General features: G+C 51.6%; 56 protein-coding genes. 14 read left to right on the top strand and 42 right to left on the bottom strand.

Annotated features, from left to right (window positions below; genetic code table 11):
• Positions 1-7,442, bottom strand: a 7,442-nt coding sequence (locus RYZ59_RS21565; RefSeq protein WP_318067336.1) for a cadherin-like domain-containing protein, incomplete at its 3' end; no start/stop codon positions are given.
• 355 nt (positions 7,443-7,797) lie between these two features.
• Between RYZ59_RS21565 and RYZ59_RS21560 the strand changes: the two genes are divergently transcribed.
• Positions 7,798-8,766 (top strand): IS5 family transposase, encoded by a 969-nt coding sequence (locus RYZ59_RS21560; protein WP_200055335.1) that lies wholly within the window; start codon positions 7,798-7,800, stop codon positions 8,764-8,766.
• Between the two features lie 127 nt (positions 8,767-8,893).
• Positions 8,894-9,541, top strand: a complete 648-nt coding sequence (locus RYZ59_RS21555) for a hypothetical protein (protein ID WP_126492989.1) — start codon at positions 8,894-8,896, stop codon at positions 9,539-9,541.
• A 68-nt stretch (positions 9,542-9,609) separates the two neighbouring features.
• Here the strand turns inward: RYZ59_RS21555 and RYZ59_RS21550 are convergent, their stop codons facing one another.
• The 4 genes from RYZ59_RS21550 to RYZ59_RS21535 all read right to left on the bottom strand — a co-directional run bounded on the left by RYZ59_RS21550 (position 9,610) and on the right by RYZ59_RS21535 (position 13,294).
• Entirely contained in the window at positions 9,610-10,230 is a 621-nt protein-coding gene (locus RYZ59_RS21550; protein WP_025798974.1) for an inovirus Gp2 family protein, read from the bottom strand.
• Positions 10,231-10,421: 191 nt separating this feature from the next.
• Positions 10,422-11,828, bottom strand: coding sequence for a YfjI family protein (locus tag RYZ59_RS21545; protein ID WP_286627782.1), 1,407 nt, complete (start codon positions 11,826-11,828; stop codon positions 10,422-10,424).
• Positions 11,829-11,951: 123 nt separating this feature from the next.
• Positions 11,952-12,188: a helix-turn-helix transcriptional regulator gene (locus tag RYZ59_RS21540; protein ID WP_025798970.1), complete on the bottom strand. Its 237-nt coding sequence runs from the start codon at positions 12,186-12,188 to the stop codon at positions 11,952-11,954.
• Positions 12,189-12,280: 92 nt separating this feature from the next.
• Positions 12,281-13,294, bottom strand: coding sequence for a hypothetical protein (locus RYZ59_RS21535; protein WP_025798968.1), 1,014 nt, complete (start codon positions 13,292-13,294; stop codon positions 12,281-12,283).
• Positions 13,295-13,530: 236 nt separating this feature from the next.
• Between RYZ59_RS21535 and RYZ59_RS21530 the strand changes: the two genes are divergently transcribed.
• The gene (locus RYZ59_RS21530) at positions 13,531-13,689 is read left to right on the top strand and encodes a hypothetical protein (RefSeq protein WP_088903042.1); all 159 of its coding nucleotides are present in this window, start codon (positions 13,531-13,533) and stop codon (positions 13,687-13,689) included.
• On the opposite strand, the gene RYZ59_RS21525 is transcribed toward RYZ59_RS21530, so the two are convergent.
• Positions 13,686-14,300, bottom strand: a complete 615-nt coding sequence (locus tag RYZ59_RS21525) for a Fic/DOC family protein (protein WP_025798966.1) — start codon at positions 14,298-14,300, stop codon at positions 13,686-13,688. The genes RYZ59_RS21530 and RYZ59_RS21525 overlap by 4 nt on opposite strands.
• A 4-nt stretch (positions 14,301-14,304) precedes the next feature.
• Positions 14,305-15,621, bottom strand: coding sequence for a tyrosine-type recombinase/integrase (locus RYZ59_RS21520; RefSeq protein WP_025798965.1), 1,317 nt, complete (start codon positions 15,619-15,621; stop codon positions 14,305-14,307).
• A gap of 352 nt (positions 15,622-15,973) precedes the next feature.
• Between RYZ59_RS21520 and RYZ59_RS21515 the strand changes: the two genes are divergently transcribed.
• Positions 15,974-16,513 carry an NYN domain-containing protein gene (locus tag RYZ59_RS21515; protein ID WP_057063708.1) on the top strand — a complete coding sequence of 180 codons (540 nt, stop codon included), beginning with the start codon at positions 15,974-15,976 and terminating at the stop codon, positions 16,511-16,513.
• 168 nt (positions 16,514-16,681) lie between these two features.
• On the opposite strand, the gene RYZ59_RS21510 is transcribed toward RYZ59_RS21515, so the two are convergent.
• The 17 genes from RYZ59_RS21510 to RYZ59_RS21425 form a co-directional block, all read right to left on the bottom strand.
• Positions 16,682-16,873 (bottom strand): hypothetical protein, encoded by a 192-nt coding sequence (locus RYZ59_RS21510; RefSeq protein ID WP_001549737.1) that lies wholly within the window; start codon positions 16,871-16,873, stop codon positions 16,682-16,684.
• A 2-nt stretch (positions 16,874-16,875) separates the two neighbouring features.
• Positions 16,876-18,537 carry a terminase large subunit gene (locus RYZ59_RS21505; RefSeq protein WP_001549738.1) on the bottom strand — a complete coding sequence of 554 codons (1,662 nt, stop codon included), beginning with the start codon at positions 18,535-18,537 and terminating at the stop codon, positions 16,876-16,878.
• A complete protein-coding gene (locus RYZ59_RS21500; protein ID WP_000113647.1) occupies positions 18,521-18,877 on the bottom strand; it encodes a phage terminase small subunit P27 family in 357 nt (118 codons plus the stop codon). Before RYZ59_RS21500 ends, RYZ59_RS21505 begins: the two co-directional genes overlap by 17 nt.
• Positions 18,878-19,152: 275 nt before the next feature.
• Positions 19,153-19,596 (bottom strand): HNH endonuclease signature motif containing protein, encoded by a 444-nt coding sequence (locus RYZ59_RS21490; RefSeq protein ID WP_136392388.1) that lies wholly within the window; start codon positions 19,594-19,596, stop codon positions 19,153-19,155.
• Positions 19,596-19,889, bottom strand: coding sequence for a head-tail connector protein (locus tag RYZ59_RS21485; RefSeq protein ID WP_001549740.1), 294 nt, complete (start codon positions 19,887-19,889; stop codon positions 19,596-19,598). Before RYZ59_RS21485 ends, RYZ59_RS21490 begins: the two co-directional genes overlap by 1 nt.
• A complete protein-coding gene (locus RYZ59_RS21480; protein ID WP_001549741.1) occupies positions 19,882-20,220 on the bottom strand; it encodes a phage head closure protein in 339 nt (112 codons plus the stop codon). Before RYZ59_RS21480 ends, RYZ59_RS21485 begins: the two co-directional genes overlap by 8 nt.
• Positions 20,217-21,452: a phage portal protein gene (locus tag RYZ59_RS21475; RefSeq protein ID WP_286633988.1), complete on the bottom strand. Its 1,236-nt coding sequence runs from the start codon at positions 21,450-21,452 to the stop codon at positions 20,217-20,219. The genes RYZ59_RS21480 and RYZ59_RS21475 overlap by 4 nt, the downstream gene beginning before the upstream one ends.
• Position 21,453: 1 nt before the next feature.
• Positions 21,454-22,014, bottom strand: a complete 561-nt coding sequence (locus tag RYZ59_RS21470; protein ID WP_239605606.1) for an HK97 family phage prohead protease — start codon at positions 22,012-22,014, stop codon at positions 21,454-21,456.
• A gap of 2 nt (positions 22,015-22,016) precedes the next feature.
• Positions 22,017-22,556 (bottom strand): HNH endonuclease, encoded by a 540-nt coding sequence (locus RYZ59_RS21465; protein WP_048213275.1) that lies wholly within the window; start codon positions 22,554-22,556, stop codon positions 22,017-22,019.
• A 41-nt stretch (positions 22,557-22,597) separates the two neighbouring features.
• Positions 22,598-23,764 (bottom strand): phage major capsid protein, encoded by a 1,167-nt coding sequence (locus RYZ59_RS21460; RefSeq protein ID WP_048213276.1) that lies wholly within the window; start codon positions 23,762-23,764, stop codon positions 22,598-22,600.
• 232 nt (positions 23,765-23,996) lie between these two features.
• On the bottom strand, positions 23,997-24,296 hold the full coding sequence (locus tag RYZ59_RS21455; protein WP_048213277.1) for a hypothetical protein: 300 nt from the start codon (positions 24,294-24,296) through the stop codon (positions 23,997-23,999).
• A 13-nt stretch (positions 24,297-24,309) separates the two neighbouring features.
• Positions 24,310-24,531 carry a hypothetical protein gene (locus tag RYZ59_RS21450; protein WP_048213278.1) on the bottom strand — a complete coding sequence of 74 codons (222 nt, stop codon included), beginning with the start codon at positions 24,529-24,531 and terminating at the stop codon, positions 24,310-24,312.
• A gap of 292 nt (positions 24,532-24,823) precedes the next feature.
• Entirely contained in the window at positions 24,824-26,623 is a 1,800-nt protein-coding gene (locus RYZ59_RS21445; protein ID WP_318050578.1) for a primase-like DNA-binding domain-containing protein, read from the bottom strand.
• On the bottom strand, positions 26,620-26,988 hold the full coding sequence (locus tag RYZ59_RS21440) for a hypothetical protein (protein ID WP_313850561.1): 369 nt from the start codon (positions 26,986-26,988) through the stop codon (positions 26,620-26,622). The genes RYZ59_RS21445 and RYZ59_RS21440 overlap by 4 nt, the downstream gene beginning before the upstream one ends.
• Positions 26,985-27,293, bottom strand: a complete 309-nt coding sequence (locus RYZ59_RS21435) for a hypothetical protein (RefSeq protein ID WP_181553076.1) — start codon at positions 27,291-27,293, stop codon at positions 26,985-26,987. The genes RYZ59_RS21440 and RYZ59_RS21435 overlap by 4 nt, the downstream gene beginning before the upstream one ends.
• A complete protein-coding gene (locus RYZ59_RS21430) occupies positions 27,286-27,477 on the bottom strand; it encodes a hypothetical protein (protein ID WP_241424418.1) in 192 nt (63 codons plus the stop codon). The genes RYZ59_RS21435 and RYZ59_RS21430 overlap by 8 nt, the downstream gene beginning before the upstream one ends.
• Positions 27,470-27,718 carry a host cell division inhibitor Icd-like protein gene (locus tag RYZ59_RS21425; RefSeq protein ID WP_234693088.1) on the bottom strand — a complete coding sequence of 83 codons (249 nt, stop codon included), beginning with the start codon at positions 27,716-27,718 and terminating at the stop codon, positions 27,470-27,472. Before RYZ59_RS21425 ends, RYZ59_RS21430 begins: the two co-directional genes overlap by 8 nt.
• 133 nt (positions 27,719-27,851) lie before the next feature.
• Here RYZ59_RS21425 and RYZ59_RS21420 point away from each other — a divergent pair, with 133 nt between their 5' ends.
• Positions 27,852-28,043 (top strand): toxin-antitoxin system HicB family antitoxin, encoded by a 192-nt coding sequence (locus RYZ59_RS21420; protein WP_080950105.1) that lies wholly within the window; start codon positions 27,852-27,854, stop codon positions 28,041-28,043.
• A gap of 491 nt (positions 28,044-28,534) precedes the next feature.
• Here the strand turns inward: RYZ59_RS21420 and RYZ59_RS21415 are convergent, their stop codons facing one another.
• From RYZ59_RS21415 to RYZ59_RS21405, 3 genes are all read right to left on the bottom strand, one after another.
• Positions 28,535-28,744 carry a helix-turn-helix domain-containing protein gene (locus RYZ59_RS21415; protein WP_024153891.1) on the bottom strand — a complete coding sequence of 70 codons (210 nt, stop codon included), beginning with the start codon at positions 28,742-28,744 and terminating at the stop codon, positions 28,535-28,537.
• 121 nt (positions 28,745-28,865) lie between these two features.
• The gene (locus RYZ59_RS21410) at positions 28,866-29,465 is read right to left on the bottom strand and encodes a hypothetical protein (protein WP_318050589.1); all 600 of its coding nucleotides are present in this window, start codon (positions 29,463-29,465) and stop codon (positions 28,866-28,868) included.
• Positions 29,455-30,879, bottom strand: coding sequence for an integrase family protein (locus RYZ59_RS21405; protein ID WP_318050591.1), 1,425 nt, complete (start codon positions 30,877-30,879; stop codon positions 29,455-29,457). Before RYZ59_RS21405 ends, RYZ59_RS21410 begins: the two co-directional genes overlap by 11 nt.
• Positions 30,880-31,869: 990 nt before the next feature.
• Between RYZ59_RS21405 and RYZ59_RS21400 the strand changes: the two genes are divergently transcribed.
• Complete coding sequence (locus RYZ59_RS21400) at positions 31,870-32,352, top strand: Hcp family type VI secretion system effector (RefSeq protein WP_318050593.1); 483 nt, start codon at positions 31,870-31,872, stop codon at positions 32,350-32,352.
• Positions 32,349-32,825, top strand: a complete 477-nt coding sequence (locus tag RYZ59_RS21395; protein WP_318050595.1) for a DUF2778 domain-containing protein — start codon at positions 32,349-32,351, stop codon at positions 32,823-32,825. The genes RYZ59_RS21400 and RYZ59_RS21395 overlap by 4 nt, the downstream gene beginning before the upstream one ends.
• 551 nt (positions 32,826-33,376) lie before the next feature.
• Here the strand turns inward: RYZ59_RS21395 and RYZ59_RS21390 are convergent.
• The 9 genes from RYZ59_RS21390 to RYZ59_RS21350 form a co-directional block, all read right to left on the bottom strand.
• Positions 33,377-34,342, bottom strand: a complete 966-nt coding sequence (locus RYZ59_RS21390; RefSeq protein WP_318050596.1) for a LysR family transcriptional regulator — start codon at positions 34,340-34,342, stop codon at positions 33,377-33,379.
• Positions 34,343-34,375: 33 nt separating this feature from the next.
• On the bottom strand, positions 34,376-35,290 hold the full coding sequence (locus RYZ59_RS21385) for an alpha/beta hydrolase (protein ID WP_318050625.1): 915 nt from the start codon (positions 35,288-35,290) through the stop codon (positions 34,376-34,378).
• A gap of 60 nt (positions 35,291-35,350) precedes the next feature.
• A complete protein-coding gene (gene leuD, locus RYZ59_RS21380) occupies positions 35,351-35,977 on the bottom strand; it encodes a 3-isopropylmalate dehydratase small subunit (RefSeq protein ID WP_318050598.1) in 627 nt (208 codons plus the stop codon).
• A gap of 1 nt (position 35,978) precedes the next feature.
• On the bottom strand, positions 35,979-37,400 hold the full coding sequence (gene leuC, locus RYZ59_RS21375) for a 3-isopropylmalate dehydratase large subunit (RefSeq protein ID WP_318050600.1): 1,422 nt from the start codon (positions 37,398-37,400) through the stop codon (positions 35,979-35,981).
• Between the two features lie 436 nt (positions 37,401-37,836).
• Positions 37,837-38,160, bottom strand: coding sequence for a DUF1889 family protein (locus tag RYZ59_RS21370; RefSeq protein WP_071887391.1), 324 nt, complete (start codon positions 38,158-38,160; stop codon positions 37,837-37,839).
• Between the two features lie 110 nt (positions 38,161-38,270).
• The gene (locus RYZ59_RS21365; RefSeq protein ID WP_318050602.1) at positions 38,271-40,085 is read right to left on the bottom strand and encodes a diol dehydratase reactivase subunit alpha; all 1,815 of its coding nucleotides are present in this window, start codon (positions 40,083-40,085) and stop codon (positions 38,271-38,273) included.
• A gap of 10 nt (positions 40,086-40,095) precedes the next feature.
• Positions 40,096-40,524 carry a diol dehydratase small subunit gene (locus tag RYZ59_RS21360; RefSeq protein WP_202037706.1) on the bottom strand — a complete coding sequence of 143 codons (429 nt, stop codon included), beginning with the start codon at positions 40,522-40,524 and terminating at the stop codon, positions 40,096-40,098.
• Positions 40,525-40,526: 2 nt separating this feature from the next.
• On the bottom strand, positions 40,527-41,111 hold the full coding sequence (locus RYZ59_RS21355; RefSeq protein WP_040230555.1) for a propanediol/glycerol family dehydratase medium subunit: 585 nt from the start codon (positions 41,109-41,111) through the stop codon (positions 40,527-40,529).
• Between the two features lie 11 nt (positions 41,112-41,122).
• Positions 41,123-42,790 (bottom strand): propanediol/glycerol family dehydratase large subunit, encoded by a 1,668-nt coding sequence (locus RYZ59_RS21350; protein WP_318050606.1) that lies wholly within the window; start codon positions 42,788-42,790, stop codon positions 41,123-41,125.
• Between the two features lie 392 nt (positions 42,791-43,182).
• Here RYZ59_RS21350 and RYZ59_RS21345 point away from each other — a divergent pair, with 392 nt between their 5' ends.
• Genes RYZ59_RS21345 through RYZ59_RS21330 form a run of 4 tightly spaced genes read left to right on the top strand, consistent with a single transcriptional unit; the run spans position 43,183 to position 45,697 of the window.
• On the top strand, positions 43,183-43,611 hold the full coding sequence (locus RYZ59_RS21345) for a heme-binding protein (protein ID WP_318050608.1): 429 nt from the start codon (positions 43,183-43,185) through the stop codon (positions 43,609-43,611).
• A 22-nt stretch (positions 43,612-43,633) separates the two neighbouring features.
• Positions 43,634-44,797, top strand: coding sequence for a 1,3-propanediol dehydrogenase (gene dhaT, locus RYZ59_RS21340; protein ID WP_318050610.1), 1,164 nt, complete (start codon positions 43,634-43,636; stop codon positions 44,795-44,797).
• A gap of 15 nt (positions 44,798-44,812) precedes the next feature.
• The gene (locus RYZ59_RS21335) at positions 44,813-45,166 is read left to right on the top strand and encodes a glycerol dehydratase reactivase beta/small subunit family protein (protein ID WP_137382525.1); all 354 of its coding nucleotides are present in this window, start codon (positions 44,813-44,815) and stop codon (positions 45,164-45,166) included.
• On the top strand, positions 45,167-45,697 hold the full coding sequence (locus RYZ59_RS21330) for a cob(I)yrinic acid a,c-diamide adenosyltransferase (RefSeq protein ID WP_318050613.1): 531 nt from the start codon (positions 45,167-45,169) through the stop codon (positions 45,695-45,697).
• On the opposite strand, the gene dhaR is transcribed toward RYZ59_RS21330, so the two are convergent.
• Both dhaR and RYZ59_RS21320 read right to left on the bottom strand, forming a co-directional pair.
• Positions 45,675-47,600: a dihydroxyacetone kinase operon transcriptional regulator DhaR gene (gene dhaR / locus RYZ59_RS21325; RefSeq protein ID WP_202037701.1), complete on the bottom strand. Its 1,926-nt coding sequence runs from the start codon at positions 47,598-47,600 to the stop codon at positions 45,675-45,677. The two genes, RYZ59_RS21330 and dhaR, sit on opposite strands and share 23 nt — an antisense overlap.
• A 92-nt stretch (positions 47,601-47,692) precedes the next feature.
• A complete protein-coding gene (locus RYZ59_RS21320) occupies positions 47,693-48,790 on the bottom strand; it encodes a glycerol dehydrogenase (RefSeq protein WP_005131422.1) in 1,098 nt (365 codons plus the stop codon).
• Positions 48,791-49,352: 562 nt separating this feature from the next.
• Here RYZ59_RS21320 and RYZ59_RS21315 point away from each other — a divergent pair.
• Positions 49,353-51,011 carry a glycerone kinase gene (locus tag RYZ59_RS21315; RefSeq protein ID WP_202037700.1) on the top strand — a complete coding sequence of 553 codons (1,659 nt, stop codon included), beginning with the start codon at positions 49,353-49,355 and terminating at the stop codon, positions 51,009-51,011.
• Between the two features lie 178 nt (positions 51,012-51,189).
• On the opposite strand, the gene cfa is transcribed toward RYZ59_RS21315, so the two are convergent.
• Positions 51,190-52,344 carry a cyclopropane fatty acyl phospholipid synthase gene (gene cfa, locus RYZ59_RS21310; RefSeq protein ID WP_318050618.1) on the bottom strand — a complete coding sequence of 385 codons (1,155 nt, stop codon included), beginning with the start codon at positions 52,342-52,344 and terminating at the stop codon, positions 51,190-51,192.
• Between the two features lie 67 nt (positions 52,345-52,411).
• Here cfa and RYZ59_RS21305 point away from each other — a divergent pair, with 67 nt between their 5' ends.
• Positions 52,412-53,260, top strand: a complete 849-nt coding sequence (locus tag RYZ59_RS21305; RefSeq protein WP_318050626.1) for a helix-turn-helix transcriptional regulator — start codon at positions 52,412-52,414, stop codon at positions 53,258-53,260.
• Here RYZ59_RS21305 and RYZ59_RS21300 read toward each other — a convergent pair whose 3' ends face one another.
• Positions 53,261-54,040 (bottom strand): siderophore-interacting protein, encoded by a 780-nt coding sequence (locus tag RYZ59_RS21300; RefSeq protein ID WP_318050620.1) that lies wholly within the window; start codon positions 54,038-54,040, stop codon positions 53,261-53,263.
• 239 nt (positions 54,041-54,279) lie between these two features.
• Between RYZ59_RS21300 and RYZ59_RS21295 the strand changes: the two genes are divergently transcribed.
• Entirely contained in the window at positions 54,280-54,957 is a 678-nt protein-coding gene (locus RYZ59_RS21295; protein ID WP_318050628.1) for a PadR family transcriptional regulator, read from the top strand.
• Here RYZ59_RS21295 and RYZ59_RS21290 read toward each other — a convergent pair.
• Both RYZ59_RS21290 and RYZ59_RS24835 read right to left on the bottom strand, forming a co-directional pair.
• The gene (locus tag RYZ59_RS21290; RefSeq protein WP_318050622.1) at positions 54,954-56,519 is read right to left on the bottom strand and encodes a methyl-accepting chemotaxis protein; all 1,566 of its coding nucleotides are present in this window, start codon (positions 56,517-56,519) and stop codon (positions 54,954-54,956) included. The two genes, RYZ59_RS21295 and RYZ59_RS21290, sit on opposite strands and share 4 nt — an antisense overlap.
• A gap of 136 nt (positions 56,520-56,655) precedes the next feature.
• On the bottom strand, positions 56,656-56,715 hold a 60-nt coding region (locus RYZ59_RS24835; protein ID WP_071528444.1), incomplete at its 5' end, for an IS1 family transposase.

Below are 56,715 nucleotides of genomic sequence, written 5' to 3'. Positions count from 1 at the left end.
GCGCCGTCGGTGACGCCGGTAATCGCTTTGTCGCCGTTGGTGAAGCCGTCGTTCGCCAGCACGTCGATGACTTTCGCCACGCCCGCGTGGGTGGTGGCGTTGTCGTCAACGGCGTCAGGGATCGCATCGTACTGAATGGTGAGCGTCGATGTGACGCTGCCGTTATCCCGGCCGTCCGTTGCCGTGTAGGTCACCACCGGTACGTTGCCGTTCCAGTCAGCCACCGGAATAAACGTCACGCCGCCGTCAGAAGTAATAGTCAGGCTTCCGTACCCCGCCAGATTGGCCGTCTCGCCTGACTGCCAGGTGGTACCGTTGACGGTAAAATCGGTCACCGTCAGGGTGTCGCCGTCGGCGTCGCTGCTGGTATCTAATAAAAGGCCAGGGATACCGATCGGCGAGTCTTCACGGTTAATCACTGTCCAGTGGGGCAGCGTCGGCGCGCTGTTGGTCAACGTCAGATAAACCGTGGCGGTCTCCTCGATACCGCCGCTGGTGACGGTATAGGTGAAGCTGTCGTTGCCGACGTAGCCGCTGGTCGGGGTGTAAACCACCTGGCCGTTGCTGATGCTAACCGTACCGTGCGCGCCGTCGGTGACGCCGGTAATCGCTTTGTCGCCGTTGGTGAAGCCGTCGTTCGCCAGCACGTCGATGACTTTCGCCACGCCCGAATGGGTGGCGGCGGTGTCGCTCACCGCGTCCGCCACCGCTGTAATGCTCATGCTGATGCTCTGCGCCGTGCTCCAGTGGCTGGTCTGGCCGCTGTTGAAGGCGCTTTGCAGATCCTGCGTGCTGCCCGCGGCGCTGACGCCGGTATCGGCGGAACTGGTGCTGTCGGAGACGCGCACCGTCAGGCCGCCCGGCACCGCGCCGTTGTAGTCGGCCAGCGGCACAAATCGCAGCTGGGTCGAGGCGAGCAGCACCAGCGCGTTGGTTTCGCTGTAGCTTGTGCCAAGCGCAGTCCAGGTCGTGCCGTTGGTAGAGTACTCCCAGTGGCCGAGGCTTGCGTCGGTGGTGTTGCCGACGATCGCCACATAGCCGATAGCGCCGCTGGCGTTGCCGTCGCCAGCAATTCCCGTCTGGTTGTCAGCGGCGTCGCTGTAGCTGCCAAGAATAGAGCTCAGCGTTTTGCCAACTGGCGTATCTTCCTGCATGGTCAGCGGCGTCGCGCTAATCGTCGGACGGTCGTTGACGTTAGTGACGCTGGTTGAGAGGGTGACCATCGCTACGCTATAGCGTGAACTACTGTCGTTGGTTGCCGTTGATACAGTCTGGCCGCTGGTCAGCGACCCTGTCGTTGCGGTGGTGTCGCCGTTGTTGTTGGTTTCCACCAGACGTACTTTCAAGGCAGCAGGCGTCCCGAAGAAGTCAGCGGCAGGTACAAAGCGGACTTTGGCCGTTGCATCCAGCAGCAGGGCGTTGGCGTCGGTGCGGCTGCCAATGGCAGCCCAGGTCGTGCCGCCATCGGTGGAGTATTGCCATTCGCCCTGCGCGCTGTTGACTGACAGGTTAGTGATAGCCACGCCCCAGAAACTGTCAGCGCTGGTGCCGCCGGTTGCCGTAATGGACGCATTGTTGACCTGATCGTTCGGGTCCGAGAAGTTACCGGCAAACAGGTTGGCAATGGTGTCGCCGGTAATCGCTGCGGCGCTGGTGTCTTCGCTCACCGGGGCCAGCGTCTGGGTAGCGCCGCCCAGCAGCACGACCGGGGCATCGTTCGACGGTTTCACGGTCACGCTAAAGGTACGGGTGGTGACCAGCGCGGCGGAGGTGTCATCGGCGTAGCTGATGTCGCCCGGGTTCGCGTTCGGGTTATTGCTGTCGCCGGTAAGCGTGGTCGGGCGGCTGCCGTGGTTGGCGTTATCGTTCACCACTACGGTGACGTTAAAGGTGCCGTTCCAGTCGGCGGCGGTGACGCCCGCGTTGGTCGGCAGGTTCACCGTCAGGTTAGCGAGGCGGCTGTTGATCTGCGAAAGCGTGCCGGTAAGTGTGAAGCTGGTGGTGTTGACGCCGCCCGCATCAACGGTGCCGCCCGTCCCGCCAATCGTTTTAAAGGTAAAGCCGCCCGGCAGAGTGACCGTCACTGTCAGGCTGGCGCTGTCGGCGTCCGGGTCCGCCACAGTAATGGCGGGCAGGTCGACGGTCGTTAAGCCTTCGTTGACTGACTTGTCCGTCACCGTGATGGTCGCCGGATCGTTGACGTCGCTTGGGAAGACGCTGCGCCATGCGGTACTGACGTTCTGGCTCAGGCCGGAAGGCAGCGCGCCGTAAGGGTCGATAGCCGTGGTCGGCACCGCCGCGACGCCGGTGACGGCATCGTTCTGGCCGCCGTTGGCGCTGTTGGCGCTGTTGGCGCTTGTCAGGTTGCCAGAGGCGTCGCGCAGGCGATCGTCGGCAATCACTTCCACACGCCAGGCGTTATCGGCGTTCGACAGGGCGGAGCCGGTCATGGAGACGGTCAGCGCCGCCAGGTACGCGTTCACCTGGCTCAGCGTGCCGCGGATCACCAGTGCGGACTCGCTGTCGTTATAGACGCTGTCAATCGTCACGCCGGACGTTGTGTTGCCGGAGCTAATGGTGATGTCGGATACGCCGGCGTTACTGTACTGCGCGGCGGTCAGCGGCACGCCGCTGGCGTCGGTGATGCGCACCGTCACCTGCATAAAATCGGTTTCGCCGTGGGTGTAATCCGGGTCGGAAATCACAAAGCCGCCGACTTTGGTGCCGTCGACTACCGCCGGATCGCTGTTGAGGTAAACCGTACCGCCCGTTGCAGAGACAACCGGCGCGTCGTTCACCGGCACAATGGTGAGGTTCAGCGTCTGGTCGGCCGGGTCGGCCTGCACGGTGTCGCCGATATGCGAGTCGCCGTCGTCCAGATGCAGGGTGATGGTGACATCGCCCGCCGCTGCGCCGTTCAGGTCGTGGTTGACGTTGGCGCCGCTCTGCCAGGTGAGGCCGAGCGCCGCGTCGTTCAGCAGCGCTTCAATGTCGCTGGCGCGACCGGTCAGCGTCAGCGTGCCGGAGTTGTCGCCGGAAATCGTAACCGGCTGGCTGCCGGCGGCGCTGGCGGTGGCGCTGGTGTTCACGTCCGCGCCGCCGATGCCGAGGGTGCCGGACGGCGCGGTGATGGTGACGGTCACCGGCGTGCCGAAGGCGGCGGATTCGGTGTCCTGCACCACGATATTGCCGCCGATAAAGCTTGCCTGATCTTCATAAACGGTACGGTCCAGGTTGGTCACGGTCAGCGTGCCCGGATCGTTGATTTCCGAGGCGCGAATGGTGACGGACGCCGCGCTCAGGTTGCCGCTTTTTTCCGGTACGGAGGCGCTGTACCAGTTGTACTCGGTGGCGTCGACGGCGGTGGCCGCCGCGCCTCTGCCAGGCGTCGCGGGCTGGTTCAGCGTGCCGCCGTTAGCGCCTGCCGTCAGCGTGCCGCTTGCGTCGCGCAGGCGGTCATCGGCGATAGTCTGCACCTGATAGGTGGCGTTGCGGTCGGTTCTGAAGGTCACCGTCAGGCCCGCCAGCGCCGCGTTCACCTGGGCGCGGGTGCCGCTCAAGACCAGATAGTCGTGCTGGCCGCCGTGGGCGGTAGAGATCGTCGCGCCGCTGCCGGTCGCGTAACCCAGGGTCACGTCGCTGTATTCGCTGGCCACGAAGGCGCTGCCGTCCGCATGCAGCAGACGCACGGTCACCTGCAAATAATCGCTCTCGCCATCGGTCACTCTGTCTGTCAGATCCCCATCTTTGACCGAGAAGCCCGGCAGGGCGTTGCTCGTCGCCGTGGCGCTGGCGATGTTCTTGATGCCCGACGGCGCGGTCACTTCCGGCGCGTCGTCGGTCGGGCGGGTGTAGATCCAGAACGCGTTGCCGGTCTGCTCTTTGTCGCCGTCAGAAATCGTGAAGGTGAACTTATCGTCCGGGGTGTCGGGTTCGCTGTTGCCGCTGCCTTCGGTGCCGTCGTTCAGGTAGTAAATGTACCCGTTCGCCACATCCTGCTGGGTGAAGGAGGAGCCTTTGCCGATGGGGCTGAAGTTCACACCATCTTTGGAATAGGCCAGGGTGCCGTGGGTCGGCGCGCCGGTGATGGTGTACTGCAGCTGCATTGAGCTGCTGTCGGAATCGTAGGCTTGCAGCATGGCGCTGGTTATCTGGCCATAGCTTCCTTCGGTGACGTACAGCGGGTTGTTGACTGGCGTGCCGCCAATCAGGTTCGGCGAGCCTGCGGTCACCGTCGGGTCGGCCTGGGTCGGGTCTTTGGCGATCTGCGGCGCGTCGTTGACGTTAGTTATCTGGATTTTCACCGTCGCGTCGCTGGCGGAGGTGGCGCTCCAGCGGTCGGTGGCCGATACGGTAAAGGTGGTGGAGCGCACTTCCGAGCCGTCGCTGACGAAGCGCAGCCCGGTGGTCGAGGCGCTGGCGGTAAGCAGCGAGGCGTTGAGCGTCTGGCCGACGGTAACGTCAACCCACTGCGAGCCGTTGTAGTATTGCAGCGTGCAGCCGTCCGGCAGCGTTTTGATGGTGAACGTCAGGGCGTTGGCGCCGGTCGCGTCGTTGTTATAGGCGTAATTGTTGGCGCTGGCGCTGCCGTCTTTGATCGTCGCGCTCTCTTCCAGCCCGTTGCCGCTGTTGGCGTCGTCCGGGTCGCTTATCGCTATCTGGCCGGTGGTCAGGTAAGCGGTTTCGCCTTCGGCGATGACGGTGGAGGAGGAGCCGGTCACCACCGGCAGATCGTTCACTGGCGTGACGTAGATGTTCAGCGTCGGCGTCCAGATATTGGTCACCGGGTTGCCGTTGGCATCGAGCGTGGTCAGACCCGCCGAGACAGAGAACGCCGCGGCGTAGACAAAGGTCTCTCCGCCGTCGTGCTGGAAGCGAATATTGCCGCTGTCGAGGTCGGCCTGCGTAAAGGTGGCATATTCGCCGAGCGTCACCCAGCTGCCGCCGACATTTTTTTGCAGCTCGCCGTCTCTTGCGCCGTTCGAGAAACCGAGGAAGGTATAGACCACCTGCGAGGCGTCCACGCCCGTGGCGGTGTAGCTCAGGCCCGGCACGCTTGAGAAGTCGCCGCTGGTGCCGTTCAGCACGAGGGTGCCGCCTTCTTCTACTTCGCCGCGGGCGTTGCCGGAGGTGAAGTCCACGCCCGCCCAGGTGGAGTCGCGGTTGGTGATGGTGGTGACGCGCTCCCGGATCGTGCCGGGACCGCCGCCCGTGAACACCGCAAGGCCGATGGTAAAGGTAAAGCTGGTCAGCGTTTCGGTGCCCGGCGTGTACACCCCGCCGATGCGGGTGTAGGTCGTGCCGTCGGCGTTCCAGCGCAGCGCAGCGGTGTTGTCCACCACCACAAAGTTGAAGCTGTCGGTGTCACCCGACGCGCTGGCGCTGGCGTACTGCACGTACTGCACTTTGCCGTCGACGATATCCTGCATGGTGAAGGTGCCGCCGTTTTGCAGGCGGTAGCCGTCCAGCGTCAGGTAACCGTGGGTGAGCTTGCTGTCGTCAACGATAAAGCTGAGGTGGTTATCGGTGGAATCCACGTCGCTTGCGCCGATCATCGCAGACGTAAGGGTGACGGCGTTCGCCAGATTGCCCACCTGCGCGTGCAGCGTTACGTTGTCCAGAGTCGGGTCGTCATCCACCGGGCGCACGGTCAGGGTAATGGTGCCGTCGGTGCTGGCCGGCACGCCGGTGCCGCCGCCCTGGTCGGTGACGCGTACGCCAAAGCTGTCGGTGCCCTGGTTTTCACTGCCGTCGTTAGCATAGGTCAGCAGATTGCGATCGGCATAGTCAAAGGTCTGGCCGACGGTGACGGCGACGCCGTTAAACCAGAGCGTGCCGTGGGTCGGCAGGGCGGTAATGGTGAGAGTCAGCGTTGTGTCGCCCGGATCGCCGCCGCCGTCCGCCTCTATATACTGGCCGACGTTGCCGGTGTTGACCGCATTGTTGGGCTGGCCTTCAAAGACCACGCCGCTGCCGCTAAGGATCGGCGCCTGGTTCTGCGGGGTAATGTTCAGCGTGACGTGGAAGGTATCGGACTGCGCCTTCGGCGTCGCGCCGTCGTTGATGACCGCCGTAAAGCCGTCGGCGGCGTTCTGGTCTGCGCCCGTGGCGGTGTGGACATACTTCACCTTGCCGTCGATCAAATCCTGCTGGGTAAAGATAGAGCCGACGCCCATCCGGTCGCCGTTCAGCGTCAGATAGCCATACTGCGGCGGGTCGGTCAGATCATAGACAATCTGCACGGGCTGCTGGGTGCCCGCCGTTACTTCCGCATCGATGGCGTTAAGGGTCACGGTGGTGATGACGCTGCCGCCCGATTCGATCTCCGGCACGTTCTGGGTGGCGTCGGCCACGCTTACCGGGTCGTTCGACGGGGTCACGGTCACATCGATGGATTTGCTGGTGCTGACGCCCGCGCTGTCGCGCACCGTGACGTCCAGCTTGCCGCTGGCGGCGGTGTTGCCAAGCTCGACGTCAGCGGAGGTAAAGGTGATGCTGTTAAGCCAGGCCTGCGCTTTGCTGGCAATGCCGGTCATGGTCAGCGAAGCGTTGCTGGTCTGGCTGTCGCTGAGTTTGCCGATGGCGCTGTTGCTCAGGCTCACCGTGACGATGACGGTTTCGCTGGCGTCCGTGGTGCTGACCTGCCAGCCGCTGAGCGTGGCGGTATCGGCGCCTGCGGCGTTAAGGCTGCTCGGCTCGGCGACGGTGATGCCTTTTTCCGGCGCGGTGACTTCCGGCCCGGCCAGCAGACCGTCGTAATCAAAGGCGAAGGTTTTCGCTTCAATGCTGCCGGTATGGTTTTCCAGCACCCAGTCGCCGGAAAGCGCCGCGCTGCCGGTCATGTCGCTGGAGGCCGCCACGTCCGCCTGAGTCACTTCGGCGAAGCGGGTGATAAAGGCGTTATCCTGGGCGGAGACGTCGCAGCCGTAAAGCAGGATGTCGCCGCTGTCGCTAAGGCTTGCGCCGATAGCGCTGAGCTGTGAAGACCACGCCGAGAGGTTGTCCGCCGTCAGCACATCGGTGCCAAGCGTAATGGTGTCGGACGCGCCGTGGCTCAGAATATGAATGGCGGAAATATTGGTTTCGCCTTTCAGCGCGTCGGCAAGCTGGCTCAGACCCGAGCTGTTTTCATCGATAATCACCACCTGGCTGCCCTGCGGCACCTGGTCCACCAGCGACTGCCAGCCGGAGATATGCTGGTCTATTACATAGACTTCGCTGGCGGCGCTGCCCGGTTTTTCGCTTGCGGCGTCGGCTGTGGCGGCGTGGGGAATATCCAGCGCCTTCGCGGGTTCGGTGGCGCTTTCATGGTGCACCAGATCGCTTGCCGATGCCTCATGGATGGCGGTTTCAGCCAGAGCGGCTCCATCAAAAAGCTGGCGAGACTCAAGAGCAAAACGATGCGCACGCGGACGTAAACGACGGTTCTTTATTGTAGTCATAGGTTTACTGCTCTTAAAAAATAGAGTGACTGGATAAATATTCTGAGTTCAGCGTTGCCAGGAGCGTACACCATGTCGCCAGGCCAGAGGAGGGCAAACAGGGGATATATTCATCGAAATTATCGAATGGACGCTTAGCGCACGAAGAATAAATAAATCTTAAAGGACAAACAAGACAGCGCCCCGCCAGCCCTGAAAAAACCAATACGACGAAAGGCTTAACCGTAAGCAAAATTCTATAATTAATTTCATTAACTTAGCATTTGAATACTTTTAAAACAACTCGCTTTTAGTAACCGAAAACTCTCCTTCACGCCAAATGGGGCTTTGTTGAATAAATCGAACTTTTGCTGAGTTGAAGGATCAGATCACGCATCTTCCCGACAACGCAGACCGTTCCGTGGCAAAGCAAAAGTTCAAAATCACCAACTGGCCCACCTACAATAAAGCCCTCATCAACCGTGGCTCCATAACTTTCTGGCTGGATGATGAAGCTATTCAGGCCTGGTATGAGTCGGCAACGCCTTCATCACGGGGAAGACCTCAGCGCTATTCTGATCTCGCCATCACCACCGTTCTGGTCATTAAACGCGTGTTCAGGTTGACCCTGCGGGCTGCACAGGGTTTTATTGATTCCATTTTTACACTGATGAATGTTCCGTTGCGCTGCCCGGATTACACCAGTGTCAGCAAGCGCGCAAAGTCGGTTAATGTCAGTTTCAAAACGTTCACCCGAGGTGAAATCGCGCATCTGGTGATTGATTCCACCGGGCTGAAGGTCTTTGGTGAAGGCGAATGGAAAGTCAAAAAACACGGCAAAGAACGCCGTCGTATATGGCGAAAGTTGCATCTGGCAGTTGACAGCAAAACACATGAAATCATCTGTGCAGACCTGTCGCTGAATAATGTGACGGACTCAGAAGCCTTCCCGGGTCTTATCCGGCAGACTCACAGAAAAATCAGGGCAGCATCGGCAGACGGCGCTTACGACACCCGGCTCTGTCACGATGAACTGCGGCGTAAGAAAATCAGCGCGCTTATCCCGCCCCGAAAAGGTGCGGGTTACTGGCCCGGTGAATATGCAGACCGTAACCGTGCAGTGGCTAATCAGCGAATGACCGGGAGTAATACGCGGTGGAAATGGACAACAGATTACAACCGTCGCTCGATAGCGGAAACGGCGATGTACCGGGTAAAACAGCTGTTCGGGGGTTCACTGACGCTGCGTGACTACGATGGTCAGGTTGCGGAGGCTATGGCCCTGGTACGAGCGCTGAACAAAATGACGAAAGCAGGTATGCCTGAAAGCGTGCGTATTGCCTGAAAACACAACCCGCTACGGGGGAGACTTACCCGAAATCTGATTTATTCAACAAAGCCGCCAAATGGCTGCCCATGCCGCATTTTGCTTTCTTAATCGAGTTCGTACATTTTAATTTAAGGGATTAGACATGAATCCACACAGCGATGCAGAACGTCAGGCCGGTATACTGATTCTTTCGCAACTAAAGATGTTTAACGAAGCTGTTGTTTATTTTGAAAAGCATTTAAGCCCTGCCTTCTGGAAAAGCTTTGATCAGTGTGTTGAACGATTTATGAAAGACAACAGCTGGGTAGGTAAAGCAAATTATGAACATCAGGATTATTGCTGGCTGGCCCATCCAGCTTGGGTCATTGAAGGCGTTAACTGCAAATATTGGTTTGAAAACAGTTCGACTGTTACTGAAGGAAATGATTATATTTTAGCCGTCCTGACGGGTACGGGAACCGAGCAGGGGCTGTTTGGTTTTGAGTTTAAATTGAATGCCGGGTATTTTGGTGGAGTCAAAAAGATTGCTAGTTATGCGAGTAATGTTCAACAATCCTACCGTGAGCAACTGCAGACACTAGGGCTATTGGAACAAGGGAAAGGTAACTATTTCCTACCTGTCACGATTAAACCTAATTTACTCACTGAGTGCTGGAAAGAGCATGGTGAGTTTCCAGTGGAACATGAAGTATTTTTTCCATTGCAAACAGCTCTTGACAAGCTACTACAATCTACAAAAATTTTGGATGCTATATTTTTGTCCGAAGCGCAGATTGCAGTAAGTGAATAAGTTAAATAATTAACGTTATCTGGTTTGATTTGGCCTTTCTCGCATAAGAAAGGCCATTGCAGTAAAAATTATCCCCGACTACACCCGAAACTTCTATCTCCCTCACCAAATACCTTCGTATCAAGCTTGGTCAAGTAATCCAGTCGTTCAAGCAACTCATTGTATATGATGTCAAAATCAGGATCGTTTACGTTGAGCACATACCTGCAATTGTCCGGAAAATGTACAATTTCACGACAATCTTCAAGTTCCAAGCCGAGAGCGCTATACCACGCCCTGACTATCAGATTGCTAAGTGTACCACTATGTTTGAGATGCCCCAGATGGTAGTAAGCATCTTTGTTAAAGAACAAGCAAATGTGGAAATGGCATTTGCCATTCTTTGAGTATTCTCTTGCCCAGACATTACGTACAACGTTCTTATTGACTCTGATCCCAGCAAACTTTCTGCGATGTTCATGTGCTTCCAAAATCGCTTTCATCGAATCCAGAAATCGTGATATTGCACCGGGTTCAAGGTTAGGAAAACAGCATACCGTATCACCATTATCTAAAATAGGTGGGTAATGAAGATCCGCTCTTAATGCCATAGTACGTGGAAACTGATTGATAGCATTACTGACTGTCAGAGCAATTTTATCTCTGTAAGCGAGAATATGATCGCCATGAGTACCTTGGTAAAGTTTCATCATACATCTCTGATTTTAATATCCCTGCTATTCACAGGGATATGTTGTGAGTGATTTATCAAATAAATATATATTACCTTTCCAACATTTAAATTTAGGCAAAAGCTATCACCTGCCTGCGGTGGCAGTTCCAAAATAACTCTGCAATTAGTTAGAACAAGCAAGTATATCGATGGTATTTTTTTACTTCATTAAACCCCCCAGGTATCCATCGCCTGTATAAAGATAGTTTTTCCTTTTTTAGCAGCCTTTATCTTCCCTTGAGAATAAAGAGTGCTTAATAATTCATTTACTTTACCGCGGTCCCTGAACCGGTTAGGCCCATATTGCAGTATGGTATTCTTCCTCATATATGGTAAAAGATTTTGATTGCAATATTCTTTTATCCACCAATAAAGCTCATCTGCATCTGTATTGACCATATCTAGCTCCTGTTGTTTGGAAAATAATTTTATATACTCATCTACGTACCATGCACTTATTTCTATAGCAGCTTCAACAGCGGTAAGTGATACATCCCCTTCATCACCATTAAAATAGTGTAATAATGCAGCAATCCTTGCCATATTTTCAGCGATTTTAGATGCATAATCTTTAAAGTCTGAAAGAAACCCGAGTAACCGCATTTCTGTTTCAACTTGATTATAAAATACAATCCATCTCTGTCTTGCTTCTGGCGAGAAATGAAGGCAAATACGTTCATCTTTGTTTTCGATACTCTCATTGACGATCTCCATTAATCGCTCATGGAACACAGGCAAATGTTCACTTGAGACAACAGGATTAGTTATTTGTCTATATCCTTGTGTTGAAAAGGGACGACAAATAAGTGTACGAGCAAAAAATCCTATCCCTTTTGCTATATCCCCTTTTCTTTCAATATATCTATTGATAACTACAGACTGAACCTGTAGGGATAATGTCAATCTGGCATTTTTTATTAACCTCTCAGGTGCGTTTTTCCTTTCGACTGAATAGGTTGCGCCATCCCACATTTTGTTTACAAACGGCAATTCATTTAATGCATAACCATTAAATATGGTCCCAGCCTCATCTGATAAAATGCCAACTGATCGCCAGTCACCACAGAGATACTCTTTTATCGCCGCTGGTGTGGTATCATTAAACGTCAACTTATATCTGACAGGCTCTACAGGATAACTATCTTGCAGCATACTCAGACTTTCACGTGTTATGGTTGGATCTTTGCCACCACGGATCTCTGACTTCAGTTTTGACATCAAAGCTTTCTCTTCCGCCTTGAAAATCTTTACGTTATACCGCCACTTAATTATTTCTTGTTTATATAGGTCAAATAGCCGTTCCTCTAGTTGGTAAATGGGCTTCATTAACAACTTAGTTACCGTGCTCTTCCGTTCCCCAGATTCCGCAATTGTCACAATAAAAAGCGATGTAGGGCTACGCAGATTATTCAATCTACAAACATCAATTCTGTTCTGACAAGCAAGAGATATGACGCCAAGCATCTCTGCTGCAACCATGGAAAGTGGTGCCTGAGTTTGTTGTACTACTTCATAGATTGCATGTCCCGCCCTTGCGGGAAGCACATGTATGGGGAACTCTCGATCTCCCGACATAAAACCTCATCATCATTTAATGTTAAAAGTACCTCCGGTTGAGTTGCTATTCCGCTATTAATAGTGGAAATAGCAAGATGCATTCCCAACCATTAGATGAAAAATACTAGAAAAACAGGATCCTTAGCGCTCACTGATCCAGTAAAGAAGATCGCTAAGCAACCAGCCACACGACTTAGCCCCCAGTGGTTTACGTCGCGGAAACTTGCCTATTTGTTCAAGCTTCCAAGCTGTTGACCGGGAAATCGATGTGATATATTGGCGCTCTTTCTCCCTTACTAAGCGATCTGAAGGTTCGCCATAGTTTTGTAGCGCCTGCAAGCGCTGGTCAGCTGTGGGTTGATTAAAAGATTTGGTCATGATTGCCTCCTGTGGTTTCGGTGGAGACAATCATGTTTCAGAACAGAAGATTTGGGAAGGAATGCAATTTTGGATAAGCGCTTAGTAAGACATTAGCTAAGGGGCTTTTCTAGCCAAGGTTTAACATGATTAGCAGTGAAAATCACTTCGTCCAGTTGATACTCCTGAAGCGCCAGTTCGTTTAATTTTTCCGCGATTACAGACGCTTTCTCCTTGGTATTTTTTATCCCTTCCTTCTTAATAAAGAGGGTGAGGAATAAATACAACCCTTTCTTCTTCTCAGGCGTCAATCGCTGCCTTTTTTCTATATACAACTCAGGCTTTTCAAACCACTCGCAGAGTGTGCTTTCAGAAACATTTCCTTTCCACATTTCGTCGTAGTCGAGTTTAAATTTACTTACAACAGGAGTATCACCGCTCCTTACAACAAGTTTGTTCATCATCAAATAAAGTGCGATGTTGTATTTTGATGTTAAAAATTTACTCGAGAGAGACTTTTCAAGTATAAAATCAACGTGTTTACTCTGTTTGGAGTCAAAAAGAGGAAGAAAAGAATCAAGTACCTTTATATCAATATACAGGTCATTATTGCTAACAAAAGAGTCATCTTCAAAAATCAAATAGTCCTCATCGTAAACACTATAAATATATACTGCCCCTGACAAACCAGCCTTCAAACTGAATGACTTCTTATCAGTTAGAAGATAATTACCATTATTAAAAGCTGATATTTGGGTAGGGACAACTACCCAGTATCCTAACGCACTGCCGGAATATTCATAATTGAAATACTCCCCGCGAATAGATCTTGATATTTTAAAACCTTTAGTGATCGTCAAATGAGAAGTTAATGGTAGGTCAGGGATAAATTTTAAAATTGAATGTGCGTCACTTTCTTCTGACAGATAAAACTCATCCCCATTAGTTATTACCTGCTCTCCGCCTATATGTAGAGAGGGAGAAATGCATCTTGATAGCCTGCACTTTTTACCGCTTCCTCCAAAATACAAAAAAAGATTGATTTTCTTTACAAACCACTCATCAAGAATTTTCTCGACAACCGTATCATCTGAAACTTTTGATAAAGAAACAAAATTAGAGTTCATCAACCCCACCATTAAAATCAATTAACTCGTTGTGTTATAAACCAAATAATATTAAACATCACTTATGATAATACAGATTATGTGATCTTGGTCAAAAATGAGTACAGTTCCGAATTCACCTCTCCGACCGCCTAAGATAACCAGCGGCTGAATTATGCATTTGGTGAGCTGATAACAGTCTTGCTAGCCCCCCCAATCCGCACTAGAATCAGGACTGAGACAGCGAGGCTTTCACGATGACAAAAAAAACAGTACATAGTCAGATCACTAAAACTCAAATCTATCGTTCTGTTGCCAGCTCAACCGCAATTGAAACCGGTGTTTCTGTGCACAAAATTGAGCAGCAACTCAAACAAAATCAGGCACAGGCAAAAGCCGTTGGCCTCGCCCGTTAATCTGGCAAGATGTCGCTCACCAGTTGCATCATAGGGCTGTAGTTTCCTGACACACCAGCCTGTATTGCCTTGAAGTAAAACGCCTTCTGCTCATCCCACAGGCTGTAATCAAGTAAGCCCTTCCCTGCCAGAACCGACAGCACATCGCAAAGTAGCCGCGACAGACGCCCGTTACCTTCTCTGAATGGGTGGATCAAAATAAACTCCACATGGCATTCAGCCAGATAACTTACCAGCTCCAGACGAGCCAAGGATTTCAGCGCACCAGACTGAGCGAGAAACTGTTTCTCGAAACCATCGAGAAGAAGTGGAATCCTGTCGGCAGCGGCAAACTGGAAGCCGTCCTTAGTTAAGTTGGCATTACGCAACCTCCCCGCCCAGTCATACACATTCCCCAGCCACTGGCGATGCCACCTGCTGATGTGCTCAAAAGCCAGCGCCTCAGGCGGCTGGCCCTCAATAAATAGCTGCTCATACAGCATCAGCAGTAGGCCCGATTCCAGCGCCTCCATTTCCTCTTCATCAATGATCCCCAGTTTATTAGATAGCACCAAATCACCAGAGCCCGGCTGATAGCGCTCTTCTGCTGAATTAAGCTCATATTTTGCCAAGCTCTCACCTCCGCCCAAACAAGTTCACAACGTTGTTTTCCTGCTGTCGTTGATAGTTGTTAATCCGATCTTCCCAGATCTCAAGCGCCCTGCGCTTTTCAGTAAGGTAATCATAACGATCATAGTGTTTCGAGCTAACGTCGTTCAAAGCGTGATTCTGGATACGGTCGCGGATCTCTTTGCTGATCCCCGCCTCCCCCATCAACGTTTTACAGGTGCGACGTAAATCTCGCGCCGTGAAAACTTTAAACTCAGGATTAAAAGCCCGGAAATACATGATGGAACGCGCCAGACTATCGGTACGCACCGGTCGTTCGCCGTTGGTCGAGAGCGGGAAGATATAGGGGCTGTTACTTTCCTTAGTCAGTTCTTTCACTGAGGCTAATTCACTTAATGCCGATTCAGTCAGCGGGATCAGGTGCTCCCGTTTGTTTTTCGATACATCGGCAATTACCAGGAGCGTCTTTTGCTGCCAGTCAATCGCGCTCCACTGGCTGGCAATCATTTCAAACGGACGCTGCCCGCCAGCATAAACACAGAAGCGGATTAGGTGCTGCATCAGTGGCCCAACGTTAGTTGCCTGAGCGAACTGCTCCATGACAAAACGTAGCTCTTCCAGCGTTAACCATGTATCACCCACTTTTTCCGCCGAAGACTGTTTCGGTATGGCCGATACCGGATTTACTTCAAGACCGAACGTAATACCCACACTGGTATTCATCGGATCGTTATCGGCTTTTAAGCCGTAGTTAAATGCTGCCATCAGATACGAGCGAATCCGGTTAGCATGCACCACCGCATCACGCTGGATAATGCCTGAGAGGATGGTTTTGATCTGCAGAGGTGTTACATCTTTCGCTTTGGTTTCTCGAGGGATAACCGTGTAGCACTCTTTTTCAAGACGCTTCAGGACATCAGCCCAGGTCCGCTTATTGTCGAGCTTCATCTTGTTAACGTAGCCATGCACCAGCTCATCAAACGATCCTTGAGAGCGATGGATCTGCATAAGGTGCTCTTCGGCCAGGCGTTGTTGCTCAAGCTCTTGTTGGGGCTCTTTTCCTTCAACAAGCCAGGCTCCATACTTTTTCGCCAACTCATTGGCCGTCACCAGCTTCATCTCAGGCCAGATGCCCAACTGGATGAACTTCTCTTTCTTCCCTTTCTCAACGTAATAACGGAAATAAAAAACTTTGCTGCCTGAAGGCTGAACCTTAACGCCAAGCCTGCCGGTGCCACGTTGAGCACTGTTGCTCCACACGTAGTACGACGTACTTTTTGTCTTCAATCCACGTATAGCAGTCTCGGTAAGATTAGCGGCCATGAGGTTACCTTTCTGAGGATAAGCGTTACCTGACCCAATGCCCATTTTGGGTCAGGTAATGGGTCAGGTAAGGATAGTACAATGGGGAAATGAGAGAACCAATCAGAAACAAAAATAACTTCATAACTGATTGATTATAGATAATTAAAAATACAAATAGAGACAATGACGAACAATTAAAAACATACCAATTTTATGACTCATAATCGCTTGGTCGCTGGTTCAAGTCCAGCAGGGGCCACCATCTTTTCAATAGGTTACATCATTTCTTACTTAGGTCATTATTTCTAGGATACCTATAGGATACCGCCGCTAGGTATTATTGAGTATTGGCGGTTGAGGAATTCTGAAAATGGCAAATCTACTTTACGTTGACAATTCCAATGTTTGGATTGAAGGCATGCATGTTGCGGCTTTCAAATCAGGCAAGGTTCCGGACGTTTGGACTGCTGTAAAAGGCAATATTTGCGATCATAATTGGAAAATGGACTTTGGGCGACTCTTTGCATTTGCTGGGGGTGATAAAGTTGGGGTGCGTAAAGCCACTCTTTTTGGCTCCAGACCGCCAAAGAATGATTCATTATGGGTTGCGGCCGAAAAACAAGGGTTTGATGTAGTCACTTATGACCGCAATGTTGCAAACTCTGAGAAAAAGATTGATACCGACATTGTTGCAACAATGATTGAGGATTCTTTTACGATTTTGCAAGAGGGCGATGAGATTACCCTTGTCTCTGGCGATTCTGACTATGTCCCGGCAATAGAAAAACTAACGAAGCGTGGCATAAAAGTACATGTTGTGTTTTGGCAACATGCCGCTCGTGAGCTAAAGCAAGCAGCAACAACATTCACCCCACTTGATGATTATCTCGATCATTTAGCAAAAAAGTAAAACGGCATGAACTAATTTCGATTAGTTAAACGCTTGTTTAAAAAGGCGCTACTCGGCATGGGATAGCGCCTTTTTTATTAATGTTTATACAGATGTTTATACAGCTTTGTCTGAACAAACAAAAAAGCACCAGAACAATACTGGTGCTTTATAGGGGGTGAACCTCTTTCAACGCCTTAATTTATCTGGCTTTCGCCACTGATAGGGAGGCGCTTCCATGCGCTGGCGGTGCCGCTGTTTAGCGGCCAACACCATAGCTGTTTTAGTGCGGATTACCAGCTTATCCTGCCCGTTAAGTTCATGGCCCAATTGACGAGCCATTTCGTCGATCACAGACTCAATTTTCTTGTGTTTGAGCATATTCAAATCCCGGTAAATTCGGCAAGTCGCTGCTTATGGCTATCGCTCATATCGAAAGCAAAATCCTCATGCTCAGCCTGGAAGGTGCCGAACGCCATCAGCGCAGATACCGCAGGATCTATCTTGTTAGAGGATTTCTTTTTGTTGGGCTTAATGTTGGCGTTAGCGTCGGACTCCATCACCACGTTACCAATCGCCCAGGCCAGAACCGGATCGCCCCGATGGCGCACCACCTTGCGGTTTACGAACACCTCAAAGGATTTCGCTACCGGACTGAATTTAAGATAGGTTTGCGGGAACGGCTCCACATCGAGGCCCGCCCCCTGCAGCTGGGTGCGTAGATGCGTGGCGTTCCACGTATCAAAACCCACCAGCCGAATGTTGAATGTTTCGGCATCACGCAAAATATCGTCACGGATGCGGTCATAGTCGATACAGTCACCGGGTGTGGTGCGTATCCAGCCCGCTTTCACCCACTGGCGGTAGATGGCGCGGTTTTTGTTGGCGACGTTAAGCAACTGTGCTTCCGGCAGATAATGACGGGTCAGGAGCCTGATCTCCCTGTCGAACGGGAAAGCGTAGCTCACGCTGGTGATATCGCTGGTAGAGGACAGGTCAAACCCGGCGTAGCACTCCCTTCCGGCCAGATCTTCTTCGGTATAGTCGAGTGCACAGGCATCCCATGCACCGGCACCCATCCACGGCGTGGAGCCCTGACACCAGATATTGAAACGTTTGGTCAGCATTTCCACCCACTGCGACGGTATGCCCCGTGCTTTCTGGATGGTGGATTCCAGTTTCGCCGCGTCAACGGATACATGCAGGTTAGGGTTGGCCTTGATCCACATTTCCGGCTGTTCAACCTCGCTTTCGTCGTCCAGCTCGTAGATCAGGACAAACAGCGAATCGTTGCTCTCTTCCCCGGCCAGAATCTGGCAGCAGTAGTCGTAATGCTGTTTGCAGGCGGAGACAACATTACTCCCGGCGGTGGTAATGGCGAACAGAACCGCCTCAGGACGTGCGCCCATGCCCAGCTCAAGCGCGGAATAAACGCCGTTATCCGGGTGAAGATGGTACTCATCGACAATCGCCAGGCTGGGGTTAGTGCCCTCAATGGTAGCCGCCTTCGCCGCCAGTGGCTTTAACAGGCTGTTGCTCTTCGGAAAAATGACCTTGTGCGCCTGAATATTGACGCGCTTTTTCAGCGGTTTTGACAGCAGACACATCTGGCGGGCATCGTCGAACACGATTCGGGCCTGATCCCGGCTCACCGCCGCCGTGTAGATATCCTGCTGGCCCTTCTCCATCACCAGAAACCAGTTAGCCAGCATGGCGGCCACAGTGGATTTGGCATTCTTGCGCGGCACCTCAATAAACGCGCTGCTGTACTTCCGGCGGCCTGACTCCCTGACTTTAAAGCCCAGCAGGTTAGCAAAGGCGAACTGCTGCCACGGCTCCAGCTCGATTGGCTGGCCGCGCAGCGGGCCTTTGACGTGTGGACAGAGCCGGGAAAAGGCAATAAACCGCTCTACGGTCGCCGTATCGAACTCATAACGGGGGTCATTCAGGTCTGAAAAGTACCTCTCCACGGCCTGTTTTACACGCTTACAGGCCGGAATTTCGCCCGTTTTTATCGCGTTTGCGTACTCATTCCAGACGGTCAAGCTCGTCTTCCTCTTCCGTTTCTACCGGATTCCGGCGGCGGCTCACCGGATCAAAGCCCAGCAGCGACGACATTTTAATCATGATTTTTTCAGCATCGGCCTTTGCACTCAGTGCCGGATTTCGGCTCTCGCCACCCTGGCTGTTAACAATGCTGAACCCACGGCTGGCAAGGTCTTCCACGGCTTTGCGGTACATCGAATAGTTGACGCAAAAAAGCTCAAGGTTGTTCCAGTCGGCGGGTGTCAGATCGCCACGCTCGGCCAGTTGCTTCGCTTTCGCTTTCCACTGCTGCGCGGCTAACTCATCAAGGTAAGCTGGCGGTTTTGGTGGTCTTGCCATAAAAATTTCTCGTTTCCATCGCGTTTTATTTTCAAAAAAATCACCGTGCGTAAAAATTTGAGGGGGCAGGCGGTGCCTTGCAGCAGGGGGTTTGTCTTTAAAACCTCCCCCACCCCGCCCATGCCGCCTGTCAGCGGTTGCGGAAGCATTCCATAAGCTCCCGGTCACGTTGACTCATGCGCTTTGCTACGGGCTTCGTGTGCGCTCTCTGTCTGGCTGGTTGCCATGCCTCGCGCTGCTTTATCAGCCCACTAATCAGCCGCTGCTGTTCCTGCTCAGTCATTGTCAGCCTCATACATCCAGTCATTGCGATGTGCTGCACGCTCTTCCTGCTCACGGTACAGCCCTGCTTTGCGCTTCGCTTTGGTGGTTGGGTCTTGCTGTGTGGTCTTCTGGTTATGATGCGCCTGGCATAACGGCTGGTGATTCCACTCAGGCCAGAACAGAACGTCATCACCGCCGTTGATAGGGATGATGTGATCGACAATCTTTGCAGGAACGTAGAGGCCCAGCTTCTGACACTCAACGCACAGCGGATAGCGCTTAAGGTACTGAGCGCGGTACTTCTCCCATGAGGCTGAATAACCACGGGCGCGACGGTGGCCGCGTCTGGCATCCTCTGCCCGCCACGCTTCCCGCTTATGCTCGTCACACTTGCCAGACTTCACCCGTTTATTGCATCCCGGCTCTGTGCACCGGCGTAGTGGTTGCCACGGCATCAGTACACCCCCACATCTCGGTAGACAGACCACAACGCAGAGACAGCCATCGGTATCTCTTTGGCGTCGGTGTCACCAATCATCGTGCGGTACTCGTACAGCTGAGAGACGTACATCAGACAGCCGATCTTGATAGCCGGGGTGAACTCCAGACCGTTATCAAATCGCTTGCCGATATGCTTCTGGCAGACCTCCAGCGCAGCTTCGATGTACGCCTGTATCAACGTATCTTCGTAATCATCATCAATACGGCAATGCAGCTTTGCTTCTTCCAGACCGATTAACTCACTCATTGAAAATGCCTCCCTTGCACAGCAGCTCAAGCCGGGTGTGATCCACATCAGGAATGACGGCCACGATGCCGTAAACCTGCCCCCGGACGTTTGGCGAGCGGTACAGAATGCGGTTTGCGGTGGTGATATCGTCGCGGTAGCGCGTCCAGATTCGCACAGTGGCTTCGGAGTAAAGCGCCCCGGAAGACATGCGCTCACGCCCGCTGATAGCACGAATTTCAGCCCAGACTGAGGCAAGGTCAGCCCATTCATAGATAACCTGACCAGTCGGGTCGCGGTGAGATTCCGACTTCTGAAAGGTAACGCGGCGTTTCATCTTTCCGGCTCTCATACGTCACCGTCCTTGCTGTCTTTACTGATCTTCACTTCCTGCTTCCATGCCTGACTGAACTCGTCACCACCTTCACGCGGCGGCATACCCTCACGCTCACGGGCTTCGTTCGGGTTCATAATCCCGTTCTTGATACCGCGCTCATAAGTGGCGTAACGCTCGGTAGGTGTGGCACGGAGAAGGTCAGCGGAGTCAAACTCCACCAGATAGCGGGTTCCCGGAACGGGAGAGGCCACCAGCAGCGCGGATTTAATTTGTTGCTCGAAGTTCGCCAGCCACGGACGCATCGTCATGGTGAGAAATGCGCGGCTCGCCTCACTAAAATTGCTGTAGGTGCTGTTGCTGTATTCCTGCAAGAAGATGGGAGAAACGTTAAACATGCGGGCAATGTCTTCAATGGAGAAGCGCCGGGAGGCCAGCCACTCAGCATCCTGATTGCTCATGCCAAGTTGCTTATAGTCCATGCCACCTTCAAGGATCGGCGTTTTCCCGGCATTTCTGGCACCTTTGTAACGTTCCAGCGCATCCATTGCCTGTTTGCCCTTCACGCTGTCGAGCCATTCTTTAGTTACCACTACCCCCGAAGCCATCATCCCATCTTTCATAATGCTGGCACCGTGGCGCTGTTGTGCCAGACCTAACCCCAGCGCCTCACGGCAGATGGTGATCGGAGAGCGCCCCAGAAAACCATCATCGGTGGAGTAACGCAGGTGCAGAATCTCTTCCTGCAGGTAGGTGCGCACAGCCCCGGTAAACGGCTCAGTAACGGTGTATTTATATTTATGCTGGCCGATACGCTCAGGAACAACGCTCCCCGGCGCATACGGGTGCAGGGATTGCGGTTGCCCGTCTCGGCCCCACTGGATCACCGCATAGGCGTTACCGTTCAGCAGACAGTGACGCATCATTGTGCGTTTAAACTGGTAAGGCGTCTGGCAGTCGTTCGGCTGCTCGTTCAGGAGAAAATCTACCGGATGATTGCTCAGCCATTCCCGCGCCTCACGCCCGTTATCATTACGGACGCGGTAAAGGTAGCAGGGCATTGTTGCCACGGCCTCACTGATAACTGACACGGCGTTCATCACCGCAGGCAGAGATTCCGCAGTACCCGCAGACACATATTCGCCTGATCCGGTATTTGGAATCCCTGCCATCGCCAGAAACTCATCAATGGTCATGTTGCGCTGTTCGGAGGCTTCAGACTTATGGCCAAACGGCCAGATATTCCACATATCAGAGCCCCGCTAATTCAGCCCAGCGGCGACGGTTATCGCCAGCTCGGCGCAGTTCAGGATGTTGGGAGAAAAGCGAACGGTGCGCGATCTCAACGCCAGACTCAGGATAAGCAGGCATAGAGGTAACAGTAATCTCCCGCAGTTCGGCAGCGGTAACAGTGCGCAGGTATGGAGACTGGCCGATATCCCACGCCTCTTTCAGCGCCCGGAAGCCAAAACTCATGCCGGAGATATCCCCGCGCTCCACCAGCTCCAGCACATCATTGCCAAGCTGGGTATTCGGCGGGGTCAGCTCGAAGCGCAGCCCGGTATCATCTTCTGACAGTACCAGCGTGCCGGATTTAGTACGGCCCAGCAGTTGGGTATAGTTGTGCTCGTACAGCGCCCGCACATCGCTACCAGATGCCAGGCTGTCTTTAAACGCCCCCGGCGCAAACTGCTCGCGGAACTCATCCCAGATAACTTCTGACAGACTGTTCCAGCGCACGGCATAGCCCACCAGCTTTTTGTTGCTGGCGCTCACTTCGGAGGTACGGATTTCAAAATCGATTGTTTTCATTGTTAATTCAGGCTCCCATGATTTTTATGAAAGCCATGCTTAACTTCCGCAGCTTTCCGGGCTGAAATGGCAAGATCTAATTCATCGAACGAGCCAATATGTTTTGTTTTTTGTCCGCGAGGTTTAATCTGGACTATCCATTTATTGCTGCGCTTATCACGGCGTATGCCTGTCATGCCGCTAGTGTTATTTTTCTGGATAGATAAATTCTTCTGATTCACGGCATGAGTAACCAGCCGCAAATTCGTTATCCGGTTGTCGCTTTTAACATGGTTAATGTGATCAACCTCCATTCCGGCGGGTATAGAGCCGAAATGCATAATCCAGATAACCCGGTGCGCCAGTTGCAGTTTTTTATTTACAGAAACAACTCTGTAACCATTGGAATAACAACCAGCAGACTTTCCGGCATACCGCGCATTCCATGTTTTGGCCTGAGCAACGCTAGAAAAATGGCTTTCAGGTCTTTGTTTCCAGATAAGTGAGCCGTTGGGTTGGTAAGCCAGACAGCAATTAAAATATTCTTTCTCAGGTTCGATCATAATTAACCACCAAAATAGTAAGGGGCCGAAGCCCCTGTTAATCAGGAGCCGGAACCTGACATTTCGAGAATTTTAATCGCGCGGGAATCAACCACTCCACCACCTAAATACTTGTCCGTATGGATTTTCAGGAAACCCGGTTCGGTGATGTTGTCAGGGCGGGTACGCACGCCAGTGGTGTGATCCACGATGAAATAGCCGCGCTTGAAGTCGCCTACCGCGAGGAATGCTTTACCTGCCTCCGCATCCGGCATAGTTTCCAGATACTGAACCGGACGGCCCAGCAGCGTATCGGGAGAACCGGCAACCAGACGATCGCGCCAGATGTAATCCCCGTTACCGTTTTTCAGCTTTTGCAGCGTGGCGGCGGTGTTGGAGTTCATCACCCATACGGCATTTTTGCGGTATTTGGCTTTCAGCTTGTACAGCAGATCGATCAGACCATCAGAGGTGACAGCGGCTGTTTCCATTTTCTCCAGCGTACCGAATGGACGGGTTTTGTCGCTGGTGGCCGCGCGGGCATAAACAAGGAAGCCTTTAGATTTATCTGTACCATCGCCGTTAACAAAATCATTTTCTTCGGTCGCGCTGAAGGTGTCGGCGATTTCAGAAGACAGCCAGCCCAGAATATCCACCTCGGAGAAGTCGAGAATCTCCTGAGTGGTTTTCGGGTAGGCGTAGATCGGGTTGAGTTTAATATCAACGCGCTCCATCTTCGGCGTGGTGGTTTCGGTACGCGCTTCACCTTCTTTGCCACGGTTAACGGTAGTACCTCCCACAGATACCAGTTTCCGGTATTCGTTGGTTTTGGTGGTCTTCACCGTTGCGATGGAGCGCATCACGCTATCATCCTGCAACTGGCGCATAATCTCTTTGTCCAACTCAGGGATAACGGTATAGCCGCCGTCAGCCTGCACCAACGTGGAGAGAGAGCGGGTATCGCCGGTCATGATGTAGTGGCGCAGCTCATCGTTGCTTACACCTTTACCTTCAACAGAAGTACCAGGCAGATTGCGCTGATCGTCGGCGACGGCCTCAAGGCGGGTAATTTCAACTTCAAGCGCATCAGCCTGGGCGCGGAGTTCATCGAACTGCTTGCCCTCTTCATCGTTCAGGCTTCGCTTTTCGCTGTCAGCTTTTTCCAGCATGGAACGCATCTGGGTTTTGAGTGCGGCTTTCTGCTGGCGTAATTCAAGTAATTTCTTCATGGAGTGGTTTCCGTAACAATTAACGTTGAGACGTGAAACCAGCGCGGGAAAGGGTGAGGCCGTTTAATCTTTTTCTGCATCCCACAGGCTACTTCGCGCAGCTTGATTAAACGGCCAGTGGCGGCTCACGTCTGAGTGCCACTCTTTAAGATATACATGTAAAAGATAAATAAAACCCCACATTAATAAACCAGTAATACGGGGTATAAATGATTATAAGTAATTTACAAAACTATTCTTTTGTACAGTCCATAGCATCATCAAGAAGCTGGCGTTTCTCTTTTAGCCCATCAATTAATATATCCAGTTGCTCTTTACTGACTGCAATAACATCACCTGAGAATTGATGTCGCAGGAAGCCATTGTGATCCACAAAAAAGTAAGCCTCCCGCTTTACCAGCTCCCGGTATTCGGTCAGCGGCATAATCTGCAAATCTGTTTTGCTGTCTGGTATGCCGAACATATCTTTGTGCTCAGCAATCTTCTTGATTAGCACTTTAGAATAAATAACGTCATCGGAATTATTTGACATGACAAATACCTTTTTAATGAATTGTTTCGCCGCGTTCCGGCATCTCTTTGCCATATTTGAGCGACATCAGCAGACGGTGTATTGCCTCTTCCGGTTTAAGACCGATCTCCTTTCCCATTTTCACAGCCTTATCTATCGCGGCATTTGCCATTGTCCTTGCGGCGTATTCTGCAAACGGTTTTGGTGTGCGTGGGATAACCAACTCTAAAAAGCACCGATAGATTTCATCTTCCATATCATCACCTCTTTATGCAGAGCTATAAAATTAAAAAATATACGTTTAAGTGTTCACCTGTTCACCTTTGCGAATTTCTTAATTAAATTCATTAGGTTATAGGGTGAATACTACTCTTTCAGGTATTCACTAGTGTTCACCCTACCCTTCACCCTTTAGAGCAAAAAACAATCAAAAGGTGAACAGGTGAATACTTGGTGAATACTTAATAGATAAGTGTTCACCCCTTAACATGCTGTTATAAATAAACTTTTTAACAGGGTGAATACTGGTGAACACTTATTCTATAACTTTACTCTATCCCGCTATTTTCAGAAGTACCGGAACAGGATGGCATCCAGTCGTCTGAGTCATCGTGTAGCGTAACGTTTGACCTGATACCATGCTTGGTCTTCCGCTTTTCGTACTTCTTCCCATACTCAGACATTGCACCAGGCATATCAGTACCGAAGCGCATTAGCGATACTGGCTTGCTCAGACCATTGGCCCGCATATATGCAAGGTAGGCGTGATACAGGTACTTGCGCGGGCTGAATGGCACTATCTCGGCATTACCGATAAACATCCCATCACACGCCACAGACGCCAGCAGGTAGCCGCAGAAGTCCACCAGCGAATCACCCTCACGCTTGATAGCCAGTGCCTCTTCGGATTTCTGCTGCTCGTGCAATAGCCGTTTGGCTTCGTCCTGGCTGGCAAAGCGGGTCAGCAGGTGACGAATGATTACGGCCAGCTCACCCTCTATCTTTTCGGCCAGCATCGTATCTCGTTCATTTTCCGGTACTACCTCGGTGAAATTGAAAATCACCCGGCGTCGCGAGATACCACCGCTTCGATCACTGAAGGTCATGGCGTTGTTATTGACGGCCAGCACTACCGCCTGAATCCGTGTCGAGTATGGTGCTTTGTGTTTTGGGTCGATGGAAACCTTATCGCCTCCCGTAATGGCCTTAATCCCTGCACCGTCGCCAGCGTATCGAGTCATATCAGGCATGATGATCAGCGAGTAGCCAACCACCAGCGCCCTGTCCCTAGCATCCTCCAGCGCTTTCATGCTGGCTGATACGGTATTGGCTTTGCCCGCCAGCATCGTGCAGATTTCCGCCATAACGCTTTTGCCACTACCACCCGGCCCCGTTACCTCAAGGAACAACTGCCAGTCATACCGGTTCGCCAGCACCATAAACAGCGCAGCGAGTACACGATCTGTCTTGCGGTCATTGTTGGCCACGGAACGACGGAGCCATTTCCAGAAGTTCGGCGCATGGGTTTCCAGAGTCTCACCTTCTGCTGGTGGGCTGAAAGGCAGCTCACTGGCGATAAGCAGCCAGTCAGTTTTGCTGTGCGGCCGGAATTGCCCCGTTCGGGTATCAAATACCCCATTACTAAATCCAACCAGGTTTCGGGCCGTCACACCCATCACCGGAAGGCTCAGTTTCATAGTTTCCACCGCTGATTTAATGGCGTTCTGTGAATAGGCCACCTCAGCATCGATATAAATTTGCGCCATTTCACGCTGCAGCTCTTTATCTGGCAACGGGTTCCACACTACGCCGTTATAGTGGTGCACCGTGTCCGAGTCGGCATGAATTGCCAGGTCACCATCATAATGAGCCAGTAACACTTCTCCGCGCTGGCTGGCCCCCATCTGATTCAATGCCGGTGCTACTCCGCTATGGGCTGGTTCGCGTTTCGTGACCGGGAGATCGACAACAACACTATCCGCCCTGATTCTCTCCAGATAATCATGCCAGTCCTCTGGCTGGCGATCGGGAATGCCCTTATACAATTTGGCATCCTGCACTCCGGCCCGCGCCAGCTTCTCACCAATGACGTTAATCAGTATCGGCTCGATGTTTCCGGCCAGATACACACGGGCACTACGGCGCCCTTTATCAACAATTTGCAGGTTATCCAGCTCTGCCAGTTGCTTTGGCCCAAGATAGATAGGGGGCGTTGTATCTTCGGCAATTTGTTTACCCATACCTTCTTCCCATCCCTTTGCATGAGCATAGGCATCAGTCCCGGCAAAAATAATTGCCTCAGTAAATTTTTCCTTTGGCAGATGTTTAAGGTTCGGAGCGTTCTTCATTTTGGGATCCCTCCGCTCATCTGAAATTTGCCTATCAGCGGGTGATACCAGTACGCCGATCCGTATTTACGTTTTGCACTACGCAGCACCAGCCGCGCCGCCTCCCTGAATTTCTCATCAGGAGCCACAAACCCGCCTGATTTTAACCGTACCAGCATTACCCCTGTGTTTTTCGCCAGTTCTTCGGCCTTCTTGGTGGAAATGCCGAACTCCGCCGCCAGCGTACTAACCGGACTCATACCCGGGGGGATTTCGCCACCCTGGCTATCTGTGAGTGATTTAATCTGCAGCTCGAGGTTCAGTACCTTATCCACCAGCAAATCGAGGCGCTTTTCCAGATCGTTAAATTTTACGTTACTGATCATTTGAACACCCCCTGACGCTGTCTGAGCACAAAATTGGCTGTGCAACTGTTCTGCTCCAGAGCCTCAGCTAACCGGGGAAGATTTCGCAGCGTGTCGCCCAGCAACATCATGTCGCGGCGTGCGTTTTCGTTGCTGTATTCCTCACTCAGCGATGCCTCAAGCATCAGGTTTCCAATCAGGGTAAGGGTATTACTGACAGCACGTGATGCCTCACCACAGACGTCAGAAACCTCAGATAAATCATCATCAGAATGTCTTCTGAAATCAGGCGCGTTCTTTACAAGATGATGGTAGATATCACACATTCTTCACCCCCGGTAAATCCACCTGCTGACGCAATTCACGGCAACGCTGGAGAGCTATATCAATCAACTCAACGGCGATATCGCTCTCATCGTCTTTACTCCAGTTCATTTCCAGCGCCGCAGCTAACAGGACTTCCAGAGAGCGAAATTTATCGCCCATATCGAGCATGCTCAGATTAGGCATGGCGCACCTCCAGCCCTGTAATAGTCAGTTCATAAGCACCATTGATATGCTGATAGAGAGGACATTCAGAGCGGATCTTCGCGGCAAAGGTTAAATCCCAGCGGGAATACCACTCTCTGGCTTCTTTTTCCGTGTCGGCGGCAATGCGGATCACTACAGGTGTACAGGTCTGTCCCTTCGGTATACCGAGGAAAAGCCATGTAAATTTGGGGTGAGTTTGGGTATGCTGTTTATCAGCCATAACTGTTACTCCAATTAACGGTTTGGTTAGACGCCCCAGACTGTTGTAGCAGTGCTGGGGCGTTGTCTTTTCTATGCCCGACGTGTTAACGTACGTACATAATAAAATCCATGTTAAGAGGTTACGTACGTACGTGTCAACTATAAAGCGAGATAAAACGCCTAAAGGTGAGGGTTGGTCTCCAACTTTCCAGATAAGAATAAACCCGGAGCTACGCCAGCAACTAAACGATGCAGCAGAACGGGAAGGTGTAAGTTTAGGGAACTGGTTGAAGGAATTAGCTAGGGCTGAATTGCGTCGGCAAGGTATCGAACCAAAAGGTTGAGCAAACGCCAGATCTGGAGTTTGACCTACATTTTTTGTGTAGGTCAGATCCACAAAATCATGGGTAAAAACAGCGGACGTAAAATTGCGCTGGCCTCGACACTCAATATTTGAGTTCGCCAAAACGGGCGAGCACAAAGGAAGGATTTGTACACATCCTAATGCGGTGCGCAAAAACAGGGTATGCGCCACCGGCTCACACTCCCCCCATTGGGGGAAGTATTGCCGGGTGTTGAGAATGCAACCGACTATCTGTGAGATGGTCGCTACTGAAAACTCAGGAGATTGGGTATGCTGCAATGCAGTCCCCCGCCAGGGTGTAAACGCCAAAACTGGCGTAAACCGCGCCAATGGCGCAGTTCCTGTAATCTCAGGAGCGCTTAAGCTTTGACCACCAGCAGCAGGCCTGGTATGCTGATTCTGTTCTCTGTTTTCGGTACTACACTGGCGGCCCGGTATGGTCGCCTTTGTTTTATCCAGCATACATCCCCCTCAAACAGTCTGAGTACGGCGAGTTGATGCCAAATAACCATCAAGATCCGACTTCATATAAATGACCTTGCGGCCGACTTTATAATGAGGAATTTCCACCTTTCCAGTACAAGCCCAATTAGCTAATGTCTGTGTGTTCACACCAAGATAGGCAGCAGCTTCAGCGCGTGTAAGACGTTCAAGATGTTTGGGGGAAGTAACTAAACGCATATTTATCACCATGTATTTCGAGTTAACGATGGTGAGAAATATCTATCTTTAAGTATTTAATCGGTAGAATCGAAGCGCGTAATGATCCTATCACTACGCGCTTTAATATGATCAAAGCGCGTTATGAGGGTATAATTAGCTTAAATGGGGGACATGGGCGCACCTTTTCCTTAGGTCCCAGCCCCTCAGATTTTACCCATCGAGTTAGTGATTGTTCGCTAACCGCACCTTTGAAGTGGGCATAAACTTTTTTAAGCATGGCATTTTTTGTTGTATTAGGATACTCATCCCAAGTTGCTTTCATTATTAGCATTGCTTGATCATATTCGTTCTTTTTCACTCCAGATGCATTGCTCTGGTTTTTTTTCGATATTACGCCCTTAACTTTAATTTGTTCAATATCATCCCTTAAATGTGCATGCATAATTGCTGAATGTGTAAGATATTCTAAACGGGAGGCTGTATTATGCAGTCCGAGAAGTCGCATTAAAAGAACAGTGGTAATCATCGTTCCCCCAACAGTTCCTTTCTGTGAGTCAAGATTTCTAGCCATATCTTTTGCATCAATTCTGAGCGCCATTGAAAGTCTATCTTCTTGTGTCATTCCATCCCATATTGATAAAAGCTCATGCAAATTACTCCGCGTCCGGCTATTAGCATAATCAGCAATAAAATCATTAATTTCGCCAAGCACCTTAGATGCTGCCTCATCACCCTTCATTGCTAACCCCTTTTTCATTCATGATGCCAAATAATAAAAGCCGTTTTTCTTCATCACTGAGACTTCTCAGAGCCAATACAAGCTGCGCGTCCAATCCCTTTTTGCTTTCCACCAGCCCCGCATGCTCCAGAATGGCCCGTTCAATTCGGGTAGCTGGTTCGAGTAGTTCATCAGCACCAAAATGAAGGTAACCCTGCGTAACATCGGCACTCCTCATCGTTCGATGGTTCATTAGCCGTTTGAGGATATAACTACCGACGCCCACCAGCTCGGCAACTGTACCGAACGTGCGGCGGGCATCGTGCCATTTGAAAGGAATTGGCTGGAGCATATCAGGATTTGGGTCAGGAACCGTGGCGGCACTGATACGCTCAATAACATGACGATATTCTTTAATGATTCCTTTAGCGCCAGGAAACACTAAAGCCTCATTTCCGCTTTTCATTTTCAGCCGGCGACGAAACAAATTTAGCAGCGTTTCAGTTATCGGTAGCTCCAGCGGATCGCCGTTCTTGGTGGTATCTATCCAGAAATAGCGACCGCCAATATTCACTCGATCCCAAGTTAATTCGAATATTTCAGATTTACGCAACCCGGTGAACATCGACATTTCGACAGCATCACATATTGCTGCCGCTACATCGTCCCGTCCTTCTTCGGCCTTTACACGAACTACAGCGACGGCATTTAACCAACGAGCAAAGTCATGGGTGCGGATACGCTCTGTCTTTCTGACCGTTCCATGCCACTGACGCTTTGTGCTCAGCACCAGTGTTGGCGGGTCAGGTAACAACGTTATCCCTTCTTCATCACGATAATGATCATGTGCGAAACGATATACGGCGCGTAAAGCTCTGGCCCACAGGTCAGCCTGGGCTTTGCTGCCGCTTCCTACCCCAGCCCGAAGCGTTTCTTTATCAGCGCCAAACCAGACTGAACCATCAGTCACCGCTTTATGCCGATGTTCAACACGTTCACGCGAAATAGTAGCGAGGGATTGTTTCATCCAGTCGCCGGAGTAATTTTGCAAGATAGCGCGATATTGCTTTTCGGTTGTGGGTTTCAGGCGGTGGCCACGGTTCTTAATATAGGCATCCAGCGCATCGGCAAGCGTGACAGAAGCCTTCTCATTGACACGTTTTTCCACATTAGGATTTCTCCCGGTAGTCGCTACGTCGCCCAGCATTTCGAGTGCCTTTGCCCTGGCATTATCAATAGTAAGATCCGGGAAACGGCCCAGCGTGGCGCGGATGAATTTTCCGTTTCTCTTACGTGAGATACAGAAGCTTTTCACACCACTGGTGCCAATACGGATGCGCAGGCCATTAACAATGGTATCGCCGTACTCAACCTGTCCACGTTCGGCTGGTGGGAGGTTTTCGAGCTTTGTTTTCGTAAATTTGAATGTTTCCACAAACACTCCACACCAAGCGATCGGGGTATCCTGCAAATCGCTTGTTTTGCTCCAGGATACCTATAGGATACCGCAAAGGAGTATTTTAGAGTATTTCTGGTTATTTATACAGTGGTTTTAAATCAATTAAGTGACTGAAAATTATAGATAAGTATTTTCAGGTAAGAACTTGCATTCTAACTCATAATCGCTTGGTCGCTGGTTCAAGTCCAGCAGGGGCCACCAAATTTCAAGGGCTTGCGGGAAAACGTAAGCCCTTAGTTTTTTCATGGGTACTGCAACTAAGTAATCCTAAGTTAAGTAAATGAGAAAATTTCAAGGCGATTGAGTACCATGCAGCCTTAACTCAAGCGAACAAAATCTAGAAAACTAGCCCAGAAAGCTATTCAGTGCTTGCTCAACGCTGCTGTACGTCTTCCTTGTTGGCCTAGTCGCAATCTCTTCAGCTACAGAGAAAAAAGTAAAACTCCCACTCAGATCTGAGACATTAGTTGATTCTAGATAGGGCAACAATTTACCTTCATAGAACTCAATTTATTTTTGCATCACAGTTTCAGATCAACAATCCCAAGAACCGCAGTCAGGAACTTCTCACTTCACCAAATAATTTTCGGTGTTCTTAACTTTTTTTAAATTTTGTATTCCCATTTTCTGAGCTAATGACATATAAACTCATTACATATATAGCGTAACATCTGTGATATGATCTATAAATATCCACCCATTCTAATACTATAAAAAATTTATCACTATCAAACATATCAGTCCGAACTTTGTGGTTACGAATGTAATAAAATAGAGACCTCCCTCTAAAATAATCAGTTCAATCTATATGTTCATAAGATATATTTTCATAATATTTTATGAAAAATAATTCATTTCATAAATATCAACGTTATATAAATAAAATTTATAGCACTTTATGTGATAATTTTTTACCTTCAAGGGGGTTATTAATATTTAGAAAAATTCAAAGGTGGAGTTTTTGACATGGCTATACCGGCTTATCTTTGGCTAAAAGATGACGGCAATGCAGATATTAAAGGTTCTGTTGATGTTCAGAATAGAGAAGGCAGTATCGAGATTCATAGTTTCGCGCACGGGTTGCATCTTCCCACAGACAACATGACGGGTAAAATTACAGGTACCCGCGTTCATAGCGCGTTAACGTTCGAAAAGGAATTCGACTCATCGAGCCCCTACCTCTACAAAGCTGTGGCAAAAGGCCAGACGCTGAAAAGCGCCGAATTTAAGTGGTACCGCATCAATGACGCAGGACAAGAGGTTGAATACTTCAACATGCTGTTGGAAGGTGTAAAGGTCGTCTCGGTCTGCCCACTGATGCATAACTGCAAAAATGCCGGTACCGAAAAACATAATCATCTCGAGGCCGTGTCGCTGCGCTATGAGAAAATTACCTGGAAGCACTGTGATGGGAATATCATGTTCACTGATACGTGGAACGAGCGATGATCCATTGCACCTTTCGGCTGAACGGGAATGCGCTGTCAAACCTGAGCTGCCCTGGGATAGGTTTCTTCCCCGCATACTCCGGTAATACAGGGCAACATCGTAATAATCCGGACTCAATCACGGTAAAGAATATTGGCCCGCTGCCGCCAGGAAAATATTATATTGTCGACCGCCCCCGCAGCCTGAGCACTCGCGTAAGAGATGTCTTTGCTACGACATACACAGGATCGGATCACTCAATTTGGTTTGCCCTGTACAGAGTGGACAGCAACATCGACGACCACACTTTCGTCGCTCAGGTAGAAAGGGGAAACTTTAGGCTTCACCCGGCAGGATATGAGGGGATCAGTAACGGCTGCATAACACTGCCTTCTCCATCTCATTTTGCTGTGCTGCGTGAAGCGCTCATGAGAACCCCAACCGTATTGGTAACGGCGTCACTCAAAGCGTATGGCACAATCCAGGTGTATTAACGATGACACCAGCGAAGCAAGCAGGGTTATGGCTCATTCAGTTTCTGTCATTTATCCTTATTTTTTCAGCATGTTACCTGCTATTGCCTGAGGTATATTTGTTCGAGAGTTTCAGCGATATGGTTGGTTTTATTACCGAACAGGACTGGAATGATTTGTTTATGCTAACCGTCCTTTGTGTGTCAGTACTCATCAACACGCTGTTGATTTTTGTTATCGCCAGGCAGAAGAAAAAACACGATTAAGTACCAGCCCGGTCATGCTAGCCGGGTTCCTCTTACCTTCCCCGCTGTAGTTAGCAACAATAGATCCAGCCTTTGCATCATTAGCAACACAATCAAGAGCACAACACATGATGATGGGTAAAGCCGAATACGCCAAATTCCGGGGGTGTCAGCCGCCAGACCGTTTATGCCTGGATTGCGCGCGGGGAACAGCTACTGAGTAGCAACAAAATTGATTTATAAAACGCAATATTTTGCGCAAAAGTGTCAAGTTGAGCTGTTAGAAATAAAAAATCTTTTATACCAAACTAACCCAGCGCCTACTGCTCACAACACGTCCGGTGCTTTGCCGCCTGGCAAGCATTGTGCAAGATATTCAGTGAGGAAATCGATGCAGGTTTTGATACGATCAGAGCTTGATGAACGCCGGGTATATACGGCCCAGATATTCGCTTCCTGATACCACTGGGGCAACACGTGAACCAGCTCACCGCGTGCAATATACTGCGCAACATCCCATTCCGACCGCAATGTAATGCCATGACCTTTCAGTGCCCAAATGAGCACCACGCTGCCGCTGTTGGAAGAATGAAAACCGTTTAGTCGGCAATGTGTCTGCTGCCTGCCATCCGTTAATATCCAGTTGCCAAATGCCGAGTTTTTTTCCTGAATCATCAGACAATCATGTTGCACAAGCGCACTAACAGACTCTGGTTTACCGTGGCGTTCGAGGTACTCAGGGGAAGCACAAAGGATCCGGCGATTAGTGGCCAACTGCCGTGCGATATACAAGTCATTGATGTCATCCCCAACGCGAATCTCAATATCGACGCCCTCCTCCACAAGATCAACTTCACGATCCGTTAGCGTGAGTTTTACCGTGATATCAGGGTAGGCGATCATAAATGACGACAGCGCCTCTGCGACATATTGATGCCCAAAGCCAAATGAGCAGTTGAGGGTGATATGACCCGCCAACACGCCACGTTGATTATCCAGACGACTGACAAAGCCATCCATTTCACTGACGACCTGCATCGCCCCATCCAGCGCATTTTCGCCTTCCGGTGTGAGACGCATCACTCTGTTATTACGGAAAAAAAGCCGGACGTTGAGGCATTTTTCAAGGATAGCGATACGTTTGCTGATATAGGAGGGGGATAGCCCCAGCTCCAGCGCTGCCCGGGCAAATCCACCGTTGCGGGCAACGGTGACAAAAACGAAAAGATCTTCAACAGAAGGCCAGCCCTCAAGGGGCTGGCGATGCTTTTTACCTACAGGCGTCGTTTTCATAACATCGCAGCGAGATGACGGAAAATGACAATGTTATAACACCGATCGCAAAAATGACTGCAGTTTCTGCATGAAGATCTCTGGGATCTCCTCTTGCGGAGAATGCCCGCAAGGCAATGCTTCTCCCTGCACGCGCGTTGCTTTTTCTCTCCAGGTATCCACCACATCATACAACTGCCCTACCGTGCCCTGGGCCCCCCACAGCAACAGTAATGGACACTCAATACGCGCAGACGCATCCGCAGCATCGTCTTCAAGATCAATCGATGCCGCGGCACGATAATCTTCGCAGACCGCACGGATCATCTCTGGATTCTGGTAACAGCGCAGGTATTCATTGAACGCATCTTCTGATGTCGCCCCCGCAGTTTTTAACTGACCTGTAATATGCTTACGCAGAAAAAATGCCGGATCGTGCGCGATCATTGTTTCCGGTAATGGAAAAGGTTGGATCAGGAAAAACCACCAAAAATAGCGCGTGGCAAACGCCTTATTGGTTAACGCGTACATTGTGGCTGTCGGGGCTATGTCGATGAACGTGCAACACGTCACACTGTCAGGATAATCAAGGGCCAGACGATGTCCCACCCGTCCTCCACGGTCATGCCCGACAAAAGCGAACCGCGGATAACCCAGAATCTCCATCAGCATGACAATATCCTGCGCCATCATACGCTTTGAATAGGTACGATGCGCTGGGTCACTCGCCGGCTTGTCGCTGTCTCCATAGCCCCGTAAATCCGGCAAAATCACCGTGTGGCTTTTCGCCAATTCCGGCGCGACTTTACGCCATGTGATGTGGTTCTGCGGATGGCCATGTAAGAGCACCAACGGTGAACCGCTTCCTCCGGTGGCGGCCCGGATTGTTAAACCATTTGGCAGCCGTACATCCTTTAATGCAAACCCAGGAATGAACGGAGAAGCGCCGCATTCAATAACTGTACTCATCACTGTCTCCTGCGTTCTTTGCTTGCCCGACATTGCCCCGTTTCATCGCCATCTCTTTTCTTAGCCACGTGCGGATACCGGACGCTTTAACCATGGGCGCCGCGCATAATGCTGCGCCTCAAAATTTTCGATCTCTGGCAGATATTGCAGTGTCCAGGCAATCGCATCTTCGCCAGCGGCTAACATCTCTCGTTTGAGTTCACTAATGGCAAAAGGAAGTGTTTCATCTGCTGTCACAATCTCGCAGCGTTCAAGAGAAACCGTGATCAGATTGCTGTCAGCCTTCGCAGCTAACCGTGCCAGACGAGCCAGAGACGCGTCATCCAAAGAGATTGTCAGGAGCCCGTTGCGCTGGCAGTTGTCATCAAAAATCCCGGCGAAAGTGGAACCTAACAGCGCCCGGATGCCCAACTGTTTTAATCCCCAAACGGCATGTTCGCGGCTCGATCCGCAGCCAAAGTTGGGGCCGACCAGCAAAAACGTCGCGTCCTGCCAGCCTGGCATATTGAGAATAAAATCGGGATTAGGCTGACCATTGCCCAGGAAACGACGATCGAAAAACACCCCTTTATTCAACCCCTGACGATCGATCCCTTTCAGGAACTGCTTCGGCATAATCACATCGGTGTCGATATTCGGTTCCAGCATTGGCGCAATTCGCCCGCTAATTTGCTTAAACGTATCCATCTCATTCCCCCGCCTGAAGTAATGTCCGAACATCGACCAGATGCCCTGCTACCGCTGCTGCCGCGACCATCGCCGGGCTCATTAAATGCGTTCTTGCCCCTGCGCCCTGCCGCCCAGGGAAATTACGGTTCGTACCCGATGCACAGCGATCGCCTGCTGCCAGTACATCCTCGTTCATCGCAAGGCACATTGAGCAACCCGACTGACGCCATTCAAAACCAGCGTCAATGAAGATTTTCGCCAGCCCCTCGTCTTCCGCCTGGCACCGGACCTGCGTTGAACCGGGCACAATAATCCCGCGCACATGGCTGGCAATTTTGCGTCCTGCCACGACTTTCGCGACGGCCCGCAGATCTTCAATACGGCCATTCGTGCATGAGCCAATAAAAGCGTGCGAAATACGAATGTCACTCACCGGCGTACCGGGCAGCAGATCCATATACTGGAGAGCTTTCTCAAGCGCGAGGCGTTTAAGTGGATGCGTTTCGTGTTCCGGGGATGGGACATAGCCGGTGATCGCACAGGTTTGATCCGGGCTGATCCCCCAGGTCACTTTAGGTTCAAGATTGAGGCAGTCGATCGTCACGGTCTTATCAAAAACCGCATCTGCATCACTTTTCAACTGCGACCACTCCTGCAATGCCAGTTGCCAGAGTTCACCTGCGGGCATTTGCGGCTTCCCGTAGATATAGTCAAAAACCTTTTCATCCGGCGCAATAATCGCACCGCGAGCTCCTGCCTCCACGGCCATATTGCAAAGCGTCATTCGCCCCTCAACACTCAGGGCACTGATTGTTTCACCGTCGAATTCGATGGCATATCCTGTCGCACCATCTGCGCCAGTACGTTCGAGTAATTCAAGAACGATATCTTTTGCAGAACAACCAAAAGGTAATTCACCCTTAACGCTGACTCGCAGGGTTTTCAGCTTACGATACACCAGCGTCTGAGTCGCCAGCAGGTGTTCGATTTCCGACGTACCGATACCAAATCCCAGAGCGCCGAACGCACCGTAAGTGGTGGTATGGCTGTCGCCAGCCGCAATCACCATTCCGGGCATGACCAGCCCTTGCTCGTGGGCAACGACATGTTCTATCCCTTGCCGTGGGTCCAGCACATCAAATAACGTGATACCAAAATCAGCGGCATTTTCCCGAAAATAATCAACCTGTAACTGACCGCCGGGATCCGTCATCAGCATATCGCGCTGAGGTCGGGTGGGATTAACATGATCAACATTCAGCAGAAAGGCTTCCGGATGCCGCACCGGCCGTCCCTGTTCCCTTAACCCGCTGAATGCTTGTGGACTGGTATATTCATTGAGTATCGAACGATCGATATAAAGTAAAACATGCCCTTCGTTATCAAGTTCCCGAACGGTATGCGATTCAACTAATTTTTCATACAGCGTTTTAGCAGACATAGATATATTCCTGGGGTAACGAATGGCTGAATAATGAGAGATTCGTCATTGAGGCTTTTAGCTATAGTGACACATTCATGAAAAAACGATGATTCCAGTCGGGAAAGTATAAAAATACACTTCGTGTTGGTAAGCAGACGCCGCCCAGAGTAGGTTGTGCTGCGATTACAACGATTTCGCAGGCATCGCTGACCTGACTATGTTCATATTTTTATTGTGCCCAGAGGGACAAAACGAAATGGCGTATTTTATGAAATGGAGATCGTCAGAGGTGAACCAGATAATAAAAACGTGGTTATTCTTAAGATATAGAGTTAGCCACGCGTTTTAAACGCACCAGGTTGGCTATCTGGATTAATCAGAATCGGGGCAGCGCTTTTGGACGCTGCCATCCCGAAGATGGAAACGTCCGTTAGCGTTTTATTCGATAGTCAGCTCACACGAGTTCTTTGAGCTGCTCCTGCATATAGGTCGAAAAATACTCTGGATTCTTGATAAGGATACGGTTACCGGAGGCAACTTTTTCTGCCCATCCGGCCACTTTTTTCGTGAACTCAGGATTCCATCCCTCCTGCTCACCCCGTGCCATCACAACTTCCGGACTCGCTGGCACACCTAAGTCATGCAAATACTTTAAGATTCCCTTAGCGGTACTTTCGTCCATTGAATGGGGTACTGACACTGAGGTGTTCATACCACCAATAAAATCCAATGCTTTCTCAATTGCTGTCGGCATGCTCTTATCCTTAAAATTAACCACGTGAGAGACACATTTATACTATGTACCCAACTCAGCCGGGATATCAAAGAGAACGTTGCCTTTATTTGATTTACCCCGCAGCTAAACGCTTGCGGCGGCTGTTTTCTGCGCTATTTTTTTGCTTCCCCGGCTAAAACCAGGCCGGTTGCCACCGCATTACGCGGCCCTTCGGTCCCCCGGATATTGCCCTGTCCCGCCACGACACCATAATGCGCCAACGCGTCGGTGATCATCTGCGGAATTTCAAAATCCAGCGATGAGCCCCCCACCAGCACCACAAAAGTGATATCGCGAATGGAGCCGCCAGGTGACACCTGGCGCAATGCACGCAGGCAGTTGGTCACGAAGACCTTCTCCTTAGCCTGACGTCGCACCAGACGAATTTTTTCCAGCGAAGTCTGGTTATCCACGGGGATCAGCTCGCCGTCTTTCAGATACACCACTTTGGCAAACACCGACGGGCTGAGTGGTTCGCGGAAAAACTCCACCGCACCGTTCTCATGACGAATACTGAACAGGCTCTCTACTTTCGCCAGCGGGTATTTTTTTATTTCCTCGGCCAGAAACGGATCGCTCAGACCCAGTTCCGTCTGAATCAACAGGCTGACCATATTCCCCGCGCCGGCCAGATGTACCGCCTTTACTGCACCTTCGCTATTGATGATGGCTGCATCAGTGGAACCAGCGCCTAAATCGAGGATCGCCAGCGGCGCAGCACATCCGGGCGTCGTTAACGCGCCAGTCACGGCCATATTGGCCTCTACACCCCCCACTTCAACAGCGGTGTTTAATCGCGCGCTCAGCTCGCTGGCAATGGCCTGCATTTGTAAACGATCGGATTTCACCATCGCCGCAATGCCGACAGCATTTTCCATCGAACATTCCCCGGCGATGCCGCCCTGCACCTTACGAGGAATAAACGTATCAACTGCCAGCAAATCCTGAATATGCACCGCGTTCATATCATGCCCGGACAGCGACGCCATCACCTTACGCACGCGTTCCAGCATACCGCCTGCGTGCGTTCCCGCTTCACCGCGAATGTCACACACAGGCGCACAGGCGCTCATCGCCTGCATAATAGCCTGCGCCCCTTGCGCCACGTCAGCTTCGCCGCCGCGCCTTTCTCCGCGGATAAAGATCTTACCCGCTGGGATCACCCTTGAACGCACATCACCCTGCGGCGTTTTCAGCACCACGGCGGAGCGGTTACCGATCAGCGCCCTGGCAATAGGGACGATGGTTTGGGTTTCCTCCGGCGTCAGGGCAAAGAACGTGGCGATGCCGTAGGGGTTAGACAGCGCACGAACAACCTGGCCCGCGGCCGCGACTTCGACCGCCGCCAACACCCCTTCCGGCACTTTTTCCAGCAGCGTGACTTCATCAACCACCGGCATAGTTCGCCGCAGACGATTGTTCACCAGCACGCCGTCATCTTTTTTCAGGATCGCCGCCACCACGTTCACGCCGCGATCCAACGCGTCGTTGATCAGCCAAACGGCTTCGAGGAAATCCATTTCCTCACCCACCAATGGGATCCAGCCCTGGGCAAACCGCTCCTCACTCAATGCCGCCAGCTTCTCCACTGCAATGGTGGTTCCCATTCCCACGCCAACGCCGCCGGGCGTTTGTGGGTTATGCCCAATCATCGTTGATTCGGTAATGATGGTTTCCGTGATCGTTTCCATCGCCACATCACCAATGACCGGTGCGGCCTCATTGATACAGATTTTCGCCACATCTTTAAGCGACCATGGCGTTTTTTCCAGTGCCTGCTGCAGGGAAGCAACCACCCCGGCAATATTATCCCGCGTTCCCTTCATGCCCGTGGTCGCGACAATCCCGCTGGCGATAAACCGGCCATGCTGAGCCAACGCCACTTCCGTGGTGGCGTTGCCGATATCAATCCCTGCAATTAACGGCATATTCCCTCCGTCACTGGCTGCCTTTACGCAGCTTGTTTCTTTGCTGATACACCTCTGCCGACTCACGCACAAATCCGGCGTTCACCGTCGCGTGCCAGGTATGCTCCAGCTCATCAGCAATCGCCTGTAGCTCCGCGAATGAAGAGCGAAACGGGCGTAGCGCGTTGTAGATTTCCAGAATGCGGGTATCCGGGATGGCAATCAGTTCCGCCGCCCGACGGAAGTTGCGCGCCACGGCGTGACGGTGCATCTGTTCGGCAATCTGCGCCTGATACTCCAGCGTTTGCTGGGAAATACGCACATCCTGCGGCCCTACATGCCCCGCCAGCACATTCTCAAGGGTGATATCGGTTAACGGTTTCCCGGTGGGGGTCAGGATTTTCTCCGGGCAGCGGGTAGCTAAAGGATAATCCTGCGCGGTCATGATGTTGTCGTTCATGGTCATTCCCTTACTAATGCAATATGCAGCGTGACAGGCGCAGCATCCTGCACCACATGTTTGGTTTCTTTAATGTGAAACAGCGCGGCTTTGGCCATAAATTTGGGGCGCACCATCTGGTCATTGACCACCGGAACCGGCGAGGGCGACTCTTTGCGTGCATAGCGCGCAGCGTTCTTTCCTATCTGACGATAGGTTTCCAGCGTCAGCAGCGGGGCCTGAGAGAAGAGTTCAAGATTACTCAGGGGCAGCAAATCACGCTGATGAATCACTGTGGTTCCCTTTGACTGAATACCAATCCCGATGCCGGAGCCGCTGAGGTTCGCCGCATCCCACGCCATAAAAGAGACATCCGAGGTGCGCAGAATTCTCACCACTCGCGCATGCAGTCCCTCTTCTTCAATCCCCGCCACCAGCTCTTTCAGAATCGCGTTGTGCGGCATATCAATCAGGGTTTTGTGCTGGTGCTTGCCAAAGGCCGGTCCGACGCCAATCACCACTTCGTCAGCGCGATCGTCTGCTTTTGCCGCCTCGCCTTCACTGACCTGCAAGGTAAAAACGGGCTTACGTTCAGTTGTGCATTCCACGGTGTACCGCCTTATTCAATCGAGCTGGGCTGAACCACACCCGCAATATTTTTAATTTCCGCCCAGCGTTCGGCACTGATGCGATAGCCGGTGCCGGGTCCCTGATAATCATTGATGTCGTTCACGGCGCTGACCACGTCGAACTGACGATCCAGAATGGCCGATGTTTGCAGGTAATCACCGGTCACGCGCTGTCTCAACATATTGAGAATATTGCTGGCGATATCTTCAAATCCGCTACCGCTTAGCGCCCCGACGATATCCAGCCCGGTAATGTTGCGCTTCATCATCTCTTCCACTGCCGCCAGATCTTCCACCACATTGCGCGCAGGCATGTCTTTGCTGCCGTGAGCATAGGTGGCCGCCTCCACTTCCTCATCACTGATTGTCGGCAGGCCCAGTTCGCGGAATACCGCCTGAATAGCCCGCGCCGCCTTGTTACGGATGGCGATGGTTTCTTCTTCGGTTACCGGGCGCAGGCCGCCGTCAACCATCAGGTCACGTTGCAGTATGTTGTAATCATCGAAGTCTTCAGCATCGAAGTTAGAACCGGCAAACATGTTGTCGTAGTTGGGGACGGCACTATAGCCAGAGAAGATAAAGTCGGTGCCGGGCAGCATCTGCATCAGGGTGCGGGCGGTACGGCGAATATCGGAGTGTGAGAAGGTCTGGTCATTGGCCGAGGCCACTTCAAGGTCGAGCATTGACGCAATCAGGTTTTCCGCCAGCACTGCGCGAATACCCGACGGCACTGCGCCCGTCATCCCGATACAACTGACCGCCCCGTTTTGCAGCCCCTGCACACCCGCGCCCTTGGTAATGAAAATGCAGCGGGATTCCAGGTACAACATCGATTTACTCTCGGAATAGCCCATCAAGGCTTCCGAACCGGTACCGGAGGTATAGCGCATCTTCAGCCCGCGGGATGCATAGGCCGAGGCGAGAAACGCTTTTGACCACGGCGTATCGTCGCCGTCAGTGAATACCGATTCCGTTCCGTAGACCGACACCGTTTCGGCGTAGCTGGTTAACCCGCGCATTCCCAACTCCAGCTCAGTAGCCTCTTCAACGGAACATTGTGTCAGTACGCCCGGACGACCGCACTGAGAACCGACCAACAGCGCCAGGGCGTTAAACGGCGCATAGCGGGCAATCCCGAACGTGGTTTCCTGTTCGGAAAAACCACGAATCCCCGCTTCAGCGGCATCGGCGGCAATCTGCACCGGATTATCTTTTAGGTTGGTCACGTGACACTGGTTAGAAGGGGTGCGTCGGGCGCGCATTTTTTGCAGCGCCATCATCATCTCTACCACGTTCATTTTTGCCATCACCTCCACCGCTTTCGCCGGGGTAATAGCGGTAGTAATGGCAATGATCTCTTCGCGACTGACGTGGATATCCACCAGCATTCTGGCGATCTCCAGTGCGTCGAGCTGCATGGCGCGCTCGGTTTCAGCGACGTTTATCGCGTAGTCGGCAATAAAGCGGTCAATCATGTCGAACTGTGCGCGGCTCTTGCCGTCCAGCTCAACAATACGACCCTTTTCCACCTTCACAGAAGAGGCCGGATCGTAGGGACTTTCCATGGCGATCAGCCCTTCTTCCGGCCATTCGCCAATAAGCCCATCCTGATTTACAGGACGCTTCGCAAGGACTTCGAATCGTTTTGATCTTCTCATAGTTTATAGACTCAAAAGATAAAGAATAGGGACGCCAGGCTGTATCGCTGGTGCTCTACCACCCCAGCAATCGCCTTTATCAGCAATAGCCGAACTTTAAATGAGCAGGCCGATAAAAAAATAAAATTAATTACGTTCCAATTTGATACATATTTAAATGTCAGCGTTTCATATTGAAACGGTCCACGGGAATATCCACGAAGAATTGTGACACGCTTAAATGATCATTATCAATAAATGCCGAACGCAGGAAAAAATTTAATATTTTAGAAAAATACACACTATTGACTTAATAACGCATCGCGAGAAAATACAGAAAACCCAATGAGAAAAAATAGCTGTAGCGCGATATTTTCTGCGACCTCAGCCCTACAACCTTGTCAGGAGATACTGTGAATAAGAGCCAACAAATCACCACCATTACGCTGGCGGCCGCAAAGAAAATGGCGACTGCCGTCGAGGCAAAAGCGCTTGAAATCAACGTTCCGGTGGTCTTTTCCGTAGTTGATCGCGGCGGAAACACGCTACTGATACAGCGCATGGACGAGGCGTTTGTCACCAGTTGTGATATTTCTCTCAATAAAGCCTGGACCGCCTGCTGTCTGCGGCAGGGCACCCATGAAATTACCGACGCAGTACAACCCGGTGCTTCTCTATATGGTTTACAGCTCACCAACCAACAGCGGATTGTTATTTTTGGCGGCGGTTTACCTGTTATATTTGACGGACAATCAATCGGTGCTGTCGGCGTTAGTGGCGGTACTGTGGAACAAGATAGATTATTGGCTGAGACCGCACTGAATTGTTTCTCTGAATTATAATTTAAATCTAAGAAGGTATATTATGAGCTATCGTATGTTTGATTACCTTGTGCCGAATGTTAACTTTTTTGGCCCAAATGCTATTTCCGTTGTCGGCGAACGTTGCAAACTATTAGGCGGTAAAAAAGCGCTGCTGGTCACCGATAAAGGTCTGCGGGCGATAAAAGACGGTGCAGTAGATAAAACGCTGGCGCATCTGCGTGAAGCCGGGATTGAGGTGGTCGTCTTTGACGGCGTAGAGCCGAACCCTAAAGACACCAACGTGCGCGACGGTCTGGAGGTATTTCGTAAAGAGCAGTGCGATATCATCGTTACCGTCGGCGGCGGTAGCCCGCATGACTGCGGTAAAGGTATCGGTATCGCAGCCACGCACGAAGGCGATCTCTACAGCTACGCCGGGATTGAAACGCTGACCAATCCGCTGCCGCCAATCGTTGCGGTCAATACCACCGCGGGTACCGCCAGCGAAGTCACCCGCCACTGCGTGCTGACCAATACCAAAACCAAAGTGAAGTTTGTGATTGTCAGCTGGCGTAACCTGCCGTCGGTTTCCATTAATGACCCGCTGCTGATGCTCGGTAAACCAGCACCACTTACCGCCGCGACCGGGATGGACGCGCTGACCCACGCCGTGGAAGCTTACATTTCCAAAGATGCTAACCCGGTCACCGATGCCGCCGCTATCCAGGCGATCCGTCTGATCGCCCGTAACTTGCGCCAGGCCGTTGCGCTGGGCAGCAACCTGAAAGCCCGTGAAAATATGGCCTACGCCTCTCTGCTGGCCGGTATGGCTTTCAACAACGCCAACCTCGGCTATGTTCATGCGATGGCACACCAGCTCGGTGGTCTGTACGACATGCCGCACGGCGTGGCCAATGCGGTACTGCTGCCACATGTAGCCCGTTATAACCTCATCGCCAACCCGGAGAAATTTGCCGATATCGCTGAGTTTATGGGCGAGAACACCGACGGGCTGTCAATCATGGATGCCGCTGAGCTGGCCATTCACGCCATCGCCCGTCTTTCCGCTGATATTGGTATTCCACAGCATTTGCAGGAGCTGGGCGTCAAAGAAGCCGATTTCCCTTACATGGCAGAAATGGCGCTGAAAGACGGCAACGCGTTCTCGAACCCGCGTAAAGGGAACGAGAAAGAGATCGCTGAAATCTTCCGTCAGGCTTTCTAATCCAAAGGGGGCGCAATGTCACTTTCATCACCGGGCGTACATCTGTTTTATCACCCACGCTGGCAGGATACCCGCGCGCTTGATGAACTGTGCTGGGGACTGGAAGAGCAAGGCGTCCCGTGCAGGACTGTCTGTTGCGACGAGAATGACTGTGCGCTGGCGTTGAGCAAACTTGCGGCCAAAAGCTCAACGCTACGTGTCGGTCTTGGTCTCAACGCCACGGGTGATATTGCTTTAACCCACGCCCAGTTGCCCGAGGATCGGGCGCTGGTCCGTGGTCATATCACCGCCGGAATGGCGCAGATCCGCACGCTTGGCGCCAATGCCGGTCAACTGGTCAAAGTGCTTCCTTTCAGCGAGATAAAATAAATGTACCGTATCTATACCCGCACGGGTGATAAGGGCACGACCGCGCTGTTTGGCGGCAGCCGTATCGACAAAGATGATATCCGCGTGAATGCCTATGGCACCGTGGACGAACTGATTTCCCAGCTTGGCGTCTGCTACGCCAGCACACGCCTGACAGCGCTTCGCCAGGATTTACATACCATCCAGAAGACGCTGTTTGTACTGGGTGCAGAACTCGCCAGCGATGAGAAAGGACTTACCCGCTTAACGCAGACGATTAGCCCCGAGGATATTCAGGCGTTGGAGCAGCTTATTGATCGCAATATGACGCAAAGCGGTCCGCTAAAAGAGTTTGTTATTCCGGGGAAAAACCTCGCATCGGCACAGTTGCATGTTGCGCGCACGCTGGCACGTCGGCTGGAGCGGCTCCTCATCGCCATGGACAGAACGTTGACGCTGCGTGATGAGCTTAAGCGTTACATCAATCGTCTGTCCGACGCCCTCTTCTCGATGGCGAGGATCGAAGAAACTACTCCAGATGTTTGCGCTTAAACTGGCTGGCATCGATGTCGTACTGTTTCATCTTGCGCCACAAGGTGGTGCGGCCAATATTCAGCAGTTGCGACATTTCCTGCACACGTCCGCTGGTGACGCGGGCGGCATGGATAATCGCCTCTTTTTCGATGGCGGTAAACGTCAGGCTGGCTGGCAGCAGCGATGATGCAGTCTCCAGGCCTGGACGTTCGGCAAACAGATAATCAGGCAGATTACTCAGGCGAATATGGCCATTGTCGCTACTGATAGCGATATTTTCGATAATGCTGTTGAGCTCAAAATCATTGCCCGGCCACGAGTAGGCAACCAGTTGTGCCAGCGCGTCATCGTCCAGCTTCAGACTGGATGAAAAGCGTTTTTTCAGGCTATTTAAGCGTGTATGAATCAGCGCCGGAATGCTGTTACGCCGTGCCCGCAGCGGTGGAATAACAATTTCAAAGGAGTGTAACGCGTAATACAGTTGGCGGCTAAAGCGGTTTTGCTCCACCAGGTTGGCGAGATCAACCGTGGTAGTGGCAATCACTTTCACATCGACCGGGATCAGGCGGCGGGCATCAAGGCGGGTCAATACCCCCTGCTTGATAACCTGCAACAACGCGGATTGCAACTCGGGTGCCAGATACTCAATTTTTTCCAGAAACAGCGTACCGCCGTTCGCCAGCTCAAGGCGGCTCAGCCGACCGTTTTCATCATCGGTTGGCGCACTGCCCATAAAATCCTGCCCCAGCACGCTGTTGGCATACAGTTGGCAGTTAACGGCGATATAAGGCCCGCTGGCGCGTTCGCTTTCATTGTGAATAGCCTGGCTCAATAGCTCTTTACCCACTCCCTCTTCACCACACAACAGAATAGGGAAACTCCCTCGTGCCGCCTGGCGACCAAAATGGATCAACCGACGGGTTTCCGGGTCATCCGTCGACATCTGTTCAAAGGTGTGGCTGACTTTCCCGAGCTGGCTGGTCATCAACTGACGCATTTGTTCAACGGGATGAAGCAGCAGAATAAAGCTGTTGCCCTGTTCTTCAACAATGGGTTTCAGAGTAATAACAGCATCAACAAACTGGTGCTGGCTTTCGAAAGTCACTTCGACGTGATTCAGGCCGCGAGCATGCTTGATCGCCCGGCGCAGCAAGGTGGGCAGATTAACCAGGTCATTAATGTTTTTACCCTGGCTGGCCTGTGCATCCAGATGTAAAAGCAAAGCGGCACGGGCATTAAGAAACTGCAGAACGCCCTGCTCGTTCCATGCCATTACGCCATCATCCATGCTCTCTAACAGCCCATACATCTGATTAAGATGGCGGTTAGATTCGGCCAACAGGCTGTCGGTCAGCAAAGAGTTGCCGACTTCTCTGGCAATCGCCAGCGTCAGGGAGAGATCGGAAACGCACTCATGCTCCACCAGGCAGCACAGGGAGATGGAGCCAAACAGCCGCCCATGGTTATCAAAGACCGGGGTAGAGCAGAACGACCACGGATGCAGCGCCTGCTTAAAATGCTGATCGCCAGAGGTTTTTGTCGGCTGCCCTGGCATCGTTGCCAGCGATAGCGCACAACTGCCGATAATGCTTTCCGCACAGTAGCTACCGTCACGAAAGCCAAGCTCCGCCAGCTGTTCCACCGTCTGCGGATCGCCGCACCGGCTGAGAATACAAGCCGATTCATCCAGAATCAGCAGCGCGCACGGACGTCCATCCATAAACTCCCAGGCATCTTCCAGCGCGGCCTGCCCAATCGTCAGCAGCGCAGTCTTACGGCGACAAATCGACGCAAAAGTCAGTCCCTGCGCCTGATGCGGTGCCTGCCAGGTTTCCCGTTGCATAAACTTGCTGCAACGATGCCATGACTGAGCAATGACCGAAGAGACTTCCTTCCCGATGCCATGAGTGTGCGCCGTCATATCCATTTCCGCTGTTTTACCATAGACAACCCCTCCGGCAGAGACTGTCAGAGGGGGAGAAGATGCCGAATAAAGGACTTACCGACGTCTGATTAACGCGCCAGCCACTGCTGTCCCAGCAGGTCTGCCGTCAGAATAGCGGCATGGACGCTTTCAGGCGTCACCGGGAACGGCATATTGTGAATGGTTTCACCTTCCGCGCAGGTGGCTTTCGCAACGGCCATAATCTTAGCGTCGATGCCGTCTTTCACGCCCATTTGCGCCAGCGTTACCGGCAGATCCACTTTCTGGCAGAAATTCAGCACCGTTTCGATCTCTTCCATCGGGCTGTTCTGCAGTACCAGTTGCGCCAGCGTACCAAACGCCACTTTTTCACCGTGATACAAATGGTGGCACTCTTCCAGAATGGTGAAGCCATTATGGATGGCGTGTGCCCCCGCAAGACCACTGCTTTCAAAGCCAATACCGCTGAGATAGGTGTTCGCTTCCACGATACGTTCCAGAGCATCGGTCACCACGCCAGCCTGTGCCGCCAGACGCGCCTTTTCACCTTCTGCCAGCAGCGTATCATAGCACAAGCGCGCCAGGCTCAGGGCTGCCGCCGTGGACTGTCCCCCCGCCATGCTGGTCGCTCTGGCATCAAAACACGCTTTTGCTTCAAACCAGGTCGAGAGCGCATCGCCCATCCCGGCCACCAGCAGACGTACCGGCGCTTTGGCGATAATTGCCGTATCCATGACAACCATATCCGGGTTTTTCGGGTAGATCAGATATTCTTCGAACTCACCGGCTTCGGTGTAGATAACAGACAGCGCACTGGTTGGCGCATCCGTTGAGGCGATAGTTGGAATCACCACCACCGGCAGTTTCTGGTAGTAGCCAATCGCTTTGGCGGTATCCAGCGTTTTCCCACCGCCAATCCCAACCACACCACGGCAACCGTGCTGCTTCAGAATGGCAATCAGGCGATTAATTTCAACATGGCTGCATTCGCCATTGAAGCGTTCCGCGTGGCAGCTAATACCGTGGCTGTGCAGGCCATTGAGTACTTTGTCTCCCGCCAGTTTCATGACGAAGTCATCCGCAATCACGAAAAAGCTGTCTGCCAGATTTTTAGCGTATTGACCAAATAAGGTAGAAGCGTCAGGACCCTGGAGATATTTGGCTGGAGATTGAATAACTTTTAGCATTCCTTTCATCCTCAAATAAGTACATGTTTTTACATGGTGAGCCCTGGCGTTAACCTGTTTAGCCTGTTGCGAACGGCGAAAACGGGAGGTACCGGAGCGATGCAATAACTGTATGGCGAGGCGGGAACAAAAAAATCATTCGTCTTTTTGTTCTGATATGAAACAGATAAAAATAACATGCGTTCCATATTGAAACGATTAACCATAAAAATACTGGGGTTTGCGATCCCGATCCGTTCATTTACCGACAAATCCTTGCAGAACGCGAAGATCAAATTCCCTTTGCCCCTCTCTGACGCCGTTAAAAGCAGTAACAAAACGTTTACTGTGCAGTGTGGCCAACACTGAAAAGGCGATAAAAAAGTCGAGCGGGCTCGCATTGTGATCGTTCCTCGCACAAATACGTTCCATTACGGAACAAAAAATAACAATTACGTTCCGTAATGAAACTCATTTTGCCGCTGTTTTTTTCCACGCTGACTCCGCCAGAATCTCCCCATCGCCTCCGCACCATGACAATGCATTCGGGGGTTTGTCTTACACTCAACCTCGAGGAGCCGTTATGTCTCAATTCTTTTTTAATCAGCGTACCCAACTCGTTAACGACGTCATCGACGGTACGATTATCACCAGTCCGTGGAACAATCTGGCGCGTCTGGAAAGCGATCCGGCTATTCGCATCGTGGTTCGTCGCGATCTCAACAAAGATAACGTGGCGGTGATCTCCGGTGGCGGCTCAGGACACGAACCCGCCCACGTTGGCTTTATCGGCAAAGGGATGTTGACCGCGGCAGTCTGTGGCGACGTGTTTGCGTCCCCGAGCGTAGATGCAGTGCTGACCGCAATCCAGGCGGTAACTGGCGAGGCAGGCTGTCTGTTGATCGTTAAAAATTACACCGGCGATCGTCTTAACTTCGGCCTCGCCGCCGAAAAAGCACGCCGCCTTGGCTATAACGTCGAAATGCTGATTGTCGGCGACGATATCTCCCTGCCGGATAACAAGCACCCTCGCGGGATTGCGGGCACTATCCTGGTACATAAAGTGGCAGGCTATTTCGCTGAACGCGGCTACAACCTCGCCACCGTCCTGCGTGAAGCGCAGTATGCAGCAAGTAACACCTTCAGCCTGGGCGTCGCCATTTCCAGTTGCCATTTGCCGCAGGAAACCGACGCCGCACCGCGTCATCATGCAGGCCATGCCGAACTGGGCATGGGCATTCACGGCGAGCCTGGCGCCTCGGTTATCGCTACCCAAAATAGTGCGCAGGTGGTGACCCTGATGGTCGATAAACTGATGGCGGCACTGCCGGAAACCGGCCGTCTGGCGGTGATGATTAATAATCTGGGCGGCGTGTCCGTTGCTGAAATGGCTATCATCACTCGGGAACTGGCAAACAGCCCACTGCATCCGCGTATCGACTGGCTGATTGGCCCGGCCTCGCTGGTCACCGCCCTGGATATGAAAGGTTTCTCGCTGACCGCCATCGTACTGGAAGAGAGCATCGAAAAAGCGCTGTTAACCGAAGTCGAAACCAGCAGCTGGCCGACGCCTGTCCCACCACGCGAAATCAACTGTGTGCCATCATCGCAGCGCAGCGCGCGCGTCGAATTCCAGCCTTCAGCCAACACGCTGGTCGCCGGGATTATTGAGCAGGTCACCGGAACGCTTTCCGATCTGGAAACACACCTCAACGCGCTGGATGCCAAAGTCGGCGATGGTGATACGGGTTCAACTTTTGCCGCTGGTGCACGTGAAATCGCTGACCTGCTGCATCGTCAGCAGCTTCCTCTGGATAACCTCGCCACGCTGTTCGCCCTGATCGGCGAACGCCTGACCGTGGTGATGGGCGGGTCCAGCGGCGTACTGATGTCAATCTTCTTTACCGCCGCCGGGCAGAAGCTGGAGCAAGGGGCTGATATTGCCGAAGCCCTGAACACAGGGCTGGCGCAGATGAAGTTCTACGGTGGTGCAGACGAGGGTGACCGTACGATGATTGATGCGCTGCAACCCGCGCTGACGTCTCTGCTGGCACAACCACAAAACCTGCAAGCCGCTTTTGACGCCGCACAGGCAGGCGCAGAGCGTACCTGTCTGTCGAGCAAAGCCAACGCGGGTCGCGCGTCGTATCTCAGCGGTGAAAGCCTGCTGGGCAATATGGACCCCGGTGCACACGCCGTCGCCATGGTATTTAAAGCACTGGCAGAGAGTGAGTTGGGATAAGCCATAAGTGCCTGATGCGCTTCGCTTATCAGGCCTACGAGTGCAAACCTTTGTAGGCCGGATAAGGCGCTTACGCCGCCATCCGGCGAAGAAATGCCTGATGCGCTGCGCTTATCAGGCCTACCGTTTGCACGCGGTTGTAGGCCGGAAGGCGTTTGCGCCGCCATCCGGCTTAATATTAACGATAAACGCGAATACCGCCTTCTACGCCCCGGCTAAACAAGACTTGCCACAGCTCAATATCTCTGGCGCGGAACGCTCCGGCACAAGCGCACAGGTAATAATTGAACATCCTTCTGAAGGTCGCGGAATAACGCGATGACAGCTCCGGCCACGCCTGATTAAACCGCGCATGCCAGGCCATCAGCGTTTTATCATAGTCACTGCCAAAGTTATGCCAGTCTTCCATCACGAATCGCGACTCGCTGGCTTCAGCAATATGAGAAATCGCCGGTAAGCAGCCATTCGGGAAAATATATTTATTGATCCACGGATCAACGCTCATCCCTTTTTTATTGCTGCCGATGGTATGTAGCAGGAACAATCCGTCCGGTTTTAAACAACGGTCGGCGATGCTGAAATAGGTGTCGTAGTTTTTCGGCCCGACGTGTTCAAACATCCCCACGGAGACAATACGATCGTAGTGCTTATCGAGGTCACGATAATCCTGAAGCAGGATGGTCACATCCAGGCCTTCACAGCGCTGCTGCGCCATTTTTTGCTGCTCTTTCGAGATAGTGACGCCTTCTACCGCCACGCCATAATGGCGCGCCGCATATTCGGCCAGTCCACCCCAACCGCAACCAATATCCAGTAAACGCATACCCGGTTTCAGTTGCAGCTTCTCGCAAATCATTTTTAATTTGGCGTTTTGCGCGTCTTCTAAGGTGGTAGCCTCTTTCCAGTAACCACAGGAATATTGCATGTGGGGATCCAGCATCAGCGCAAAGAGATCGTTGCCAATATCGTAGTGTTCTTTACCGACAATCCACGCACGACTGCGAGACTGCAAATTAAACAGGCGGGCGCTGGCAATACGCAATATATCCTTCAGATTTCCCGGCATTTGCTGGTCGAGTTTTGCTTTCAGGATTTTGCAGAACAGAACATCGAGACGTTCGCAGTCCCACCAGCCTTCCATATAGCTTTCGCCAAGCCCCAGGGAGCCTTGTTGCAGCACCCGTTTAAAGAAACCGGCATGATGAAGTTGAATGTCCCAGGGGCGGGAACCATTGATCTGAATATCTGCTTGTTGGAGCAGCTCTTTTCCCATTCGGGTCCAGTTATCATTTGTTTCATTGACGATGACAGCGTCTGAACAAAGCGTGTTCATGGTATTTACCAAAAGTGGGCTATTAATTATTACGCAAGATTATTATGGAAAAAAGAATGTATGTATTATGATTTGCGGACAAGATCTATCGAGCAGCGGCCACCTCACCGCAAGCAGAATCGAATTCAATATGGAAACGCTCATACATAAACATTGGAATTCCTTCCCGGACGACTCCATGGCAGAACTGCCGCAGGACGTTTACTTTCGCTCTTATGTCCTTGAAGCCAACCACCATGTTCCGCAGCACTCGCACGCTTTTATGCAGTTTCATTTTGCCCGCAAAGGCAGTATGCGCATTGATGTCGCCGGCAAGTGCTGGATAATCCCCGCGCATTACGGCATCTGGATCCCCAATAATACTGAGCATGCAGTTTGGGCGCTGGATGATGTGCATTTAGAGAATCTGGATATTAAACCGGGCTTTCTCGAAGAAAGTATCCATGAGTGTAAAGTCGTGGCGATCAGTGATTTCGCCAGAGAGTTTATTCATTACGCCACGAATTCAATTTCAGGTCATTATGATAGCCAGTCAAAAGAAGGCAAACTGGTCAGTGTGCTGGTGGACATTATTCTGCAATTACCAGAGGTCGCCTTTGTATTACCCTGGCCGCAGGATCGCGAATTAACCAATGTATGCCGAACAATACAAGCGTCTCCGGCGCTGGAACATTCAGTAGAGTATTGGGCACAACATTTGGGTATGTCTGCCCGCACCTTTTCGCGTCATTTCAAAAAAGAAACCGGATTACCCTTCAGCGTCTGGAAGCAAAAAATGCGAATTCTGGAGTCTGTACTCATGCTGAAGAAAAATAAAAGCGTAACCGCCGTGGCGCTCGATGTAGGATATTCAAGCACCGCAGCGTTTAGTTATGCATTCCGCCAGGCGTTTGGCGTTTCACCGTCACATTATTAATTAACGTTCCGACCGTTGATGCCAGTAAGCCGCGGCACGCACCAACTGCTGATCGAAAACCTCAGTAGCAAAGCGGGCGCTCAGGTTTTTCACCACTTTTCCTTCGCCAGTTATCCAGATGAAATAATCCTGTGCAGGCACGGTCAGCAGTGAAAGCTGCTCATTCACTGCCTGTTCGTCATGGCCGACAAACCACTGAATCGAAAAACCGTCGAGATGAGCAAAATAATCCTGATACGCTGCATCGCGTACGCTGACCAGCGCCGTCACGTTTGGACGTACCGCTAAACAACCGATCGCCTCCAGCCGACGACGTAGCGCTGGCATTCCAGATTCATCACACACGTAAACCTGGTACGCATAGTCTTCTGGTACCACCAGCGAGCCACGCGGTCCGCCAATCGTCAATTTGTCACCTTCACGCGCATTCATCGCCCACGTACTCGCCACCCCGCCATCGTGGATATAAAAATCCAGCGCCAGTTCATGGCGTGCCGGGTCATACAACGGCGTGTAATCACGGGATACCGGGCGTACACCCTCTGGCCAGACAATCCCCTCATCCGTCACCACGGGTGGCACAAAGTGACTGCCCGGCTCAGGGAAAAAGACCTTGGTGTGGTCGTCAAAACCCTGTGAGCTGAAACCATCCAGAGCGTCACCGCCCAATACAATGCGCTGGAAACCCGCGCTGATACGTTCAACCCGCAGGACGGTCAGTTCACGGAAGCGCAGCTCATTGCGAACGCGCTGTGGATAGCGTGAAGTGTTATTTGTCATTTTTTCGCCTTCGTGACAGAGATTAGATATATCTAAATAAATTACAAATGATAATGATTGCTAATTGAGAATATTGCAAGAACTTTTTTGATAGGGTCTGGACAGAGTTTCAAAAATACCGCGATAAAAAATAAATACATGTATATCAATAAATTAAATTAATATTTCTACATTAACTTGCAAATATAAAAAGTTTAGATATAAATTAGATATATCGAAACAACATCAGGAGATGAATGATGCAAGATCATCATGAAGGGTGCTGCAAACATACAGAACACCAGCACGAAGGCTGCTGTAAGGGTGAAGGGCATCGCCACGAAGGTCATCACAGTGAACACCACGAAGGTTGCTGTAAAGGTGAAGAACGTCATCACGAAGGCTGTAACAAAGAACACCACCATGAGCATGGCTGCGGACACCGCCACGGTCGCGGCGGTGGTGGCGGTCGACGTCAGCGTTTCTTCGGCCACGGCGAATTACGTCTGGTGATTCTCGACATTTTGACCCGCGATGCCAGTCACGGTTATGAGCTAATCAAAGCCATTGAAACATTGACTCAGGGTAATTACACCCCAAGCCCGGGCGTGATTTACCCGACACTGGATTTCTTGCAGGATCAGTCGCTTATCGCCATCCGTGACGAGGAAGGCGGACGTAAGCAAATCACAATCACGGAGCAAGGTCTGCAATGGCTGGAAGAGAACCAGGAACATCTGGAACATATCCACGAACGTATTAAAGCACGCTGTGTCGGCTTTGAATTACGCAAGAATCCACAGATGAAAAGAGCACTGGAGAATTTTAAAGCCGTGCTGGATCTGCGGGTCAATCACGGTGACACCAGCGAAGCGCAAATCAAGAAGATCATCGGTATTATCGATCGCGCATCGCTGGACATCACCCAGCTTGATTAAGCAGGCTGCGCGTCCTCTTTACGCACGCGGAACACTTTAATCATTTCTTTTAAGTGTAATGCCTGTTCGTTTAATGACGCCGCTGCCGCAACGGACTCCTCTACCAGACAGGAGTTCTGTTGCGTGGTGGTGTCGATCAGGCCAATCGCACTGTTAATCTGCGAAATACCGTCCGTCTGCTCGCGGCTGGCCTGACCGATTTCCCGCAATATCACATCCATTTCTTCAACGTTAGTGACCATTCCAGTGATCAACGCGTTGGCTTTTTCAACCAGCGCCAGTCCTTCCCGGGTTTGGCTGGTGGAGTCTTCAATCAGATTGCGGATCTCACTGGCAGACGATGCGCTTTTTTGCGCCAGTTGACGCACTTCTCCGGCAACTACTGCGAAACCACGCCCGTGCTCACCGGCGCGCGCCGCTTCGACAGCCGCATTCAGCGCCAAAATATTAGTTTGAAAAGCAATCGAATCGATCAGGTTGATAATTTCTGACATACGGTTAGAGGTTTCATTAATCACGCGTATTTTCTGCGTCACCTGATTCATCATCTCACCGTTGTTTTTCACGACCGTCGCCGCTCCCGTAGACAGCTTCGTCGCTTCATGGGTATGGTCTGCCGTCGTTTTGACCGTCGCGGTAATTTGTTCCATCGACGCCGCGGTCTGTTCTACCGAGCTTGCCTGTTCTTCGGTACGCGCAGCCAAATCCTGATTACCCGCGACAATCTGTGCCGCCGCCGCAGAGATATTCTCGGAGCCGTTTTGCACTTCCTCGACAATCTCTAACAGTCGGGTTTTCATTGCCATCAGCGCTTGCAGCAGCACACCGGTCTCATCCTTCTGTTCCATACTGATGCTGCGAGTAAGGTCGCCCTGCGCAATCGCCTCGGCAAACTGCACGGCTTCATTAAGGGGTCGGGTAATTGAGCGCACAATATACCAACCCATCACACAACCAGCGGCAATGCTGATCAGCGCCAGAGTAATCAACAGCGCACGATTAGTGTGGAAATCATATTCCACCTGAGCGCCCGCCTTCTGCATCTGGGCATCTTCAATGGCGATCAATTCCTGCACTTTTGCTTTATACGCCTGCTGCACATTCACCGTGCGGGTCATCATCTCGTGCATCGCACCGGAGCGATCGTGATTCTGCAGCGCCTGCAGAATTCGGAATCGGGAAGCCAGATACTGCTCACGCACATCGCGGATATCCGCAACAATTTTTTTGGAGGCATCATTGAGCGGCGCAGCACTCAGCCCATCCAGCAGAGCAGAAATTTGCTGGCTGATGGTATCGAGCTTTTTCTGGGACGCCTGGGTCCATTTGCCTTCCTCATCCAATAACATCAATTGTTGAGTACTGACAAACTCCTGAAAATTATCAATGAGCAGATTGGCTTTTACCGTAATCGGATAGTCATTGGTAATGATGTTCTGCATCCCACTGTTACTACGATCCAGACTCAACAGCGAAAGGCCCGAACTCACCATCATCAGTACAATAAACAAACCAAACGCGATAAATAATTTCGAGCGAATCTTTACGTTATGCAAGAACATATTTTCTCCCTGGAGACAGTTTTCTTCAGACAGATATCCTTATCGGTCAGCATTCACCTAACTTTATGATATTGATCGTTTTTTAATTTACATCAATGTTACTAAATAGCTTTTGACGATGGGTAATGACTCCAACTTATTGATAGTGTTTTATGTTCAGATAATGCCCGATGACTTTGTCATGCAGCTCCACCGA

Origin of the sequence: Citrobacter sp. HN-141, assembly GCF_033341895.1 — a bacterium.
Lineage (GTDB): Bacteria > Pseudomonadota > Gammaproteobacteria > Enterobacterales > Enterobacteriaceae > Citrobacter.
The sequence above is the reverse complement of the archived record's forward strand: the minus strand, read 5'-3'. Positions and strand labels throughout refer to the sequence as shown.

Bases quoted from the DNA above. Each gene is read 5' to 3' on its own strand.
- RYZ59_RS21555 (WP_126492989.1), top strand. From the start codon at position 8,894: ATGAATCCACACAGCGATGCAGAACGTCAGGCCGGTATACTGATTCTT.
- RYZ59_RS21550 (WP_025798974.1), bottom strand. From the start codon at position 10,230: ATGAAACTTTACCAAGGTACTCATGGCGATCATATTCTCGCTTACAGA.
- RYZ59_RS21545 (WP_286627782.1), bottom strand. From the start codon at position 11,828: ATGTCGGGAGATCGAGAGTTCCCCATACATGTGCTTCCCGCAAGGGCG.
- RYZ59_RS21540 (WP_025798970.1), bottom strand. From the start codon at position 12,188: ATGACCAAATCTTTTAATCAACCCACAGCTGACCAGCGCTTGCAGGCG.
- RYZ59_RS21535 (WP_025798968.1), bottom strand. From the start codon at position 13,294: ATGAACTCTAATTTTGTTTCTTTATCAAAAGTTTCAGATGATACGGTT.
- RYZ59_RS21530 (WP_088903042.1), top strand. From the start codon at position 13,531: ATGACAAAAAAAACAGTACATAGTCAGATCACTAAAACTCAAATCTAT.
- RYZ59_RS21520 (WP_025798965.1), bottom strand. From the start codon at position 15,621: ATGGCCGCTAATCTTACCGAGACTGCTATACGTGGATTGAAGACAAAA.
- RYZ59_RS21515 (WP_057063708.1), top strand. From the start codon at position 15,974: ATGGCAAATCTACTTTACGTTGACAATTCCAATGTTTGGATTGAAGGC.
- RYZ59_RS21510 (WP_001549737.1), bottom strand. From the start codon at position 16,873: ATGCTCAAACACAAGAAAATTGAGTCTGTGATCGACGAAATGGCTCGT.
- RYZ59_RS21500 (WP_000113647.1), bottom strand. From the start codon at position 18,877: ATGGCAAGACCACCAAAACCGCCAGCTTACCTTGATGAGTTAGCCGCG.
- RYZ59_RS21490 (WP_136392388.1), bottom strand. From the start codon at position 19,596: ATGCCGTGGCAACCACTACGCCGGTGCACAGAGCCGGGATGCAATAAA.
- RYZ59_RS21485 (WP_001549740.1), bottom strand. From the start codon at position 19,889: ATGAGTGAGTTAATCGGTCTGGAAGAAGCAAAGCTGCATTGCCGTATT.
- RYZ59_RS21480 (WP_001549741.1), bottom strand. From the start codon at position 20,220: ATGAGAGCCGGAAAGATGAAACGCCGCGTTACCTTTCAGAAGTCGGAA.
- RYZ59_RS21475 (WP_286633988.1), bottom strand. From the start codon at position 21,452: ATGTGGAATATCTGGCCGTTTGGCCATAAGTCTGAAGCCTCCGAACAG.
- RYZ59_RS21470 (WP_239605606.1), bottom strand. From the start codon at position 22,014: ATGAAAACAATCGATTTTGAAATCCGTACCTCCGAAGTGAGCGCCAGC.
- RYZ59_RS21465 (WP_048213275.1), bottom strand. From the start codon at position 22,556: ATGATCGAACCTGAGAAAGAATATTTTAATTGCTGTCTGGCTTACCAA.
- RYZ59_RS21460 (WP_048213276.1), bottom strand. From the start codon at position 23,764: ATGAAGAAATTACTTGAATTACGCCAGCAGAAAGCCGCACTCAAAACC.
- RYZ59_RS21455 (WP_048213277.1), bottom strand. From the start codon at position 24,296: ATGTCAAATAATTCCGATGACGTTATTTATTCTAAAGTGCTAATCAAG.
- RYZ59_RS21450 (WP_048213278.1), bottom strand. From the start codon at position 24,531: ATGGAAGATGAAATCTATCGGTGCTTTTTAGAGTTGGTTATCCCACGC.
- RYZ59_RS21445 (WP_318050578.1), bottom strand. From the start codon at position 26,623: ATGAAGAACGCTCCGAACCTTAAACATCTGCCAAAGGAAAAATTTACT.
- RYZ59_RS21440 (WP_313850561.1), bottom strand. From the start codon at position 26,988: ATGATCAGTAACGTAAAATTTAACGATCTGGAAAAGCGCCTCGATTTG.
- RYZ59_RS21435 (WP_181553076.1), bottom strand. From the start codon at position 27,293: ATGTGTGATATCTACCATCATCTTGTAAAGAACGCGCCTGATTTCAGA.
- RYZ59_RS21430 (WP_241424418.1), bottom strand. From the start codon at position 27,477: ATGCCTAATCTGAGCATGCTCGATATGGGCGATAAATTTCGCTCTCTG.
- RYZ59_RS21425 (WP_234693088.1), bottom strand. From the start codon at position 27,718: ATGGCTGATAAACAGCATACCCAAACTCACCCCAAATTTACATGGCTT.
- RYZ59_RS21415 (WP_024153891.1), bottom strand. From the start codon at position 28,744: ATGCGTTTAGTTACTTCCCCCAAACATCTTGAACGTCTTACACGCGCT.
- RYZ59_RS21410 (WP_318050589.1), bottom strand. From the start codon at position 29,465: ATGAAGGGTGATGAGGCAGCATCTAAGGTGCTTGGCGAAATTAATGAT.
- RYZ59_RS21400 (WP_318050593.1), top strand. From the start codon at position 31,870: ATGGCTATACCGGCTTATCTTTGGCTAAAAGATGACGGCAATGCAGAT.
- RYZ59_RS21395 (WP_318050595.1), top strand. From the start codon at position 32,349: ATGATCCATTGCACCTTTCGGCTGAACGGGAATGCGCTGTCAAACCTG.
- RYZ59_RS21390 (WP_318050596.1), bottom strand. From the start codon at position 34,342: ATGAAAACGACGCCTGTAGGTAAAAAGCATCGCCAGCCCCTTGAGGGC.
- RYZ59_RS21385 (WP_318050625.1), bottom strand. From the start codon at position 35,290: ATGAGTACAGTTATTGAATGCGGCGCTTCTCCGTTCATTCCTGGGTTT.
- leuD (WP_318050598.1), bottom strand. From the start codon at position 35,977: ATGGATACGTTTAAGCAAATTAGCGGGCGAATTGCGCCAATGCTGGAA.
- leuC (WP_318050600.1), bottom strand. From the start codon at position 37,400: ATGTCTGCTAAAACGCTGTATGAAAAATTAGTTGAATCGCATACCGTT.
- RYZ59_RS21365 (WP_318050602.1), bottom strand. From the start codon at position 40,085: ATGCCGTTAATTGCAGGGATTGATATCGGCAACGCCACCACGGAAGTG.
- RYZ59_RS21360 (WP_202037706.1), bottom strand. From the start codon at position 40,524: ATGAACGACAACATCATGACCGCGCAGGATTATCCTTTAGCTACCCGC.
- RYZ59_RS21350 (WP_318050606.1), bottom strand. From the start codon at position 42,790: ATGAGAAGATCAAAACGATTCGAAGTCCTTGCGAAGCGTCCTGTAAAT.
- dhaT (WP_318050610.1), top strand. From the start codon at position 43,634: ATGAGCTATCGTATGTTTGATTACCTTGTGCCGAATGTTAACTTTTTT.
- RYZ59_RS21335 (WP_137382525.1), top strand. From the start codon at position 44,813: ATGTCACTTTCATCACCGGGCGTACATCTGTTTTATCACCCACGCTGG.
- RYZ59_RS21330 (WP_318050613.1), top strand. From the start codon at position 45,167: ATGTACCGTATCTATACCCGCACGGGTGATAAGGGCACGACCGCGCTG.
- dhaR (WP_202037701.1), bottom strand. From the start codon at position 47,600: ATGACGGCGCACACTCATGGCATCGGGAAGGAAGTCTCTTCGGTCATT.
- RYZ59_RS21320 (WP_005131422.1), bottom strand. From the start codon at position 48,790: ATGCTAAAAGTTATTCAATCTCCAGCCAAATATCTCCAGGGTCCTGAC.
- RYZ59_RS21315 (WP_202037700.1), top strand. From the start codon at position 49,353: ATGTCTCAATTCTTTTTTAATCAGCGTACCCAACTCGTTAACGACGTC.
- cfa (WP_318050618.1), bottom strand. From the start codon at position 52,344: ATGAACACGCTTTGTTCAGACGCTGTCATCGTCAATGAAACAAATGAT.
- RYZ59_RS21305 (WP_318050626.1), top strand. From the start codon at position 52,412: ATGATTTGCGGACAAGATCTATCGAGCAGCGGCCACCTCACCGCAAGC.
- RYZ59_RS21300 (WP_318050620.1), bottom strand. From the start codon at position 54,040: ATGACAAATAACACTTCACGCTATCCACAGCGCGTTCGCAATGAGCTG.
- RYZ59_RS21295 (WP_318050628.1), top strand. From the start codon at position 54,280: ATGCAAGATCATCATGAAGGGTGCTGCAAACATACAGAACACCAGCAC.
- RYZ59_RS21290 (WP_318050622.1), bottom strand. From the start codon at position 56,519: ATGTTCTTGCATAACGTAAAGATTCGCTCGAAATTATTTATCGCGTTT.